At 61.3% G+C, this 57158-nt stretch carries 54 protein-coding genes (2 of these 54 cut by a window edge); 15 read left to right on the top strand and 39 right to left on the bottom strand.

Annotated elements, in window-relative coordinates; translation table 11 throughout:
• Both exbB and ASE60_RS32465 read right to left on the bottom strand, forming a co-directional pair.
• Positions 1–636 carry the 5' portion of a tonB-system energizer ExbB gene (gene exbB, locus ASE60_RS32470; RefSeq protein ID WP_057255781.1) on the bottom strand. Its footprint begins 438 nt before the window's first position, so 636 of the gene's 1074 nt are visible here — the first part of the coding sequence; it begins with the start codon at positions 634–636; the stop codon falls past the left edge of the window.
• Positions 637–821: 185 nt separating this feature from the next.
• Positions 822–3206, bottom strand: coding sequence for a ComEC/Rec2 family competence protein (locus ASE60_RS32465; protein WP_244495751.1), 2385 nt, complete (start codon positions 3204–3206; stop codon positions 822–824).
• 409 nt (positions 3207–3615) lie between these two features.
• Here ASE60_RS32465 and gltA point away from each other — a divergent pair, with 409 nt between their 5' ends.
• Positions 3616–4905 (top strand): citrate synthase, encoded by a 1290-nt coding sequence (gene gltA / locus ASE60_RS32460; protein WP_057255779.1) that lies wholly within the window; start codon positions 3616–3618, stop codon positions 4903–4905.
• Positions 4906–5119: 214 nt separating this feature from the next.
• On the opposite strand, the gene lpxB is transcribed toward gltA, so the two are convergent.
• The 14 genes from lpxB to ASE60_RS32390 form a co-directional block, all read right to left on the bottom strand.
• A complete protein-coding gene (gene lpxB, locus ASE60_RS32455) occupies positions 5120–6295 on the bottom strand; it encodes a lipid-A-disaccharide synthase (protein WP_057255777.1) in 1176 nt (391 codons plus the stop codon).
• On the bottom strand, positions 6292–7179 hold the full coding sequence (locus tag ASE60_RS32450) for an LpxI family protein (RefSeq protein ID WP_057255775.1): 888 nt from the start codon (positions 7177–7179) through the stop codon (positions 6292–6294). The genes lpxB and ASE60_RS32450 overlap by 4 nt, the downstream gene beginning before the upstream one ends.
• Positions 7180–7184: 5 nt before the next feature.
• On the bottom strand, positions 7185–8000 hold the full coding sequence (gene lpxA, locus ASE60_RS32445) for an acyl-ACP--UDP-N-acetylglucosamine O-acyltransferase (protein ID WP_057255773.1): 816 nt from the start codon (positions 7998–8000) through the stop codon (positions 7185–7187).
• The gene (fabZ, locus tag ASE60_RS32440; protein ID WP_057255771.1) at positions 7997–8461 is read right to left on the bottom strand and encodes a 3-hydroxyacyl-ACP dehydratase FabZ; all 465 of its coding nucleotides are present in this window, start codon (positions 8459–8461) and stop codon (positions 7997–7999) included. Before fabZ ends, lpxA begins: the two co-directional genes overlap by 4 nt.
• Positions 8454–9521, bottom strand: coding sequence for a UDP-3-O-(3-hydroxymyristoyl)glucosamine N-acyltransferase (gene lpxD, locus ASE60_RS32435; protein WP_057255769.1), 1068 nt, complete (start codon positions 9519–9521; stop codon positions 8454–8456). The genes fabZ and lpxD overlap by 8 nt, the downstream gene beginning before the upstream one ends.
• 47 nt (positions 9522–9568) lie before the next feature.
• Positions 9569–11902, bottom strand: a complete 2334-nt coding sequence (gene bamA / locus ASE60_RS32430; protein ID WP_057255767.1) for an outer membrane protein assembly factor BamA — start codon at positions 11900–11902, stop codon at positions 9569–9571.
• Between the two features lie 249 nt (positions 11903–12151).
• A complete protein-coding gene (rseP, locus tag ASE60_RS32425) occupies positions 12152–13285 on the bottom strand; it encodes an RIP metalloprotease RseP (RefSeq protein WP_057255765.1) in 1134 nt (377 codons plus the stop codon).
• 29 nt (positions 13286–13314) lie between these two features.
• Positions 13315–14148, bottom strand: a complete 834-nt coding sequence (locus ASE60_RS32420) for a phosphatidate cytidylyltransferase (RefSeq protein WP_057255763.1) — start codon at positions 14146–14148, stop codon at positions 13315–13317.
• Positions 14148–14891 (bottom strand): isoprenyl transferase, encoded by a 744-nt coding sequence (locus tag ASE60_RS32415; RefSeq protein ID WP_057255761.1) that lies wholly within the window; start codon positions 14889–14891, stop codon positions 14148–14150. The genes ASE60_RS32420 and ASE60_RS32415 overlap by 1 nt, the downstream gene beginning before the upstream one ends.
• 37 nt (positions 14892–14928) lie before the next feature.
• Positions 14929–15489, bottom strand: coding sequence for a ribosome recycling factor (gene frr, locus ASE60_RS32410; RefSeq protein ID WP_057255760.1), 561 nt, complete (start codon positions 15487–15489; stop codon positions 14929–14931).
• A gap of 55 nt (positions 15490–15544) precedes the next feature.
• The gene (gene pyrH, locus ASE60_RS32405; protein WP_057256069.1) at positions 15545–16267 is read right to left on the bottom strand and encodes a UMP kinase; all 723 of its coding nucleotides are present in this window, start codon (positions 16265–16267) and stop codon (positions 15545–15547) included.
• Positions 16268–16459: 192 nt separating this feature from the next.
• Positions 16460–17383, bottom strand: coding sequence for a translation elongation factor Ts (gene tsf / locus ASE60_RS32400; RefSeq protein ID WP_057255757.1), 924 nt, complete (start codon positions 17381–17383; stop codon positions 16460–16462).
• A gap of 252 nt (positions 17384–17635) precedes the next feature.
• On the bottom strand, positions 17636–18403 hold the full coding sequence (gene rpsB / locus ASE60_RS32395; protein WP_057255755.1) for a 30S ribosomal protein S2: 768 nt from the start codon (positions 18401–18403) through the stop codon (positions 17636–17638).
• 183 nt (positions 18404–18586) lie between these two features.
• Entirely contained in the window at positions 18587–19414 is an 828-nt protein-coding gene (locus ASE60_RS32390) for a cell envelope integrity EipB family protein (protein WP_057255753.1), read from the bottom strand.
• Positions 19415–19559: 145 nt separating this feature from the next.
• Here ASE60_RS32390 and ASE60_RS32385 point away from each other — a divergent pair, with 145 nt between their 5' ends.
• The 4 genes from ASE60_RS32385 to ASE60_RS32370 are packed head-to-tail and all read left to right on the top strand — an operon-like array spanning position 19560 to position 22423.
• Positions 19560–20027, top strand: coding sequence for a RidA family protein (locus tag ASE60_RS32385; protein ID WP_057256068.1), 468 nt, complete (start codon positions 19560–19562; stop codon positions 20025–20027).
• 14 nt (positions 20028–20041) lie between these two features.
• Complete coding sequence (locus ASE60_RS32380; RefSeq protein WP_057255752.1) at positions 20042–20767, top strand: glycerophosphodiester phosphodiesterase; 726 nt, start codon at positions 20042–20044, stop codon at positions 20765–20767.
• 4 nt (positions 20768–20771) lie between these two features.
• Positions 20772–21959 carry a GNAT family N-acetyltransferase gene (locus tag ASE60_RS32375; RefSeq protein ID WP_057255750.1) on the top strand — a complete coding sequence of 396 codons (1188 nt, stop codon included), beginning with the start codon at positions 20772–20774 and terminating at the stop codon, positions 21957–21959.
• Positions 21960–22006: 47 nt separating this feature from the next.
• The gene (locus ASE60_RS32370) at positions 22007–22423 is read left to right on the top strand and encodes an HIT family protein (protein WP_057255748.1); all 417 of its coding nucleotides are present in this window, start codon (positions 22007–22009) and stop codon (positions 22421–22423) included.
• A gap of 77 nt (positions 22424–22500) precedes the next feature.
• On the opposite strand, the gene ASE60_RS32365 is transcribed toward ASE60_RS32370, so the two are convergent.
• The 5 genes from ASE60_RS32365 to ASE60_RS32345 all read right to left on the bottom strand — a co-directional run bounded on the left by ASE60_RS32365 (position 22501) and on the right by ASE60_RS32345 (position 27225).
• Positions 22501–22845 (bottom strand): AzlD domain-containing protein, encoded by a 345-nt coding sequence (locus ASE60_RS32365; protein ID WP_057255746.1) that lies wholly within the window; start codon positions 22843–22845, stop codon positions 22501–22503.
• On the bottom strand, positions 22842–23579 hold the full coding sequence (locus ASE60_RS32360; RefSeq protein WP_057256066.1) for an AzlC family ABC transporter permease: 738 nt from the start codon (positions 23577–23579) through the stop codon (positions 22842–22844). Before ASE60_RS32360 ends, ASE60_RS32365 begins: the two co-directional genes overlap by 4 nt.
• Before the next feature lie 168 nt (positions 23580–23747).
• Positions 23748–26264 (bottom strand): ATP-dependent Clp protease ATP-binding subunit ClpA, encoded by a 2517-nt coding sequence (clpA, locus tag ASE60_RS32355; protein WP_057255744.1) that lies wholly within the window; start codon positions 26262–26264, stop codon positions 23748–23750.
• 9 nt (positions 26265–26273) lie between these two features.
• Positions 26274–26627 carry an ATP-dependent Clp protease adapter ClpS gene (clpS, locus tag ASE60_RS32350; protein ID WP_043622145.1) on the bottom strand — a complete coding sequence of 118 codons (354 nt, stop codon included), beginning with the start codon at positions 26625–26627 and terminating at the stop codon, positions 26274–26276.
• Positions 26628–26868: 241 nt separating this feature from the next.
• On the bottom strand, positions 26869–27225 hold the full coding sequence (locus ASE60_RS32345) for a phasin family protein (protein ID WP_057255742.1): 357 nt from the start codon (positions 27223–27225) through the stop codon (positions 26869–26871).
• Positions 27226–27268: 43 nt separating this feature from the next.
• Between ASE60_RS32345 and ASE60_RS34980 the strand changes: the two genes are divergently transcribed.
• A complete protein-coding gene (locus ASE60_RS34980) occupies positions 27269–27445 on the top strand; it encodes a hypothetical protein (RefSeq protein ID WP_156414766.1) in 177 nt (58 codons plus the stop codon).
• A gap of 58 nt (positions 27446–27503) precedes the next feature.
• Here the strand turns inward: ASE60_RS34980 and ASE60_RS32340 are convergent, their stop codons facing one another.
• From ASE60_RS32340 to ASE60_RS32330, 3 genes are all read right to left on the bottom strand, one after another.
• Positions 27504–27707: a DUF3126 family protein gene (locus ASE60_RS32340; RefSeq protein WP_034796738.1), complete on the bottom strand. Its 204-nt coding sequence runs from the start codon at positions 27705–27707 to the stop codon at positions 27504–27506.
• A 100-nt stretch (positions 27708–27807) separates the two neighbouring features.
• Positions 27808–28635, bottom strand: a complete 828-nt coding sequence (gene cysE, locus ASE60_RS32335) for a serine O-acetyltransferase (protein WP_057255740.1) — start codon at positions 28633–28635, stop codon at positions 27808–27810.
• A gap of 147 nt (positions 28636–28782) precedes the next feature.
• Complete coding sequence (locus tag ASE60_RS32330) at positions 28783–29568, bottom strand: alpha/beta hydrolase (RefSeq protein ID WP_057255738.1); 786 nt, start codon at positions 29566–29568, stop codon at positions 28783–28785.
• A 170-nt stretch (positions 29569–29738) separates the two neighbouring features.
• On the opposite strand from ASE60_RS32330, the gene ASE60_RS32325 reads away from it, so the two are divergent.
• Together ASE60_RS32325 and ASE60_RS32320 are read left to right on the top strand one after the other, a co-directional pair.
• Positions 29739–29984 carry a zinc-finger domain-containing protein gene (locus ASE60_RS32325; RefSeq protein ID WP_057255736.1) on the top strand — a complete coding sequence of 82 codons (246 nt, stop codon included), beginning with the start codon at positions 29739–29741 and terminating at the stop codon, positions 29982–29984.
• 9 nt (positions 29985–29993) lie between these two features.
• On the top strand, positions 29994–31157 hold the full coding sequence (locus tag ASE60_RS32320; RefSeq protein WP_057255728.1) for an FAD-dependent monooxygenase: 1164 nt from the start codon (positions 29994–29996) through the stop codon (positions 31155–31157).
• An 83-nt stretch (positions 31158–31240) separates the two neighbouring features.
• Here the strand turns inward: ASE60_RS32320 and ASE60_RS32315 are convergent, their stop codons facing one another.
• Positions 31241–32431, bottom strand: a complete 1191-nt coding sequence (locus tag ASE60_RS32315) for a cystathionine beta-lyase (RefSeq protein WP_057255726.1) — start codon at positions 32429–32431, stop codon at positions 31241–31243.
• A gap of 339 nt (positions 32432–32770) precedes the next feature.
• Here ASE60_RS32315 and ASE60_RS32310 point away from each other — a divergent pair, with 339 nt between their 5' ends.
• From ASE60_RS32310 to ASE60_RS32295, 4 genes are all read left to right on the top strand, one after another.
• Positions 32771–33796, top strand: a complete 1026-nt coding sequence (locus ASE60_RS32310) for an amino acid ABC transporter substrate-binding protein (protein WP_057255724.1) — start codon at positions 32771–32773, stop codon at positions 33794–33796.
• Between the two features lie 90 nt (positions 33797–33886).
• Complete coding sequence (locus ASE60_RS32305) at positions 33887–35080, top strand: amino acid ABC transporter permease (RefSeq protein WP_057255722.1); 1194 nt, start codon at positions 33887–33889, stop codon at positions 35078–35080.
• A gap of 4 nt (positions 35081–35084) precedes the next feature.
• Positions 35085–36242 carry an amino acid ABC transporter permease gene (locus ASE60_RS32300; protein WP_057255720.1) on the top strand — a complete coding sequence of 386 codons (1158 nt, stop codon included), beginning with the start codon at positions 35085–35087 and terminating at the stop codon, positions 36240–36242.
• Between the two features lie 17 nt (positions 36243–36259).
• Entirely contained in the window at positions 36260–37036 is a 777-nt protein-coding gene (locus tag ASE60_RS32295) for an amino acid ABC transporter ATP-binding protein (RefSeq protein WP_057255718.1), read from the top strand.
• Between the two features lie 75 nt (positions 37037–37111).
• Here the strand turns inward: ASE60_RS32295 and ASE60_RS32290 are convergent, their stop codons facing one another.
• Genes ASE60_RS32290 through ASE60_RS32270 form a run of 5 tightly spaced genes read right to left on the bottom strand, consistent with a single transcriptional unit; the run spans position 37112 to position 45637 of the window.
• A complete protein-coding gene (locus ASE60_RS32290; RefSeq protein WP_057255716.1) occupies positions 37112–38644 on the bottom strand; it encodes a caspase family protein in 1533 nt (510 codons plus the stop codon).
• Positions 38641–40185, bottom strand: a complete 1545-nt coding sequence (locus tag ASE60_RS32285; RefSeq protein ID WP_057255714.1) for a caspase family protein — start codon at positions 40183–40185, stop codon at positions 38641–38643. Before ASE60_RS32285 ends, ASE60_RS32290 begins: the two co-directional genes overlap by 4 nt.
• Before the next feature lie 2 nt (positions 40186–40187).
• Entirely contained in the window at positions 40188–41090 is a 903-nt protein-coding gene (locus ASE60_RS32280; RefSeq protein ID WP_082616294.1) for an OmpA family protein, read from the bottom strand.
• Between the two features lie 10 nt (positions 41091–41100).
• The gene (locus tag ASE60_RS32275) at positions 41101–44331 is read right to left on the bottom strand and encodes a c-type cytochrome (protein ID WP_057255710.1); all 3231 of its coding nucleotides are present in this window, start codon (positions 44329–44331) and stop codon (positions 41101–41103) included.
• A 46-nt stretch (positions 44332–44377) separates the two neighbouring features.
• Positions 44378–45637: a ferric reductase-like transmembrane domain-containing protein gene (locus ASE60_RS32270; RefSeq protein ID WP_057255708.1), complete on the bottom strand. Its 1260-nt coding sequence runs from the start codon at positions 45635–45637 to the stop codon at positions 44378–44380.
• Positions 45638–45909: 272 nt separating this feature from the next.
• Between ASE60_RS32270 and ASE60_RS32265 the strand changes: the two genes are divergently transcribed.
• Positions 45910–46527, top strand: coding sequence for a GntR family transcriptional regulator (locus ASE60_RS32265; protein WP_057255706.1), 618 nt, complete (start codon positions 45910–45912; stop codon positions 46525–46527).
• Between the two features lie 77 nt (positions 46528–46604).
• Here ASE60_RS32265 and ASE60_RS32260 read toward each other — a convergent pair whose 3' ends face one another.
• The 6 genes from ASE60_RS32260 to cysG all read right to left on the bottom strand — a co-directional run bounded on the left by ASE60_RS32260 (position 46605) and on the right by cysG (position 53326).
• Positions 46605–48125 carry an acetyl-CoA hydrolase/transferase family protein gene (locus tag ASE60_RS32260; RefSeq protein WP_057255704.1) on the bottom strand — a complete coding sequence of 507 codons (1521 nt, stop codon included), beginning with the start codon at positions 48123–48125 and terminating at the stop codon, positions 46605–46607.
• A 256-nt stretch (positions 48126–48381) separates the two neighbouring features.
• The gene (locus ASE60_RS32255) at positions 48382–49194 is read right to left on the bottom strand and encodes a ferredoxin--NADP reductase (protein ID WP_057255702.1); all 813 of its coding nucleotides are present in this window, start codon (positions 49192–49194) and stop codon (positions 48382–48384) included.
• 144 nt (positions 49195–49338) lie between these two features.
• Complete coding sequence (locus tag ASE60_RS32250) at positions 49339–49839, bottom strand: DUF934 domain-containing protein (RefSeq protein ID WP_057255700.1); 501 nt, start codon at positions 49837–49839, stop codon at positions 49339–49341.
• A gap of 16 nt (positions 49840–49855) precedes the next feature.
• On the bottom strand, positions 49856–51526 hold the full coding sequence (locus ASE60_RS32245) for a nitrite/sulfite reductase (protein WP_057255699.1): 1671 nt from the start codon (positions 51524–51526) through the stop codon (positions 49856–49858).
• Between the two features lie 14 nt (positions 51527–51540).
• Positions 51541–51855 (bottom strand): DUF2849 domain-containing protein, encoded by a 315-nt coding sequence (locus ASE60_RS32240; protein WP_057255696.1) that lies wholly within the window; start codon positions 51853–51855, stop codon positions 51541–51543.
• A gap of 10 nt (positions 51856–51865) precedes the next feature.
• Positions 51866–53326: a siroheme synthase CysG gene (gene cysG / locus ASE60_RS32235; RefSeq protein ID WP_057255694.1), complete on the bottom strand. Its 1461-nt coding sequence runs from the start codon at positions 53324–53326 to the stop codon at positions 51866–51868.
• Positions 53327–53557: 231 nt separating this feature from the next.
• On the opposite strand from cysG, the gene ASE60_RS32230 reads away from it, so the two are divergent.
• Together ASE60_RS32230 and mazG are read left to right on the top strand one after the other, a co-directional pair.
• Positions 53558–54145 carry a nucleoside deaminase gene (locus ASE60_RS32230; protein ID WP_057255692.1) on the top strand — a complete coding sequence of 196 codons (588 nt, stop codon included), beginning with the start codon at positions 53558–53560 and terminating at the stop codon, positions 54143–54145.
• Between the two features lie 5 nt (positions 54146–54150).
• Positions 54151–54984, top strand: a complete 834-nt coding sequence (gene mazG / locus ASE60_RS32225) for a nucleoside triphosphate pyrophosphohydrolase (RefSeq protein ID WP_057255690.1) — start codon at positions 54151–54153, stop codon at positions 54982–54984.
• Between the two features lie 80 nt (positions 54985–55064).
• Here the strand turns inward: mazG and hflX are convergent, their stop codons facing one another.
• From hflX to ASE60_RS32210, 3 genes are all read right to left on the bottom strand, one after another.
• Positions 55065–56390 (bottom strand): GTPase HflX, encoded by a 1326-nt coding sequence (hflX, locus tag ASE60_RS32220; protein WP_057255688.1) that lies wholly within the window; start codon positions 56388–56390, stop codon positions 55065–55067.
• 78 nt (positions 56391–56468) lie between these two features.
• Positions 56469–56711 (bottom strand): RNA chaperone Hfq, encoded by a 243-nt coding sequence (hfq, locus tag ASE60_RS32215; protein WP_003535434.1) that lies wholly within the window; start codon positions 56709–56711, stop codon positions 56469–56471.
• 109 nt (positions 56712–56820) lie between these two features.
• On the bottom strand, positions 56821–57158 hold the 3' end of the coding sequence (locus ASE60_RS32210) for a D-amino-acid transaminase (protein ID WP_057255686.1). The gene runs 526 nt beyond the window's last position; the window shows 338 of its 864 coding nt (coding positions 527–864); its start codon lies off the right edge, out of view; it ends in the stop codon at positions 56821–56823.

Raw genomic sequence — 57158 nt, 5'->3', positions numbered from 1 at the left:
ACCGCTCGCAGGCGCATGGTCGACAACCGCTTCCGAACGCACCATCTCGTCGATCGCCGCAGCCACCATCTCAGGTGCTGGGCCCGACTTCCCGTCGAATGCAGTATTGACATCAGCCAGACCGTTAGCGGCTGACAGGAGACGCACCGCCCGCTTGAGGCGCGCCTTGGCGCTGAAAAGCTCGAGTGCCTTGACCAGGAAGATCGCCCAGGTGGCAATGGACGCCACTGCCAGGCCGACCATAACGCTTTTGACGACAAGGTCCGCCGCCATGAACATACCGATCGGCGACAGATCGTGCGGCAGCACCGGGTTCGCCGCACCTTCGGTCGCAACGGCAGTGCCCTCGACAGCAAGGGGGGCAGTCTCCGGCGACGCGGCTTGTGGTGCGGGCTGCACCTGAGTGATCGGCGTCGCCTGGTTTACCGGTGCGCTGCCGGTTGCCGTCTGGCCCTCTACGACCGGCGTCGGCGTGGGAGATTGTGCGACAGTGCCCTGAGTGCCGTTCGTAGCCGGGGCTGACGATGCCCCTTCACTCGCTGACTGAGCGAACGCAACCACGGGCATAGCAGCCGATGACAGACCCAGCATTGCGGCTGCCAGCAGATTGATCGTCGATCGGGCTCGGTTCGGCATCTTGTTCCTCACGTACTGGTCCGTTTCGTCATTTCAGAGCGAAGGGATTGCCGCCACCCGTCACATCCCTTGCGTGCTTTCGGGCTCTTTACGCAAAGGGGAGCGGAATGACAAGGATTTGTGGAGTTTATTAATCAAGAATAATTTCGCAACCCGCCCGCTCAGGGCGCGACCGGTGACTGCGGTCAGAAATCTGGCGAAACGTCCATGAAAGAACCGGTCCGCCAGTCATACGCGCGGTGCCGTTCCCATGGGCGGGCAAGGGCCGTGAATGCCGTTCGAAACTGCATTGCGGGCGGCGCGTGCTCCGTATCCGACTGCGCTCGAATTTCGATTGCGCCCGTGCGACGCAGCGTCTGCGCATTCACAATACGGGCGCGGTTGGTCGGGCACGTCGCGCCATCGACCCGCGCCGCAGTCACCACAAGATCCGCCTGGTCGCACAAGGCCGGAAAGAGCCGCGGGTTCTCGATGGCAAGGATCGTCCAGCCGTAGCCGTTGCGCGCCGCACACCATTGCTTTTCCCGGCAGATGAAGACACCCGCAGCATTCGCCTCGATCGCCGACGACAGATCCGCGCGGATCGCGGCCTGTTTTTCCTGGTCGAGCGGCGGAGCGCCCTTCCCGGCCGGCTCCGTAGCCGGGTAAGGATCGGCAGCTGCCGGCGGCGGAAGCATCGCTGGCTTGAGGTGGTTTTCCACCGCGAGGGCCCGTTGCCATTGCGAAAACACGAAATCCGACGGGCGCATCCTGTTGGTTGCTATCGCGCCGTTCGCAACGAGGCCGACGAGGCGACCATCCTCGGCAATCACGACATCGGGCAGACGATCGTGCTCGACTGCGAGGCTGACGAGACCGACGCTGATCAATACCGCTCCCGACAGGGCCAGCCAGCTCCGCAACACACAGACGAGAACACCGCCTGCGGCAATCAGCGCAAAGCCGAAATGCCCGATGCGACCCGTGACGATCTCACCGTCGAGAGAGGTTACGAAGCGGGCGATGTCGAGCATCCGGTCGAGGCCCCATGCCATCGCCATCAATGGATAGTGTTCAAGTCCCAGTGGCATCAGAAGCATGGCGAACAGGCCGAACGGCATGATCACAATGCTGATCACCGGCATCGTGAGAACATTGGCAAGCAGGCCATAGGCCGGCAACCGGTGAAAATAGGCGATCGAATAGACCGATGTCGCCAAACCGCCGATGAGAGAGGTGATGACGACACCGGCGATCACGCTGGTGACCGGGCCCCTTCCCTTGCCCTGCCTCGCCGCCGTCGGTACCTCCGTCTCCCGTCGCTCGCGCCAGCGCGCATAGCCGGCAACGAGCGCAAGGGTCGCAGCGAACGACATCTGGAAACCCGGCCCAGCAACCGCAGACGGCGTTGTGGCGACGATGACGATCGCCGCGAGGGCAACGTTGCGCAGGCTGATCGACATACGATCGAAAAACACCGCCACGAGCATGATGGAAATCATGATCCAGGCGCGCAATGCCGACACCGCTCCCCCGGAGATGAGAATGTAGAGGCAAACCATCAGCAGTGCGCCGGTCGCCGCAACCTTCTTGATCGGCACACGATGCGCTAGGCCAGGGATCATGCTGAGAACGGTGCGGGCGCCAATCAGAAAGGTCCCGGCGGCAAGCGCCATGTTGAGGCCGGAGATCGCCAGCACATGCGCAAGCCCGGCTTGCCGCAACACCTCGACCGTCTCACGGCTGATTGCCCGCTCTTCCGCGGTCACCAGCGCTGCCGCAAGCGCTCCCGTGTCGCCGCCGATCGATGCACGGATGCGCTCTCCGACGGCCTCCCGCATCGCGGCGATGCTGGTCGCCAGGGATGAACCAAAGGAAGAGGCCGCTTCCGATTCTCCGGTCGCAGGCGCTTTTCCGCCCGTGGGCGAACCGTAGAAAAACCCGACTGCACCGATACCCCGGAAGTAGCTGTCAAACGCGAAGTCGTTCAAACCCCGCAATGCCGGACCGGAGGGCGGAGACAGCCGCGCCCTGCCCTCGATGGTCGCACCTATCGGCAGCGGATCTTCCCGGCCCCGCGCCACCAGCGTGACTTTCGTCGGTTGACGGCGCAGGCGCGGCCTGGTCGTCTCGTGGATCTCGACCCCGTAGCGCCACTGGCCCCGGTCGTCCTGCTCACGCGAAAACACCACACCCCGCACGTTCGTCGTCACCGGTGCGTCGAGGACGATCGTATCGATCCGCGCCGTCTCGGCCGCGACCAGCACCATTCCCGCCACAAACAGTGTCGCCCCAGTCAGCGGCACCCGCAGCCGTGCAAATTTTCCGACGCATGCCACCGCCGCCATGCCGAAACCGCAAAGCAGCAGTGCAAGTTTGACAATTCCGACGTCAAAAGGGAGCGACAGCCAGGTGAGGACGCCTGAGACCAGCAGCACCGGTATCAACACAAAACCGTGACCGAATGCGCGTTCTTCCTCGATTGCGGAGGCGACCGACGCCTTGACCGCGCGCGGCCGAGACGCGCCGAGAGCGTCGACATGCCGCGGCGCACCTGTGTCGAAAGCAAGCCGCGCGGCGATTGGGAGCAAAGACTGTAACGGCAGTGGCGGCATCGGAACCGGACAACATGAAGCTGCCGCGCTCAGCGTCCTGCGACGCCTGCCGCCTTTCAGTATCGCTCATTGCGCCAGCGCTCTTTCCCCGGAATACCCGGCCGATCATGCAACCAAAGGCACATAACCGCAACCGACGCGCTATCTGCTGAAAAAAGCGGCAAACCTATATAGAATGGTACCGCACCATCATCCGACGAGATTATTGATCTCCTTGGACTTATTGCCGTAACATGCCATTGTTGCGTCGCCATATGCACATTTTCGCATCGCACAATTTGCCTTTCGTACAGCTTGGCAGTCGAAAATAAATCATATAGCAAATTCGCAACGTTCATTGTCGTGGCATGTCTCTATGTCACGTTGCCATAAGACGGAGGGTCCGATGACTGAAAAAACCGCGGTTGTAACACTCGATGGAAAGTCTGCGGATCTTCCGGTGCGATCGGGGTCCATCGGCCCTGACGTCGTGGACATCGGCTCGCTCTACAAGCAGACGAAAATGTTCACATACGACCCGGGCTTCACGTCAACGGCGTCGTGCGAATCCAAGATCACCTATATCGACGGCGACGAAGGCGTGCTCCTGCACCGCGGCTACCCGATCGAGCAGCTTGCAGAACATGGCGACTTCCTCGAAGTCTGCTACCTGCTGCTCTACGGCGAACTGCCGACGAAGGCACAGAAGGCCGACTTCGATTATCGGGTCACGCACCACACCATGGTGCATGAGCAGATGTCGCGCTTCTTCACCGGCTTCCGCCGCGACGCGCATCCGATGGCCGTCATGTGCGGCTGCGTCGGCGCACTTTCGGCCTTCTACCACGACTCGACCGACATCACCGATCCGCATCAGCGCATGGTTGCCTCGCTGCGCATGATCGCCAAGATGCCGACGATCGCGGCAATGGCCTACAAGTACCACATCGGCCAGCCCTTCGTTTACCCGAAGAACGACCTGGACTACGCCTCGAACTTCCTGCGCATGTGCTTCGCCGTTCCGTGCGAGGAATATGTCGTCAACCCGGTTCTGTCGCGCGCCATGGACCGTATCTTCATCCTGCACGCCGACCACGAGCAGAACGCGTCGACCTCGACGGTCCGTCTGGCCGGTTCGTCGGGCGCTAACCCGTTCGCCTGCATTGCTGCCGGCATCGCCTGCCTCTGGGGCCCGGCTCACGGCGGCGCCAACGAAGCGGCGCTCAACATGCTGGCCGAAATCGGCACGGCCGACCGCATTCCAGAGTTCATTGCGCGCGCCAAGGACAAGAACGATCCGTTCCGCCTCATGGGCTTCGGCCACCGCGTCTACAAGAACTACGATCCGCGCGCCAAGATCATGCAGAAGACCACGCATGAAGTGCTGGCGGAACTCGGCCACAAGGACGATCCGCTGCTCGAAGTCGCGATGGAACTCGAGCGCATCGCGCTGACCGACGAGTACTTCATCGAGAAGAAGCTCTATCCGAACATCGACTTCTACTCCGGCATCACGCTGAAGGCGCTGGGCTTCCCCACCACCATGTTCACCGTGCTCTTCGCGCTCGCCCGCACCGTCGGCTGGATCGCGCAGTGGAACGAGATGATCGAAGATCCGGAACAGCGCATCGGTCGTCCGCGCCAGCTCTATGTCGGCGCCCCGCAGCGCGACTACGTGCCGGTCTCCAAGCGCTGATCGTTATCAGCCAAGAAAAACGAAGCCCGGTCAGCGATGACCGGGCTTTTATTTTGTCGGTCCGGGAACATCGGTTCGAACCCCGTCTTCCATCCAGCTGGCCGCAAAGCAATGCCGGCCGCAAACCTGCTCCCCCGGCGGGACCCTTGCGCACACTTACGACGACGTCGACGCATTGAGGGATGCATCGCGCTCGCTCAAGGAACTATGAAGCTTACCTGTTATTCTTCGTGAGATAGCCAAGAACAATCTCGGCTGCTTTCTCACCGGGCGGATGAATTGTCGCCATGCGCTGTTGCACCAGTGCATAGCCATCCAGCATCGAGGCGCGCTGCGCCGTTGCACCGGAAAGCCGCTCCATCCAACGCGTCAAGGCACCAGGGCGGATGGACTCGCCGAAGTATTCCGGCACGATGGGGAAGTCTGCGATCAAATTCGGCAGCGCGCCGCTCCAGATGCGGATGCGCTTGTGCAAGAGCTTCACCAGGAAATCGGGATCGTAGGTTGAAACGACGGGAACGCCGGCAAGCGCCAGTTCCAGAAGAACCGTTCCCGAGGCAGCGATCGCCGCATCGGCCCGATCGAAAGCGGCCCACTTTTCCGCCGCCCCTACGGTGATCTCCGGCTGGATGGGCCAGGATGCCGTGATTTCGCGCACCAGCTTTTCCTGCCGCGAAACGGTCGGCAACAGGAAGCGAATGCCGGGATGTCGGCCGGCAAGCTCCTCAACCACCCGGCCGAAGGTCGGCAACAGACGGCCGACCTCACTCGAACGGGAGCCCGGCAGAAGGAGGCACGTCGCGACCCGCCCATCGATGGCGCCGACAAGGCGCTGCTGGCGGTTTGCCCGAACCGCGAGCACATTCGCATCGCTTGCGAGGCGGTGGCCGACATAGGTCGTCGGCGGGCCCTGCAGCTTCTCCATCGCCTGCGGTTCGAACGGCAACACGGCCAAGACGTGATCAACATAGCCACGCATGCGCGGCGCGCGTTCCGGCTTCCAGGCCCAGACGCTCGGGCAGACATAGTTGATGACAGGCACATCCGGCAGCGCCGCTCGGACTTTCCGTGCCACGCGGTGGGTAAAGTCCGGGCTGTCGATGATCAGCAACGCGTCGGGACACGCGGCGATGATCGCCTTTGCCGTCTGGCGAATGCGCATAATGAGCTTCGGCAATCGTGCCAGGACCTGGGTGAAGCCCATGATCGATAGTTCGGAATAGTCGAAGAGCGATCGAAGGCCCTCCGCCTCCAGCGCCTCGCCGCCGACACCGACGAGCTCTATCGTGCTGCTGCTTTGCGTTCGAATCGCCCGGACGAGATCGGCGCCCAGGAGGTCGCCGGAAACCTCGCCTGCAATGACTGCAAGCTTGTAGCTGGATGCGCTCATCGCTCGGCTCCCTTGGCCGATCGTTCGACACCGGCGACAAACAGACCAGCGCGATTGGCGACATCAATCACGTTGCCGCGCTCCAGGACCAGAGCCCTGCCTGCTTCGACCGCAATGCCGGCGAGACCGGCCTTTTCTGCAAGTGCAACGGTCGACGGTCCGATCGACGGGAGGTCGGCGCGCAAATCTTGCCCGGGCTTGCAAAGCTTGACGAGGACCCCTCGCCGGCGCGAAGAGACACGGCCCTCGGCCTTCAAGGCGACGACACGCTCCAGCATAGAATCGGTACCCTCAGCGCCCTCCAGCGCCACGACGCGCCCACCGACGGCCACAGCACCCTGCCCCACATCGAGCGCGCCGAGCGCGTTGGCGGCAGCGATGCCCGCCTCGATGTCGCGGCGATCGTCGGCATCAGGTGTAACCGCCCCGATCGGCCCCGGTTCTGCCAGGAGATTGGGCACCACTTCATGAACGCCGATGACATGGGCGCCGCTTGCTTCGATCAGTGCCATCGCCATGCGCAGGACGGCGTCGTCTCCACCGGACACCAGCGTCTTCAAGACGGCCGGGATCTTTGCCAGCGTTCTCAGCGTCGGGCGAATGTCACGCCATTCCGGCCGGCGGCGAACCCAACCCGACAGGACGACCCGATCGATCCCCTCTTCCTTGAAGGTTCGGCTGATATTGGCGAAGTCGCCGATCCCCAGCACGGAATGATCGAAGCCGACCCAATCGGCTTCTTCCGCCTCTCGCGACAATGCGATGATGAATGGATCTTCGCCGCGCGCGCGCACAGCTTCGGCTACGTGGTGCGGTAGCGCGCCACCGCCGGCGATGATTGCGAGCCGACCGCCGGTCGCTGCGTGGCTCGCAGCAGCCGACATCACGCTCACGCCTTGCCGCGAGACGGCGACGATAGTGCCCGGTCGCTCTCGGCCGCGATGAAATCGAGGATTTCGACGACCGGTGCGCAGTCGGCATATTCTTCGCGAATGGCCGCAGCATTGGCGCGGATCGACTCCGGGCCTTCAAAGATCTGCTTGTAGGCGCGGCGAACGACGTGGATCGTCGCGCGGTCGATCCCGGCCCTCGTCATACCTACGACGTTCAGCCCGCTCAGTATGCCCGGATTGCCGTTGAGCATACCGTAGGGAATGACGTCGTAGCTGACGGCGGAGAGGCCCCCGACAAACGCCTGACGGCCGACACGGGTAAACTGATGCACGGCGCAGCCGCCGCCAAGAATGGCGCGGTCTTCGACCGTGACATGGCCCGCCAACATCACGTTGTTCGACAGGATGATATGGTTGCCGAGCCGGCAATCATGCGCCACGTGCGAATAGGCCAGGAAGAGATTGTTGTCGCCAATGACCGTCTGTCCGCCATGTTCGACGGTGCCCGTATTCATCGTCACGCCTTCGCGGATCGTGCAATTCGCACCGATCAACAGTTCCGTATCGACGGCGCTATGATGAACGCTCTGCGAATCGGCGCCGATCACCGCCTGCGGGAAAATTTTGGTTCCCGTGCCGATCGTCGTACGGCCGGTGACCACGACATGACTGTGAAGCTCGACATCGTCGCCAAGAACGACTTTCGGCCCCACGTGGCAAAAAGGGCCGATCTTGACGTTCTCGCCGATCGCAGCGCCGTCTTCGATAATCGAGGACGGGTGGATCTTCGCTGTTGCTGCAATCATGTTCAGGCGTCTTCCTTGCTGACGATCATCGCGCCGATATCAGCTTCTGCGACCAGTTGCCCGTCAACTTTTGCGTCACAGTGAAATTTCCAGATATTGCCGCGTTGCTTCTGCTTCACGACATGGAATTCGACGCGATCGCCGGGAACGACCGGCTTGCGGAAGCGCGCATTGTCGATGGTCATGAAATAGACGAGGTTCGTTCCGCTACCCACCTTGCGGGCACAGATCGCACCGGCCGTCTGGGCCATGCCCTCGACAAGCAAAACGCCAGGCATGATCGGCTGTTCGGGGAAGTGACCGGTGAAATGCGGTTCGTTCGCCGAGACGTTCTTGATGCCGATCGCCGAATTGTCGCCGTCGATCTCGATGATCCGATCGACGAGCAGAAATGGGTAGCGATGCGGGAGCAGTTTCAGAATTTCCTGAATGTCCGCCGTACCGAGAACCGTTGCTGCCTCACTCATTCGCGCCGCCCTTCTTCTTTTTCTGTCTGTCGCTTGCCCGCATCGCCATCTCCGCGACATCGCGCAGGAAATCGCGCATCGGGCGCGCCGGAATACCGCCATAACGTTCGCCGGCGGGAACATCGCTCGCCACGCCGCTCATCGCGGCGATCTGTACGCCATCACCGACCGTGATGTGGCCGTTGACGCCACTGCCACCGCCGATCATCACGCCGTCGCCGATCTTTGTGCTGCCTGCAATGCCCACTTGGGCGACGATGCCACAATAACGGCCAATGCGCACGTTGTGGCCGACCTGGACGAGATTGTCGATCTTCGTCCCCTCGCCGATCACCGTGTCATCCATCGTGCCGCGGTCGATCGTCGTGTTGGCGCCGATCTCGACATGATCCTGAATGATCACGCGCCCGACCTGAACGATCTTGATCATTCCGCCTTTCGGCCCGGGCGCATAACCAAAACCATCCTGCCCGATACGGGCGCCGGGATGGATGATCACGCTGTTGCCGACGAGAGCACAGAGCACGCTTGCGCCAGAGGCAATCGTACAGTCACGGCCGATGCGCACGCCCGGCCCGATGACGGCGCCGGCAGCGATGCGGGTGCCGCGGCCGATTTCGGCGCCAGCCCCGACGACCGCCGTCGGCTCGACCTCGACATCGTCTTCCAGACGCGCGGTCGGATCCACGAAAGCACCCGGTGCCACGCCCTTGAGGCTGGTGTTGCGCGCAGGACGCATCGCCGCCTCGTGCAGCAAGGTGCCGGCAAGGGCGAAGGCCGTATGCGGGCGAGCCGCCAGCAGGACTGGGATATGGGCAGGCACAAGGCTGAAGATCGTCTTGTCGCAGATGATCGCGGATGCCTGACAGGTATCAAGCTCGGCTCGGCTCTTGCGAGACAACATGTAGCAGACGTCGCCGGGCTTGGCCCGATAGACTGGCGCTACAGAATGAATGGTGCAGTCGGCGACCGCACCATTGCTCAACTCCGCCCCAATTTGATTCGCCAGGTCACCCAGACGAATCCCTTTATGGGGCGGAAAAAACCAGTTCTGTTCCATGGACACTCCAGAACGATCTTTTTCCGGCAGTTCTGGACTGCTTTTTATCAGAACGACGAGGAAATACCGAACTTCAGGTTCTGTACCCGGTCGAAGTCTTCCTTGGCAACCGGCCAAGCATAGTCAACACGCAGCGGACCGAACGGCGAAGCCCAGATCAGGCCGATACCGACCGATGCACGCAGCGACGCGTCGTTGCCCTGCACCGTTTCAGAGGGAAGGGTCGCGACCTTGTTGCTGTAGAGCGTACCGGCATCGGCGAAGACCGCACCGCGGAAGCCGCTGTCACGCGGGATGCCCGGAAGCGGGAACGACGCTTCGGCCGAAGCCGTAAAGTAGGTCGTGCCGCCGAGCGCATCGCCCGTCGCCTGATCGCGCGGACCGATACCGTTGCGCTCGAAGCCACGAATATCGTTGGAGCCGAGCTGGAATTGGTCGAAGACCTGCAGATCGCTGCCGGTTTCGAAGACATGACCGGCGCTACCAGCAAGCGACGCGATGATATCCGCCTCGTCGTTGACCGTGTAGTACCACTTGGCCTTACCAGTCATCTTGTAGAAGTCGGAGTCGCCACCAAGACCTGCAAACTCGTGCGTGAAGGTCGCCAGGATGCCGTCATGCGGCAGCTGGGGATCGTCGAGCGTGTTGTAGGTGATCGACTGCGATACCGACGAACGGACCCAGTTTCCACCCTCAACTGCACGAACGTAGGGCGACGACAGCTTCGCGACGTTACCGCTATAGTCGAACTGCGTGAAGTTGTAGCGCAGCGTGGTCGACAGATTTTCGGTGATCGGCGCCGTTACGCGCAGGCTGAAGCCCTGATCTTCGTAGCTGTAGTCCTCGTCGTCGAAGTCGTTCTCGTTCTTGAAGACGTCAAAGCCGGCAGCCAGACGATAGCCAAGGAAGTACGGCTCGGTGAACGAAACGTTGTAAGTCCGGCTCTCGTCACCGCGACCGGCGGCGACGCGGATGTACTGACCACGACCCAGGAAGTTCTTTTCTTCGATCGAAGCTTCGACGAGGAAGCCGCCGCCGCTACCCGCAGAGTAACCAGCACCGATACCGAACGAACCGGTCGACTGATCCTGCACGTCGACGATCACGACGACGCGGTCGGCAGCGCTGCCCGGCGCGGTCGAGATGTTGACGGTCGAGAAGTAGCCGAGTGCCTCCAGGCGACGCTTGGCGCGGGCAACCATTTCCTGGTTGAAGGCGTCGCCTTCACCCATGTCGAATTCGCGACGGATGACGTAGTCACGCGTACGGGTGTTGCCGCGGATCTCGATGCGCTCGACGTAAGCACGCTCGCCCTGGTCGACGAGGTAGTCGACGGCGATCGTGTGATTGGCGAGGTCGCGGTTGCCGCGCGGCGTGACGCGCGCAAAAGGATATCCGGCCGAAGCGACACGCTGCGAAATCTCGCTCATCGTCGCCTGAACGTCCTTGGCCTTGTAGACCGAGCCCTCGCGGCTGAGGATAAGCCCCTTCAGCTCTTCGGCATTGACGCCCTCGACGGTCGATTCGACATTGACGGCGCCGAAGTCATAACGCGGACCTTCTTCGACGGTGATCGTCACCGTGTACTCGTTCGTCGCTTCATTGAGCGCCGCGTCCGAGGAAACGACCTGGAAGTCCGCGTAGCCGCGGTTGAAATAAAACTGGCGCAGCAGCTCTTCGTCGGCGCGAAGCTTGTCCGGATTGTAGACATCCTTGCGTGTGATGAACGAGAAGATGCCCGATTCCTTCGTCGCGATGATCGATTGAAGACGACCGTCGCTATAGGCTTCGTTGCCGACGAAATTGATCTGGGAGATCTTGGTGCGCTCACCTTCATTGATCACGAAGGCAAGGTTGACGCGCCCTTCGGCAACCGGAACAACCTGCGTCGTCACCGTGATGTCGCTGCGACCGATGGCAGCGTAGGCGTCCTTGATGGACTGGATATCCGTTTCGACCGTCGCTTCGCTGTACGGGCCGAGCGGCTGCGTGCGCACGACGCCCTGCAGCTTGTCGTCCTTGATCTTGCGGTTGCCGTTGAAGACGACCTGATTGACCAGCTGATTCTCGTTCACGCTGACGACCAGCGTACCGCCGGCGACATTGATGCTGACGTCGGAGAAGTAGCCCGTGGAGTACAGGCGCTTCACGGAAGCGTCGATATCCGCGTTGCTGAAGGCCTTGCCGGGAACGATCGTGATGTTCGCACGGACCGTCTCAGCGCTGACGCGCGTTGCCCCGCGTACTTCGACACGATTGATGACCGCAGCTTCTGCGACGGACGTGCCTGCGAGCAACCCAACACCAGCGCCAGAAACAACAATGCTTGTTGACAGCGCAGCCGCCGACACCGCGTTCAAAAACCTTGAACCAGCTTTCATGTTCAAATCTTACCTTTTCCAAACGTCGCGCGGCAGTTTCGTGCCGACTCCGGTCACGGTTGCCGTTTTAACCGCTTTTCCCATACAAGCAAGCCAGCTCGTTAATTTCTGTTTACTTCAATTCGAACCGTGGCTTAACGGCCACTACAGCCTCGAGTTATCGTAAACAAAACCTTTCTTCGCAAGCCGTTGAAAACCAATCGTTCACAGTATCCGCCGAATTCCCCTCGCCGTTTCCCCGACCGAACGCTAGCCGAAGAACATCGATATGTCGTTCCAGGTGGCAAAGACCATGAGCATCAGCACCATGGCAAAGCCGATCCGATAGGCGACATCCTGCGCGGCGGGACCGACAGGCTTCCCGCGCAACGCCTCAACCGCATAGAACATCAGATGGCCGCCATCAAGCACCGGTACGGGCATGAGGTTAAGCAATCCTATGGAAACTGACAGGATCGCGGCGATATTCAGCAAGAATGGAATGCCGAGCGTCGCCATCTGCCCGGAAACCTTGGCGACGCGGATCGGGCCACCGATCTGGTCCGCCTTCATCCGCCCGGTCAGCACATTGCCGAGGTAGTCGAAGGTGCCCGTAATGACGTGCCAGCTTTGCAGGACGCCCTGCCCTACGGCCTCGATCGGGCCATAGGTGACGGTGCGGAAGTTGCCGGCTTCCTGATCGGTCAGGATACCGATGACGCCGATCTCCATCTTGTTGCCGAACTGGTCGGTGAGCTCCGTCCGCTGGGGCACCATCGGCAAATCGAGTGTCGCGCCGTTGCGTTCGATTCGGATGGTGATCTTCAGCTCGGGGCGCACGCTGACGTAGCGACGAACGTCGTCGAAGGTCGTCACCGGCGAGCCGTCGATCGAGATCAGGCGGTCGCCCGGAACAACGCCTGCCTGTGCGGCTGCGCTATTTTCATTCACACGCGCAACCACGGGATCTGCGACCTGGCGTCCGTAGACGGAGAACAGAACGGCGAAGATGGCAATCGCGAGGATGAAGTTGGCGATCGGCCCTGCGGCAACCGTCGCTGCCCGCTTCCAGAGCCTGGCGCCGAGGAAGGTCTTGCCGCGCTCTTCCGGCGCGATTGCCTCCAGACGCTTGTAGTCCGGCACGCTCGCCGCGTCCTCGTCACCGTAGAACTTGACGTAGCCACCAAGCGGGATCGCCGACAGTTTCCAACGTGTTCCGTGCCGATCGGTCCAACCGAAAAGTTCGGGACCGAAACCGATCGAGAAGGCGAGGATACGGATTCCCGACCAGCGGCCTACGAGATAGTGCCCCATCTCGTGCACGAAGACCAAAAGGGTCAGCACGAGGAGGAAGGGAATGATGTAGCCGGTCAGAAGCTGAAAGGCATCAAGCAGATATGTCATGAACGTTCCTCAAGTCCCTGCGGTCGGCATCAAGGGCCAAGCAGGACCGAACCGAAGGCGATCTGGCGCCCATCGCTGACGAAATACTGAACCATGACCAGAATCAACGCCGCCACGCAGGCGAATATCAAACCGTCGACCCGATCCATGACTCCGCCGTGCCCTGGAATGAGACGGCTCGAATCCTTCACGCCAAAGCGCCGCTTGATGAAGGACTCGAACAAGTCCCCAACCTGGCTGGCAACCGAGAGCACCAGGGCGATGATCGGGATCCGAAGATCTTGCAGCGAAAAATAAGCCATAAAGACGGCGACGCCAGCAAGAATGCCACAAATCGTGCCACCGATGGCGCCGGACCAGGTCTTGCCGGGCGATATGCGCGGCGCAAGCTTGGGCCCCCCGATCGCACGGCCGGTGAAATAGGCGAAAATGTCGGTTGCCCAGACCACCGCGAAGACGAACAGCGTTGCGATCAGGCCGAGATCGTCGGCGCCACGAAGTGCTGCGAGCGATATGCCGGTGAGGCCCGCATAGGCGATGCCGCCCGGCAGCCACCAGCTTGTCTTTTGAGTAAGGACCCAAAGCAATGCCGCTCCGAGGCCGAACGCCAGGAAAGGAAGGCTGTAGCCAATGTAACCGGTGACAACGAGGCCTGCGATCACAACTATGGAGAGCCAACCGAAGGCGTTGCCCTGGAAATCGCGCTCGACAAGGCCGGTGATCGTCGACCATTCGTAGTAGACGAGAAGCGCGATCAGGACCGAAAGTAGCTGGAAAGCGAAACCGCCAAACCAGGTCGCAGCGAGAGCGACCGCCGCGAGCACCACTCCCGAAGCGATGCGAAGCTTGAGTTCAGTTTGCATCAGGAACCAACCGCCCGCGTCGGCTCGACCAGTCCGCCGAAACGGCGCTCCCGGCATGCATACTTCTCCAGCGCCGACAGGAAAATCTCACGCGTGAAATCCGGCCACAGTTCGGGAACGAAGATCAGTTCGGAATAGGCGCCCTGCCAGAGCAGGAAATTCGACAGTCGCTCTTCACCGCTCGTGCGGATGATCAGGTCCGGATCGGGTATGTCGGCGGTGTCCAGCGAGGCTGCAATGCGTTCCTGATTGATGTCCTCAGGGCGCAAACGCCCTTCGGCGACGTCCACCGCGAGGCGACGCATCGCCCGGGTCAACTCGTCACGCGCGCCGTAGTTGAAGGCGATCACCAGGGTAACTCCCGTGTTCGCCCGCGTCGTTTCCTCGGCCTCTATCAATAGCGGCAGGATGTCGCCACGCAGGTTCGAGCGGTCGCCAATGACACGGATGCGGACATTCTCGCGGTGCAGATCGGCGAGATCCCGGCGGATGAAGGTCTTGAGCAACCCCATGAGGTCGCTCACCTCCGACTCCGGCCGGCTCCAATTTTCCGAAGAAAATGCAAAAAGCGTGAGATAGCGGATACCCACCTGGGCCGCCGTCTTGACGGCATCGCGAACGGTCTCGACGCCTTTGCGATGCCCCATGGTACGCGGTAGCCCACGTGCATTCGCCCAACGCCCGTTGCCATCCATGATGATGGCAACATGTTCCGGAACGGTCGTGGAGATGAGGTTTTGCATAAGGCGTCCGCGAAAGGAGACTCAGATCACGAGCAGATCAGACCTGCATGATTTCCTTTTCCTTCTCGGCGAGCAAGCGGTCGATCTCGGAAATCGTTTCATCGGTCATCTTTTGCACGCGCTCGGACTGAGAACGGCTGATATCCTGACCGATGTCGCCATCCTTTTCGGCTTTTTTCAGGTCATCCATGCCGTCGCGGCGCACGTGGCGCACGGCAACCTTGGCTTTTTCCGCGTAATCGTGTGCCACCTTGACCAACGACTTGCGGCGCTCTTCGTTGAGCTCGGGCAGCGGAATGCGCAGGTTCTGGCCGTCGATGATCGGGTTGAGGCCGAGGTTCGATTCGCGAATGCCACGGTCGACGGCGCCAACCATCTGCTTGTCCCAGACCGAAACGGACAGCATGCGCGGCTCCGGAACGGTGATGTTGGCGACCTGGTTGAGGGGCACGCGCGAGCCGTAGGCTTCAACGGTCACCGGATCGAGAACGTTCGCCGACGCCCGGCCGGTACGAAGCGATGCGATATCGCTCTTGAATGCGGAAATGGCGCCATCCATGCGACGCTTCAGTTCCTTCAGTTCAACACCTTCACTCATGGTCAAAACTCCCGTTCTAACATTCGCCGGCCGCAGGGGGCCGCTTTGCAGCTCTTTAGTTGTCTGTGACGATGGTCGCGCGACCGCCGCCGGTCAAGATTTCCGCGAAGCCACCCTTTTCGTGGATCGAGAAGACGACGATCGGAATGGTATTTTCGCGTGCAAGCGCAACGGCGGCAACATCCATGACGGCCAGGCCTCTTTCGAGCACCTCGCTGTGGGTCAGGCGGTCGAAGCGGGTCGCGGTCGGATCCTTCTTCGGATCGGCAGAATAGATACCATCGACCTGCGTGCCCTTGAAAATGGCCTGCGCACCCATTTCCGCCGCGCGGAGCGCTGCGGCCGAGTCCGTCGTAAAGAAGGGGTTGCCGGTGCCACCGGCGAAGATCACGACGCGGCCAAGCGAGAGATGATGAAGCGTTGCGCGCTGCGAGAAGCTTTCGCAGATTTCCGGCATCGCGATTGCCGAAAGCACGACCGTGTCGATGTCGAGCTTGCGCAGCGAGGTTGCGAGCGCCAGCGCGTTGATGACCGTTGCCAGCATGCCCATGTGGTCGCCGGTCACCCGGTCTCCGCCCTTGGAGGCCACCGCGACGCCGCGGAAGATGTTGCCGCCGCCGACGACGACACCGACTTCGACGCCCATCGCGCGTGCTTCGGCGATGTCGGCGGCAATGCGGTCGGCGACCGCCACGTCGATACCGAAGCCCTGGCTACCCATCAGGGCTTCACCGGAGGCTTTAAGGAGAACACGCTTGTAGATTGGTTCGGCGGGCATCATCGCTCCTGATCAGATCGGTGCGCGTGCGCACGACGACGGCGCACAGCGCATAAGGACATATTGCGCTACCCGGTTTCAACCGCTGCGGAGTGATTTCCGGCGGGTCCGGCGCATTGACGAAGCCCGATACACGAAGGGCACCGCGTTGTCACGCGATGCCCCGAGGTTTTCCCAATATGGGTGAAGAAATCAGCCCTTGGCGACGGCTGCAACTTCTGCGGCGAAGTCGGACTCTTCCTTCTCGACGCCTTCGCCGAGCAGCAGGCGAGCCATCCCGGTGACTTCGATCGGTGCGCCAGCGAGCTTTTCAGCGTCCTTGACGGCCTGGCCGACGGTGATTTCCGGGTTCATGACGAAGGCCTGCGACAGCAGTGCGACTTCTTCGAAGAACTTGCGCATACGGCCTTCAACCATCTTCTCGATGATGTTGTCCGGCTTGCCCGAAGCGCGCGACTGTTCGATGAAGACGTTGCGTTCGCGCTCAGCAACAGCGGCGTCGACTTCTTCAGCGCGGATCGCCAGCGGGTTGGTCGCAGCGATGTGCATGGCAACCTGACGGCCGACCGAGAACAGCACTTCCTTGTCGCCGATCGACTTCAGCGCGACGAGAACGCCGAGCTTGCCGATGCCGTCGCCAGCAGCGTTGTGGATGTAGGTGGCGACAACGCCATCTTCGACCTGCAGCAGAGCTGCGCGACGCAGCGTCATGTTTTCGCCGATCGTGGCAATCGCGTCCTTGATCGTCTCGTCGACCGACTTGCCGGTCGCCGGGTAGGTTGCAGCCGCGATCGCATCGACGGAGCCGTCGGTGGTGAGCGCTACGTTGGCAACGCCGCGGACGAGTTCCTGGAAGGCTTCGTTGCGGGCAACGAAGTCGGTTTCGGAGTTGATTTCGACGACGACGGCCTTGACGCCGCCGCTGACGATGCCGACGAGGCCTTCAGCAGCCGTACGACCCGACTTCTTGTCGGCCTTCGCGATACCCTTGGCGCGCAGCCAGTCGATCGCTGCTTCCATGTCGCCGTTGGTTTCAGCAAGTGCCTTCTTGCAATCCATCATGCCTGCGCCGCTCTTTTCGCGCAGTTCCTTCACCATTGCTGCAGTCACAGTCATCTTTTTTGCCTCTTTGTCTGTTTGGCGGGGGTTGCCCGCGCGTGGCGCGATGCCAGGAGGTTTGGCAGGGAATGGCTTTTCAATGTGACACCATGATGAACGCGTCATCGTGGCCGCTGCCCGGATCCAACGACCCGAACGGATCGCGCCATCCCCGGCTGAAAAGAACAAGGCCGTTCAGACTTTCATCACAAACGGCCTTGTCCCGACATTTCATTGGGGGCGGCAGGGTTGGCTGCCGCCTGGGGCCGATCAGGCGTCGGAGGCCTCGTCGAGCGCCGGCTCGACCGGAACTTCGGCAGAGGCGCCGAGGTCACGGCCAGATGCGCCCTGCTGGCGCGCAATGCCGTCGATGGCTGCGCGGGCGATCAGGTCGCAGTAGAGAGCGATGGCGCGCGAAGCGTCGTCGTTGCCCGGGATCGGATAGTCGATCTGGTCCGGATCGCAGTTCGAGTCGATCACGGCAACAACCGGGATGCCGAGGCGCTTGGCTTCGTCGATCGCGATCGATTCCTTGTTGGTGTCGATGATGAACATCAGGTCCGGGGTGCCGCCCATATCGCGGATACCGCCGAGTGCACGGTTCAGCTTTTCGCGTTCGCGCTCGAGGTTCAGGCGTTCCTTCTTGGTGAAGCCAGAAGCTTCCGAAGAAAGGATTTCGTCGAGCTTGCGCAGGCGCTGGATGGAGTTCGAAATCGTCTTCCAGTTCGTCATCATGCCGCCGAGCCAGCGAGCGTTGACGTAGTACTGGGCCGAACGCTTGGCTGCGTCAGCGATGATTTCCGAAGCCTGGCGCTTGGTGCCGACGAACAGAACGCGGCCGCCGTTGGCAACGGTGTCGCTGACGATCTGCAGGGCGCGCGACAGCATCGGTACGGTCTGAGCGAGGTCGATGATGTGGACGTTGTTACGATCGCCGAAAATGTACGGCTTCATCTTCGGGTTCCAGCGGTGCGTCTGGTGACCGAAGTGAACGCCAGCTTCCAGAAGCTGACGCATGCTAAAATCAGGCAATGCCATGCCTTTTTCTCCTTTTCCGGTTGAACCTCCGCGAAGCGTCGAGCATGGTCTTTCGAACAGCCCACCGGCGGAACGATCCGGATTTCTCCCGGAACATCCCTTGCTTCACGTGTGGAATGGCAGCCCCTTAACCGCAACTGCCCGAGAAATCAAGACGCGAGTGCCGATTTTCGTCGCGATCGGCTATTTGCAGTCCTCGGATTTGAAGACTTCGAGATCGGCAAGCTTACCGCTGAGGACAAAATCGCCGTAGTCCATCGTCAGGTCCCGGGTGATTCCGTTTTCGTAGAGCTTGAACGACATGCGGTAGATTGGCAGCGCATCGCCGCTCTTGTCGTCGTTGAAATAGGAGATCGTCACCGGCCAATAGGCTTCGCTGCCGAACTTGCCAGCCTTGCCGGCATCCGGCTCATCAGCGGTGGGCTTGCGCGATTTACCGACAAAGGTCGAGGTGATCAGCGTCTTGTCGCCCGAATCGGAGCCGTCGAAGATGCGCGCCTCGAACAAGCCTTCCCCCTTCTTCGCCCGCGAGATCACTTCCATCATATGGGCGGTCGGGAAACGGCTGGCCGCAAGTTCCACTTCGCGCTTGTCGGGCGCGGTCAGCTCCACCTTGACACCGCTCTTTTCCTCATGCGCCGTTCCGCGCACTTCCTTGTCCAGCTTCTCGTCGGTGAAAGAGCGCGTCAAGAAGCGGAAATTACCCGTCTTCAGATCCTCATAGGTGGTCGTCTGCTGATCCGTGAGGCGAACTTCCTCGCCGGTGTCGACCTGGGTGACGAAGCGGAAGCTGACCGTATAGCCCTCGCAGGACGAACCATTGAATTCATAGACCATGCGACCATACATTCCGGCAATGCCCGAACGATCCGACGCATCCTTGAGCTCAAGATCATAGACGGCGCGATGCGGCACGAGGACATTCGCACTCGCCGCCGTAGCACCTGACGCCGTCACGACGGCGAAACAAACGCTGCCCAGAGTGACGAGACCGAAGCCTTTATGAAACATCCGTTTCCTCCTATTGGACTCGCCGGCAATGCTATAAACAAGCGTTCGGCAGAAGCGAGGCGGTGTTTGCAGGAAAATGCCGGCGCCCGCCGCGATCCGGCCTGAATGCAGGATTTTAACACAAAAGACAACAATGGAGCTTTCCATGTCCGCAGAGATCGAAACGCGCCTCAAGGACCTCGGCGTCACCCTTCCCCAGGCTGCGACCCCGGTCGCGAACTATGTGCCGTACGTGATCAGCGGCTCGATGCTCTACATCTCCGGACAGCTTCCGATGGAAGACGGCAAGGTCGCCGTGACAGGCATTGTCGGCAAGGATGTCGACGTCGCCCGCGCGCAACGCGCCGCCGAACTCTGCTCGATCAACATCCTCGCACAGGCAAAATCCGCGCTCGGCGGCGACCTCGGACGCATCCGTCGTCTGGTGAAGATCAACGGCTTCGTCGCCTCGACGCCGGAATTTGTCGAGCAGCACCTCGTCATCAACGGCGCCTCCAATCTGCTCGCCACCGTGCTCGGTGAAGCGGGCAAACACGCCCGCGCCGCCGTCGGCATGGCTTCCCTGCCCTTCAATGCCGCCGTCGAGATCGACGCCGTCATCGAGATCGCCTGATTAGGGTGCCCACCATGGCTGATATTTCCTGGCTGAAGGCTCAACCGATCGCCCATCGCGGCTATCACGACATGAACAGAGACGTGTGGGAGAACACGCTCTCGGCTTTCTCCCGTGCCGTCGATGCCGGTTTCGCCATCGAGTGCGACCTGCAATACACCGCCGACAGCATCCCGGTCGTCTTCCATGATGACGACACCCAGCGTCTCTGCGGCATCAAGGGCGACGTGCGCGCGCGAACCGCCGGCGAGCTCGGCCTGATGGCGATCGGCGGAACGAAGGACAAGGTGCCGACGCTGACGCAGATGCTGCGCCTGGTCGCAGGCAAAGTACCGCTGGTCATCGAACTCAAGGGCCGCAAGGGCGACGACGAGGGCTTTGCCGCCGCTGTGCTGGAGACGCTCGAAGGCTACAAGGGACACGTCGCCTTGATGAGCTTCGATCACTGGCTGCTCAAGGACCTGAAGGCGCTCGATGCGCCCTACCCGCTCGGCCTCACTGCGGAAGGCGCCAATCCCGAGACGTTCTTCGTGCACGAGGAAGCCATGCAGCTCGGCCTCGACTTCATCTCCTACCATTACGGCCACCTGCCGAACTCGTTCATCACCAAGGAGCGGACGCTCGGCAAGACGATCATCACCTGGACCGTGCGCGACCGCCAGGCAGAGACCTACACCTTCGCTCACGCGGATCAGATGACCTTCGAGGGCTTCGACCCGCGGGAGGCCCTGGTTTCCTGATCTGATGTCAGACGCCGTCACCATCCGCATAGCCCAATCCTTCGCCGATGTGCCGGCAGCACGCTGGAATGTGCTTTCCGGTGCATCGAAGGTGCATCCCGGCGGCGTCTACAATCCCTTCCTCTCGCATGCCTATCTTTCGGCTCTTGAGGAATCCGGATCCGCAACTGCGAAAACAGGCTGGCTCGGCCAACACCTGCTTCTCGAAGGATCGGACGGCCATCTGCGCGGCGGTCTAGTCTGCTACTTGAAGAACCACAGCCAGGGCGAATATGTCTTCGACCATGGCTGGGCCGACGCTTTCGAGCGGGCCGGCGGGCGCTATTATCCTAAACTGCAAAGCTCCATTCCCTTCACGCCGGCCACCGGACCGAGACTGCTTACGGCGCCGGGTGAAAACCAGGGCGCAGTTCAGGATGCGCTTGCCGCAGGCATGAAGGAGCTCGCACGCAGACACGATGTCTCGTCGGCGCATGTCACCTTCGTGCCGGAAGCCGAGATGCCTGCCCTAGAGCGCGCCGGGTTCCTGCACCGCACCGACCAGCAGTTCCATTTCACCAACGAAGGCTACGGATCGCACGCCGATTTCCTGGAGACCTTGGCCTCGCGCAAGCGCAAGGCACTCAAGAAGGAACGCAGGGCCGCGGTCGAAAACGGCATCTCGATCGACTGGCTGACCGGCAGCGATCTGACGGAAGCGATCTGGGACCAGTTCTTTGCCTTCTACATGGACACCGGCGGTCGCAAGTGGGGTCGTCCCTATCTGACGCGCGCCTTCTATTCGCTGATCGGCGAGCGCATGGCCGACGATATCCTGCTGGTGATGGCGCGCCGCAACGGCCGCTACATCGCCGGCGCGATCAACTTCATCGGCGGCGACGCGCTCTACGGCCGTCACTGGGGCTGCATCGAGGACCATCCGTTCCTGCATTTCGAGGTCTGCTATCACCAGGCGATCGATTTCGCGATCGCCAAGGGACTGAAGAGGGTCGAGGCCGGTGCCCAGGGTGAACACAAGCTCGCGCGCGGCTACATGCCCGTCACCACCCACTCCGCGCATTTCTTCATGCATTCAGGGCTCGCCCGCGCTGTCGCTGATTATCTCCAGCGCGAGCGTAGAGACGTGGAGGAAACGGGCGAGATTCTTGCAGAACACGGGCCTTTCCGCAAAGGTGAGCGGCAAGACGACTGAACGGCTTTCGGCCAAGGTCGGCCCGCGACAATTCACGAGGAAGAACAATGAGCTACGACGACAACAACATCTTCGCCAAGATCCTGCGCGGCGAAATTCCCTCGCACCGCGTCTACGAGGATGACGCGACGATCGCGTTCATGGATGTGATGCCGCAGGCCGAAGGCCACTTGCTCGTCGTACCGAAGGCACCCTCGCGCAACTTGCTCGATGCCGATGCAGCGACGCTGCCGGCGCTCATCGCTACCGTGCAGAAACTGGCGGTCGCGGCGAAAGAGGCCTTCGAGGCCGATGGCGTGACGGTCATGCAGTTCAACGAGACACCGGCCGGCCAATCGGTCTTCCACCTGCACTTCCATGTCATTCCGCGACGGGCCGGCGTGCCGCTGAAGCCGCATTCCGGTACGATCGAAGACGGCGCCGTGCTCGCGGCCAATGCCGAAAAGGTTCGGCAAGCGCTGTAGTCTCGCCTGCACTCGATAACCGACACTCCATGAACGGATTGAGCCGGCGCCCCGTCGGCTCTCGGCTCAGGCTTCGCCTAAAAACCCAGCCACCAGAGCCCCAATGCGAGCGCCGCGATGGCTGTCGCTATTCCGATCGCCGGCTTTCGTCCGAACAGAAAGAAAGCGACCGCCCCAAGTCCGACGGCCCCCACGCGCAGCCAGAGCGGGGATTGTTCGAGCACGCCTGTCGGATAAAGGATGAGCTTCGCGATGACCGCCGCGACCAGAGCGGTCGCGACCGCCCTCACCCAGTTCAGCGCCTCGGAATCGTCCCGCAACTTGTTGCCGGCAACGACGCCGAGCCAGCGCCAGATGTCGGTCGCGAGCCAGCCGGCGATCGCGATGAAGGCATAGGCCCACCAACCATCCTGCCACGTCATACGCCCACCTCCTTGCGTTGGCGCCAGAGGCGCTCGACCAGCCAGGCGAGCGTGCCGCCGACTAGACCGGCGAGCAGGATGTCGAATTCCGGAAACAGCCAATAGAACAGCGGCCCGCCGACAAGGCCGAAGAGCAGCGCCACGTAGACGACGGGGTGGCGTGCCGAATGCCAGATCGACGCGAGGAAATAGACAGGCGTCAGAAAGAACAGGCAACCGGCAATGATCGGCGGGAAGTCCGCGACGAAATGATAGACGACGGCAACCAGCAGCATGTTCGCCGCAACGAGCGTGATGCCGAAGCCGGCAAAGAAGGCGACGCGCCGTTCACGCGGCACCTGCGGCACCTTCTCCATTGCGAAAACCCAGGCGGTGATCGCGACGAAGTGCGAAAGGAAGAGCAGCAGCCAGGTCGGCGTTCGCGATGCGCGCAGTTCCGGGACGAGCGCCGCAACCATCGGCATCAGCCGGACGGAAGACAGCGAAACCGCGAGGAAAGCCGCCGCCAAATTCGCGCCGCTCATCATCGAACTGACAAGAATGACCTTGGCCGGAAGTGCCCAGACCATGCCGACCATGAAGACGACCTGCTGCACTGGGATCCCAGCTTGCGCTGTCAGCGAACAGAAGCCGACGAAGGACAGCATCAGGATGAAGGCCGGCAGGCTGAAGATGCCGCGCATACCCCTTCCGAACCAGGCGAGCGATGATTGCTCGTCTTCTTCCCTATCCATTGGCAATTCCGGATTGTCTTTGATTTCGATCACGATGGTCTCGGGTCGAATATAAGTTATTGGAGCGGGATGCGGGCGAAAAGCCGCGCACACTTTTCCTCATCCCGCTCTCAAGAAAACGGTGCCGGATGGCTTGCATCCGGCACCGTCGAACATCTCTTGCGAGGTCTATTTCTTGCGCGGCACCTTCGGCACCGTGCGGCCCTTTCTCGGAGCCGCGTCGCCGGCCCCGGCTTCGCCATCGGTCGATGCCTTGGCGGCCGCCTTCTTCGGCTTGGACTTCGGCGCGGGCTCGGCGCCCACTTCTTCCTTGTCGTCGGCCTTCTTCGGCTTTGTCGCCTTCATCGCCGGGCGGGAAACCTCCGCCTTCGGCTTGATCGGCGTCGTTTCCGGAACCGCATCGAGCAGCAAGCCCTTGGTGCCATCGGCCTTGGTACCGATCGTCACCTTGACGACGCCGCCCTTCTTCAGCTTGCCGAAGAGGATCTCATCGGCGAGCGGTTTCTTGATGTTTTCCTGGATGACGCGGGCCAGCGGCCGGGCACCCATCTTCTCGTCGTAGCCCTTCTCGGCGAGCCAGGCGATTGCCTCCGGCGCGAGGTCGAAGGTGACGTTGCGCTCGGCGAGCTGGGTCTCCAGCTGCATGACGAACTTCTGCACGACTTGGTGGATGACCGGGGTCGGCAGCGAGGCGAAGGGAATGACCGCATCCAGACGGTTGCGGAATTCCGGCGTGAACAGACGGTTCAGCGCCTCTTCGTCTTCACCGGTACGCTTGGAAGAACCGAAGCCGATGGCGGCCCGGGCCATTTCCGATGCGCCGGCATTGGTGGTCATGATCAGGATGACGTTGCGGAAGTCGATCTTCTTGCCGTTGTGATCGGTCAGCGAGCCGTGGTCCATGACCTGCAACAGGATGTTGAACAGGTCCGGATGCGCCTTCTCGATCTCGTCGAGCAGCAGCACGCAATGCGGATGCTGGTCCACGCCATCGGTCAACAGGCCGCCCTGGTCGAAGCCGACATAGCCGGGAGGTGCACCGAGCAGACGCGAAACCGTGTGCCGCTCCATGTATTCCGACATGTCGAAGCGCAGAAGTTCGACGCCGAGCGACGTCGCAAGCTGCTTGGCGACTTCCGTCTTGCCGACGCCGGTCGGGCCGGAGAAGACATAGCAGCCGATCGGCTTGTTCGGTTCCCGCAGGCCGGCACGCGCCAGCTTGATCGAAGACGCGAGCGCTTCGATCGCCAGGTCCTGGCCATAGACGACCGAGCGCAGTTCCTTCTCGAGGTTGGCGAGAACGGCCTCGTCGTCCTTCGAAACGGTCTTGGGCGGGATGCGCGCCATCGTCGCAATCGTCGCCTCGATCTCCTTCTCGGTGATCAGCTTGCGGCGCTTGCTCGCGGGCAACAGCATCTGTGCCGCGCCGGATTCGTCGATCACGTCGATCGCCTTGTCAGGCAGCTTGCGGTCGTTGATGTAACGGGCGGAAAGTTCAACCGCGGCCTTAATCGCCTCGTTCGAGTATTTCAGGTGGTGATATTCCTCAAAGTAAGGCTTCAGACCCTTCATGATCTCGATCGCGTCGGCAATCGTCGGCTCGTTCACGTCGATCTTCTGGAAGCGGCGAACCAGCGCCCGGTCCTTTTCGAAGAACTGGCGGTATTCCTTGTAGGTGGTCGAACCGATGCAGCGGATCGCGCCGGAGGAGAGTGCCGGCTTCAGGAGATTGGACGCATCCATGGCACCACCGGAGGTGGCTCCAGCGCCGATGACGGTGTGGATCTCGTCAATGAAAAGCACGGCACCCGGATAGTCCTCAAGCTCCTTGACGACCTGCTTCAGGCGCTCTTCGAAATCGCCGCGATAGCGCGTGCCGGCGAGCAAGGTGCCCATATCCAGCGAGAAGATCGTCGCATCCTGTAGCGCTTCCGGTACCTTCTTTTCAATGATCCGCTTGGCAAGGCCTTCGGCGATCGCCGTCTTGCCGACGCCGGGGTCGCCGACATAGAGCGGATTGTTCTTCGAGCGGCGGCACAGCACCTGGATGGTGCGGTTCACCTCGGCGTGACGCCCGATCAACGGGTCGATCTTGCCGGACTTCGCCTTTTCATTGAGGTTGACGCAATAGGCCGTAAGCGCGTCCTGCTGCTTCTTGGCGCCAGTTTCCTCGGTGTCGCGCGAAGGCTTCTGCTCGGATTCGTGATCGTCGGCGCCGCGCACCGGCCGGGATTCGGAGGTGCCGGGCCGCTTGCCGATGCCGTGTGAAATGAAATTGACGGCGTCGTAACGCGTCATCTCCTGCTCCTGCAGGAAATAGGCGGCATGGCTTTCGCGCTCGGCGAAGATGGCAACCAGCACGTTGGCACCGGTGACTTCTTCACGGCCGGACGATTGGACATGGATGACCGCGCGCTGGATGACACGCTGGAAACCCGCCGTCGGCTTGGAATCTTCGTCATAGCCGGTCACGAGATTGGAAAGCTCGTTGTCGACATAATCCGTCACGGTCTTGCGCAGCGTCTCGAGATTGACGTTGCAGGCGCCCATCACGGCCGCCGCGTCGGCATCATCGATCAATGCCAGAAGCAGATGCTCGAGCGTGGCGTATTCATGGTGGCGCTCGTTGGCAAAAGTCAGTGCCTGGTGTAGCGCCTTTTCGAGACTGGGCGAAAATGTTGGCACGTTAGTTCCTCATTTCTTTTCCATGACGCATTGCAACGGATGCTGATGCTGCCGGGCAAAATCCATCACCTGCGTCACCTTGGTTTCGGCGACCTCATAGGTGAAGACGCCGCACTCTCCCACGCCATGATTGTGGACATGAAGCATGATGCGGGTCGCCTCTTCCGGGTTCTTCTGAAAGAAGCGCTCCAGGATATGGATGACAAATTCCATCGGCGTGTAATCGTCATTCAAAAGCAGAACACGATACAAACTCGGCTTTTTGGTCTTCGGCTTGGTACGCGTGATGACGGACGTGCTGCGGTTGTTGCCGTTTCCCTCGTCATCGCTACCTTGCTGCATCCGGACCGGCATGGCGATCATTCTTGTCAGTTCCTTGTACAGCAGCGACCCCACTGAACTTGGCCGCAGCGTGCTTGCCCTTTATCTAATGGTTCGTTTTCAGATTTTAAGACCGAACCAACGCACTGCAATCATAATCGCACGACCGCGCGTAAGATTGATCAACTTTCTTCGGGCTGCGCACAGCTAATGCGAGAAACAAAAAGGCCGGTCGCAAGCGCTGCGACCGGCCTTTTTTGGAAAGTGGTTCTTTGCCTGACGATCAGGCGGCGGCAGCGGCGGCCTTGACTGCTGCCGTTGCCTTGGCAACCGGCGCTTCGTAGGGCTTGTAAGCGTCCTTGGCGAGATCAGCGTACATTTCGCCGATCTTCGTTGCCTCGGCGACGAAGCCTTCGTAGCTCGCCTTGATGAAATTGGTCTGCAGTTCGAAAACAGCTTCCACACTCTTGGTGCTCGACAGCTTCTCGACGTGCGCAACGCCATCTTCAAAGGACTTCTTGGAGTAGTCCGCAGCTTCAGTCGCGATAGCCTGGAGACCCTTGGTCCAAGCGGAATAGCTCTTTACAGCCACGTCAATGGCTTCTTTGCTCTTCTTGTTTGCATCGTCGAAGTTGAACATCGGGTGTCTCCTTAGTGACGGCCTGATCTGGAGGCTTCAGTTTATGTGCACTGCACAAAAAGTCAAGACGAGTGTGCGACGCAATAAAATACAACGGATGCAACAACTTGATGAAGAAATGCGCTCCCGCGAAAAAAATTCTTACGGCGCGATGAAGAACCAAGATGAGCGACGCGAGCAATTGCTCAGCGCGATGCATAAATCCCCATTAAAACAATAAACCCCGAAAATCTCAGGGGATTTTCGGGGTTTATTGTTTTCGGACGTCCTCGTCAGACTTAGAGGTCGATGTCGAGGATTGCCATGGAGAAATTGTAGGAAAGCTCGCCATCTTCCTCATCGCGGAAAACGACACCGAGGAACTCGTCACCGAGATAGACTTCAGCGGACTCGTCCTTCTTCGGGCGCGCCTTGACGACCATCTGCTGATTGAAGGTGCGCTTGAAATAGGCTTCAAGCTTGCGGATTTCTTCGGGCTTCAAAACACGTCTCCGTAGCCGTTTATCTGTGCGGCGCTTCTCGCACGCTGCATCGCCGGGTGTAAACCCCTCGAAAGAGGCTTACGCACCGGTTCCCGTATGTTCAGATATCGAAGCTGCTCAGGATCTGGTCCATCTGACGTGATGGCTCGGAGCAACCGGCCTCGCCCACCACCTTCGCCGGCACGCCTGCGACCGTCGTTTTCGGCGGCACCGGCTTCAACACGACCGAGCCGGCGGCGATGCGCGAGCAATGGCCGATATGGATATTGCCAAGGATCTTGGCGCCGGCGCCGATCAGGACGCCATCGGCGATCTTCGGATGGCGATCGCTGCCCTCCTTGCCCGTGCCACCGAGCGTCACGCCGTGCAGGATAGAGACGTTGTCTCCGATCACCGCCGTCTCGCCGACGACAAGGCCGGTGGCGTGATCAAGGAAGATGCCGCGCCCGATGCGGGCGGCCGGATTGATGTCCGTCTGGAAGACGCTCGACGCTCGGCTCTGCAGATAGAACGCGAAATCCTTGCGGCCGCGCTTCAGCAGCCAATGGGCCAGGCGGTGCGTCTGGATGGCATGGAAGCCCTTGAAGTAGAGTACCGGCTCGATGAAACGGGTGCAGGCGGGATCGCGGTCATAAACGGCCTGGATGTCGACACGCAGAATGGTGCCCCATTCCGGCCAATCCTCCAGCATCTCCGAGAAGGTCTGTCGCAAGAGGTTTGCCTGAAGATCGGGATGATCGAGCCTTTCGCAGATGCGATAGATCACGCTTTCTTCGAGCGAGTGCTGATTGACCACCGTCGAATAGAGGAAGGCCGCAAGCATCGGGTCCTGCTCGGCTGCCACGCGGGCTTCCTCACGCAGGCTGTTCCAGATCGGGTCCATCACCTTCAAAGCTTCCGTCTGGCGAAGTTCGGTCTTGGCGACCATCGTCGCTCTCCTTCCTGTCCGTCCTACAGTCACTATAGGGGAAATCCGGTATGACTTAAATGGCTCGGCCTCAGTTCCACCCTCGGTCGAGCAGCTCAGAAGCGGGCAAGCTTGCGGTGCTTCCCGCGTTCCGTCTTGTTCGGCAGTCTAGGCGCGCGCCACTTCCTCGAGGAATTCGAGCACGGCCTTCTTGAAAACCCGGTCACCCACGGCGAGCATATGATCCCTGCCCGGAATATCAAGCGCACGCGCGTTGGGCATCAACTCCGCCAGCTCCTGCGGTGAGCCGGCAATGTCGTCCTTGGTCCCGACACCGATCAGGGTCGGCACGTCGATGCGCCCCATGTCCTCAGCCGTCAGCAGATCGCGAGACGTCGAGATGCAGGCCGCAAGCGCCTGCCTGTCGCTTTTGGTCTGGTCGGCAAAGGCGCGGAACATGCGGCCGCGTGCATGGGTCACGACATCCAGAGACGGCGCCGACAAGGCATCGGCAATCGGGTCCCAATCCCCTACCCCCGTCACCATGCCGATGCCGAGCCCGCCAAAGACCAGCGAACGGACGCGGTGGGGATGGGCGAGTGCCATGAAGGCCGAGATGCGTGCGCCCATCGAGTAGCCCATCACATGTGCTTCGGCGATGCCGAGATGACCCAAAAGCGCTACGGCGTCGCCCGCCATCTGCTGCGGATGATAAAGCGCTGGATCGTAGGGTTTACTGCTCTTGCCATGCCCGCGGTTGTCGAGCGCGATCACACGGTAGCCGGCATCGCCCAGCGTCTTCAGCCACCCCGGGAAAACCCAGTTGACGTTGGCGCTCGAGGCAAACCCATGAATGAGGAGAATGGGCGCGCCGGCTGGATCACCTTCGTCAAAGAAGGCGATCTCCAGGCCTTCATGGGTAAAGCGGGAAAACGGCGGCGGATTGAGATCCATCTTTATCATCCTGGGAGGTATCGATCCGGCGCAACCTAGTTCGTCGCTCTGGCGAGTGAAACCCCGCCCCGGCAAAAACCACAGCTGCGGCGTGTTTGCCGCTACACTTTTGCAGCAAAGCTCACTATGGTGCCGCCAACTTTAGAGACTTGCATTCATCGGAGCATGACATGGCCGGCCACAGCATCCCGCACTTCCAGAACGACGGCGGACATCAGGCAATCGAAATCGGCGTCAAGGAATTCATGTGCACCGGCGCGTCCATTCCGTACGATCACCCGCACATCTTCATCGATATGGGCGACGACAACGAGAAGGTCTGCTCCTACTGCTCCACACTCTATCGCTACAATCCGAAGCTGAAGGCGACGGAAACCAACCCGCCCGGCTGCCTCTTCGCCCACAAAGCCGCCTGATAGGCCACGATGTCGCGCCCTGTCGCGATCATCGGCGCCGGTATCGGCGGGCTTACGGCCGCCTTGTGCCTCGCCCGCCGAGGCTTCGAAGTCGACATCATCGAACGGGCAACGGCGCTGACCGAGGTCGGCGCCGGCCTGCAATTGTCGCCGAACGCCTCACGCATCCTCATAGAACTCGGCCTGCTTGCGGAACTCGAAGCCTACTGGAGCGAGCCCGAGCGCATCGGCCTGGTTGACGGCGTATCCTTGAGCCCTCTTGCCAGCGTATCGGCCGGCGCTTTCGCGCGTCGCCGCTGGCACGCGCCGTATGCCGTCATGCACCGCGCGAGCCTGCAGAAAGTCCTGCTTGCCGCCGTGGAGGCAGAACCGCGCTGCCGCCTGCAACTCGGCTGCCATATCGACAACCCTGATGAGCAGACCATCATAACACTGACGGGGCGCCGCCCGGACATCATCGTCGGCGCCGACGGCATCTGGTCGCGGTTGCGCAACGGCGTCCCCGGGGCCGGTCGTGTACGGTTTTCAGGCAACGTCGCCTGGCGCATGACGCTTGCGCGCGACACGGCCGCCGGCCTTCTCAAGCCGAACCAGGTCACGGCGTTCCTCGGCCCTCGCGCCCATCTCGTCGCCTACCCGTTGCGGGAAGTTGACGGTTTCAATCTTGTCGCGATCATCGAGGGCAAGGAGACCGACGCCGTCTGGGTCGGCAAGGATTCGGATAAGCGCCGCCAGGACTGCCTGAATGCTTTCTCCGGCTGGAACGCGGGCATCCGCTCGCTGCTCGAAAAGGCTGCCGCCCCCACCTACTGGCCATTGTGCACAGTCGACGACGGGGCCTGGCAAGACGGGCGAAAGACCGTGCTGATCGGCGACGCGGCCCATGCCATGACGCCCTTTGCGGCGCAGGGCGCGGCCATGGCGATTGAGGACGCCTTCGAGCTTTCCGACTGCCTGGCCACCGGCATCGATATCCCGAAGGCGCTGGCTGCATTCGAAGCGAGGCGTCGACCGCGCATCTCCCGGGTCCGCCGCCGCGCGGCGTTCAATCATTTTGCCTACCACGCCCGTGGGCCGCTGCGCCTCGGCCGCGACATCGTCCTGAAACTCAAGGGACCGGATGCGCTCGCTGCCGACCTTGATTGGCTCTACGGCTACGGCGCCCAGCGCTGACTGCGGACAGGCGAGTGGGCAACACGCAGATTCCATAGTCGGTGGTGACGAGGCGCCGCGAATGAATGCGGCGCCTCAAGCCGTCAAACGGCGTTGGCCGCGGCCAATCCCGCTTCGATGTCGCGGCGGATATCCGGCACATCCTCAAGCCCGATCTGCAGGCGGATGACCGGACCTTCTGTCGGCGCCAGCGCCACCTTGCGGTCCGACAGGCTGACATGGAGTGCCAAGCTCTCGAAGCCGCCCCAGGAATAGCCGAGCCCGAACAGTTTCAGCGCGTCGAGGAAGGCGTGCGCCTTGGCCTTGAACCGATCGGCGCTTTCCGCTTTTAGGACGAAGGAGAAGATGCCGCTTGCGCCGGCGAAATCGCGTTTCCAGAGTTCGTGTCCCGGGAAGCTCGGCAGTGCCGGATGCAGGACACGGGCGACCTCATCCCGCCCTTCCAGCCACTGGGCCAGGGCAAGTGCGCTCTCCTGGTGCCGCTCGAGGCGAATGCCCATCGTCCTCAGGCCACGCAGGATCTGGTAGCTGTCGTCGGGCGAAACGCAGACACCGAGGGTCACCATCGCCTCGGTCAAGGCCGGCCAGTGGGCGGCGTTCGCCGACACCGTACCCAGGAGAACATCCGAATGACCGGACGGATACTTGGTGGACGCATGGATCGACACATCGACGCCGTGATCGAGCGGCCTGAAGTAAACCGGCGTCGCCCAGGTGTTGTCCATGGTGACGACGCAGCCGTGGCGATGGGCAACGTCGGCGATGGCGCGAATGTCCTGCATTTCGAACGTATTCGAACCCGGCGCTTCGGTATGCACCAGGCGCGTGTTCGGTCGGATCAGGTTTTCGATTCCGGCACCGATCATCGGATCGTAGTATTCGACGGTGACGCCAAGACGCTTCAGCATGGTGTCGCAGAAGTGGCGCGTCGGGAAATAAACCGAATCGACGATCAGCGCGTGATCGCCCGCCGAGAGATAGGTAAGGAACGGCACCGTTACGGCAGCCAGGCCCGAGGGTACAAGAATCGTCCCGGCGGAACCTTCAAGTTCGTTGATCGCGTCGCAAAGCGCATCCGTGGTCGGCGTTCCGCGCGTTCCATAGGTGTACTTCTGCGCGCGCGTTTCCATCGCCTTCGCATTCGGAAACAACACGGTGGACGCATGTACCACGGGCGGGTTGACGAAGCCGAAATAGTCGGAGGGATTGTTGCCGCTATGAGCGAGACGGGTGTTGATGCCCGCCTTGCCATTCACATTGCCGCTGTCTGCCATTGCATGTTCCGCTTCTGATTTCGAAAGAGAAACTCTTCGAATGAGCCACAACCGCGGTCAAGTGGCAAAAATCATGGAGCGTCGTTTTGGCCGTCATCGGCCGGCATTTGGCGATTTTTCGCCCAGGGCCCGCCCATTGCCCCCAAAAACTGCCTAACTTTCTGGCTTGTTTCGGGTTTTTCACATGCAAAACCAGAAAATCGGCGGCCTCTCTTGACCCTCATGGAATTTGAGCATGAGATAGCCTGTACTCGCGCCAGGAGGGTGGCGGAGGCTGCACGCGCCAGGAGACGCGCTGGTGCAGACGGGAACTAACGACAACAGAAAAAGGTTCTAAAAATGGCAAAAAGAATTCTGACAGCTCTCGTTGGCGCCGCTGTCATGGGGATTGGCACACAGGCGGCTTCGGGCGCTACCCTTGATGACGTGAAGGCCAAGGGCTTTGTCCAGTGCGGCGTGAACACCGGTCTCGCCGGCTTCGCGGCACCGGATGCCTCGGGCAACTGGAGCGGTTTCGACGTCGACTACTGCAAGGCAATCGCCGCCGCGATCTTCGCGGATGCCAGCAAGGTGAAGTTCACGCCCACTTCGGCCAAGGAACGCTTCCCGGCGCTGCAGTCCGGCGAGGTCGATGTCCTCGCGCGTAACACCACCTGGACGATCAACCGCGACACCGCGCTCGGCTTCAACTTCCGCCCGGTCAACTACTATGACGGCCAGGGCTTCATGGTTCGCAAGAGCCTGAACGTCAAGTCGGCTCTCGAGCTTTCGGGCGCAGCCGTCTGCGTGCAGACCGGTACCACCACCGAACTCAACCTTGCCGACTACTTCAAGTCCAACAACCTGCAGTACAATCCGGTCGTCTTCGAAAAGCTCGAAGAAGTGAACGCCGCCTATGACGCCGGTCGTTGCGACGTCTACACCACCGACCAGTCGGGCCTCTATTCGCTGCGTCTGACGCTGTCGAAGCCCGACGACCACATGATCCTGCCGGAAATCATCTCGAAGGAACCCCTCGGCCCGGCCGTGCGCCAGGGTGACGACCAGTGGTTCGATATCGTCAGCTGGGTTCATTATGCGCTGATCCAGGCCGAAGATTTCGGCATCACCCAGGCCAACGTCGAAGAAATGAAGAAGTCCGCCAACCCGGACGTTCAGCGCTTCCTCGGCGTCGAAGCTGACAGCAAGATCGGCACCGACCTTGGCCTGACCAACGAATGGGCCGTGAACATCATCAAGGCCGTCGGCAACTACGGCGAAGTCTTTGACCGTAACATCGGCGCTGGCAGCCCGCTCAAGATCGAGCGCGGCCTCAACGCCCTGTGGAACAAGGGCGGCATCCAGTACGCCCCGCCGGTCCGCTAAGCGATTATCCAAGACTGGGGAAGCGGGTCACCGCTTCCCCATCCAACGATAAAAACACCCAAAGGGTGACAAAGGGGAAAGAGGCATTGCATGGCGATTGGCGTCACAACTACGCCTGAAAAAAGCAAACCGTCGGGGTCGATCATCTACGACCCGCAAGTGCGCGGGATCTTCTATCAGGTACTCACCCTCGTCGTTCTCGCGGCCTTCGTCTATTGGATCGCCGACAATACGATCGAGAACCTCAAACGAGCGAATATTGCTTCCGGTTACGGCTTCCTGAATGGGCGCGCCGGTTTCGACGTTGGACAGTCGCTGATCGCCTTTACCAGCGATTCGACCTATCAGCGCGCGCTTGTCGTTGGTCTGCTCAACACGCTGCTGGTCGCTGTCTGCGGTATTTTCACCGCCACCATCATCGGCTTTGCGGTCGGCATCGGACGGCTGTCGCACAACTGGCTAATTGCCAAGCTGTCGCTCGCCTATGTCGAGATCTTCCGCAACATCCCGCCGCTGCTCGTCATCTTCTTCTGGTACAGCGGCGTTCTGGCGATCCTGCCGCAGCCACGTGAATCTGCGGCACTGCCGCTCAACATGTTCCTCAACAACCGCGGTCTCGCCTTTCCCAAACCGATCTTTGAAGACGGCTCGATGTACACGGTTCTTGCCTTCTTCATCGCGATCGTCGCCAGCTTCTTCGTGGCGCGGTATGCGCGCAAGAAGCAGGAAGCCACCGGACAGCGCTTCCCGGTTCTTTGGACGGCTCTCGGCCTGATCATCGGCTTACCACTCTTGACGTTCCTCGCCACGGGATCGCCGATCACCTTCGACGTTCCCGTTGCCGGCAAGTTCAACCTCACCGGCGGCTCGGTCATCGGGCCGGAATTCTTGTCGCTGTTCCTGGCGCTCTCGTTCTATACCGCGGCCTTCATCGCCGAGATCGTGCGCGCCGGTATTCGCGGTGTTTCCAAGGGGCAGACGGAGGCCGCGCACGCGCTCGGCATTCGCCCGGGTCTGACGACGCGCCTCGTGGTTGTTCCCCAGGCGCTGAGGATCATCATTCCGCCGCTCACCAGCCAGTATCTGAACCTGACCAAGAACTCCTCGCTCGCCGTCGCCATCGGCTACGCCGATCTCGTGGCCGTCGGCGGCACGATCCTCAACCAGACGGGGCAGTCGATCGAGATCGTTACGATCTGGATCGTCGTCTACCTGTCGCTGAGCCTCGCGACGTCGCTATTCATGAACTGGTTCAATGCCCGAATGGCCCTGGTGGAGAGATAAGACCATGACCACACCCCAGGCAAATTTCGTCCGCGCCTCGATGATCGAGGCTTCCGCACCGCCGATCGCAGAAGGCGGCGTCGTCCACTGGCTGCGCGAGAACCTTTTCGCCACGCCGAAGGATACGGTGCTTACCATCATCGGCGCACTTGCGCTCGCGTGGTTCCTGCCGCCGGCAATCCAATGGCTGTTCCTTGACGCCGCCTGGACCGGTGGAGGCCGTGGCGTCTGCGCCACGGTTGCACAGGGCGGTAGCCAGCCGGAAGGCTGGAGCGGCGCGTGCTGGGCCTTCGTCAACGCGAAGCTCGACCAGTTCGTCTACGGCCGCTATCCGCTCGATGAACGCTGGAGACCGACGCTGGTCGGCATCCTCTTCATTCTTTTCCTCGTGCCGATGGCAATACCGAAGGTCCCTTACAAGGGCATCAACGCCATCCTGCTTTTCGCCGTTCTGCCGCTCATCTCCTTGATCCTGCTTCCGGGCGGCTGGTTTGGGCTGACATTCGTCGAGACGCCGCTCTGGGGCGGCCTGATGGTGACGCTCATTCTCTCTTTCGTCGGCATCGCCGTGTCATTGCCGCTCGGCATCCTGCTAGCACTTGGCCGGCGATCACACATGCCCGTGATCAAGATGCTCTGCACCGCTTTCATCGAGCTGGTGCGCGGCATTCCGCTGATCACCGTGCTGTTCATGGCGAGCGTCATGCTGCCCCTGTTCCTGCCGCAGGGCGTCACCTTCGACAAATTCCTGCGCGCACTGATCGGCGTGTCGTTCTTTGCCTCGGCCTACATGGCCGAAGTGGTGCGCGGCGGTCTGCAGGCCATTCCGAAGGGGCAGTATGAAGGCGCAGATTCGCTCGGCCTCAGCTTCTGGCAGAAGATGAACCTCATCGTGCTGCCGCAGGCGCTGAAGCTTGTGATTCCCGGCATCGTCAACACCTTCATCGGTCTCTTCAAGGATACGTCGCTGGTGTCGATTATCGGCATGTTCGACCTGCTCGGCATCGTTCGCTTCAACTTCACCGACGCCAACTGGGCCTCTTCGGTCACGCCGATCTCGGGCCTTATTTTCGCTGGCTTCATATTCTGGCTTTTCTGCTTCAGTATGTCGCGCTATTCAGGCTTCATGGAACGCGTTCTCGACACGGCCCATAAACGATAAAATGAGGGGAGGATCGCATGGCAAACGCAGCCACTGCTTCCAAAATGACTGTTTCCGCAACGGATGTCGCAGTCGAAATCACTGGAATGAACAAGTGGTACGGGGACTTCCACGTCCTTCGTGACATCAACCTGAAGGTTATGAAAGGCGAGCGCATCGTCATTGCCGGCCCGTCGGGCTCCGGCAAGTCGACGATGATCCGCTGCATCAATCGCCTCGAAGAGCACCAGAAGGGCAAGATCGTCGTTGACGGCATCGAGCTGACCAACGACCTCAAGAAGATCGACGAAGTGCGCCGCGAAGTCGGCATGGTGTTCCAGCACTTCAACCTCTTCCCGCACCTGACGATCCTCGAAAACTGCACGCTTGCGCCGATCTGGGTGCGCAAGATGCCGAAGAAGCAGGCGGAAGAAATCGCGATGCACTTCCTGAAGCGCGTCAAGATTCCCGAACAGGCGAACAAATATCCGGGCCAGCTCTCCGGCGGTCAGCAGCAGCGCGTGGCGATCGCCCGCTCGCTGTGCATGAATCCGAAGATAATGCTGTTCGACGAGCCGACTTCGGCGCTCGACCCGGAAATGATCAAGGAAGTGCTCGACACGATGGTCGGCCTCGCCGAGGAAGGCATGACCATGCTCTGCGTGACCCACGAAATGGGCTTTGCCCGCCAGGTCGCCAACCGCGTGATTTTCATGGACCAGGGCCAGATCGTCGAGCAGAACTCGCCGGCCGAGTTCTTCGACAATCCGCAGCACGAGCGCACCAAGCTCTTCCTCAGCCAGATCCTGCACTAGGATCGGCAGACACCTTCACAAGGAAGCCCGTCTCATCGAGGCGGGCTTTTTCTATTCGGATTGCTTGGCTCGGTCCTATTCAACGCGATAGCGCAAAGTGCCGACGGACCAGCGGATACTACGCCTGTCAAGATCATCGGCCCAGGTCTTCTGTAGCCGCGCGACGATGTCGCTCAAGGTCTCCCGGGTATTCAGCTCAACCTTCAGACCACGGGATTTCGGCGCGACGTCGCTCAGATCGACGGCATCGCTGACCACGAGTGCAACGAAGGCACTCTCGCCCTCACCCGACGCTTCGAAATCGAAGCCATAATAGTCGTCCGGTAATGTCAGCGGTACGTCCGGCGCAAGCGGCGTGATCTTCTGCGCGAACTCGTTCGGGAAGACCTGCGTGGCCTTGCCCTGGCTGTTCACGTCGAAGAGCAGCAGGTCGCCGCCGGTCCGGCTGGTGACTGTCAGCTTGAAAACGTCGCCGGCCTTCATGGTCGTGGGTCGGTCTATGACGAGTTTCACTTCGCCGGTCTCGGTCTTGCCGATGATGTCACCGATCGCGTTGACCGCATCGGAGTCCTGATAGGTCGTCGGCGTCCCACTTGGAGCGCTGGATTGCTGGTAAGTCCCCTGCCCGTTGCCACCCGCACCGAGCTTTTCGGGTGCGATTGCACTCTCGCCAAGCGTCTGCGCCTTGCTTTCCAATTGCGGGTCGAGATTGCCGCATTTTTCCTGCGAGGAGCAGTAAGCGGTCGACTGCACCTTTACGAATTCGAGCAGTTCGGCATTGCTCGTCAAACCGTTGCCGTTGGCGTCCGCCGCATTGCCGGTCTGGCCAGCGACGAAAGCCGCGGTGAACACGCCGTGCCGATCTTCGACGGGAAGCCGCACATCGTCCCAGGCCACCTGGTATGGAGCGGCCGCGCTCCAGGCGGTCACGCCCGATTCCACCAGCTTCGGCTTATCGACGACGGCAAGATCGATCCTGAGGCCGCGGGTCAATGCCTGCTCAACCGGCTTGGCATGCGGGCGGGGCAGGAAACGAGCGCCCTCGATGCCCGACGAGACGTCGTCGGAAAGCGAACGAGAGATCGTGCCTGAATGGCAGGCATCAATCACCATCGTCACCGCCCGCCCCTGCAGCCGTTCCAGGATCCGGTCGATCTCATCGTCGAGGATCGCGCCTTGCCAGTCCGTTTCACCGGAGACGATATCGACGGGCGCCAGCGCCTCGTCCAGTCCATCCTGCTCGTCGCCATCTGCATCCGTCACCTGAAGGCCGTGACCGGAAAAGTAGATGTAGACGCGATCGCCGGGTCCGGTTGCTTCGACCAGCCACGTGTTCATGGCCGAGAGTATCCCTGATCGCGTCGCCTGCTCCTCCTTCAAAATGCGGATCGAGGACGGGTCGAAACCAAGTTTTCCCGTCAGCAGGCCCTGCATTGCCACGAGATCGTTCTTCGGACCTTTGAGTGCGAATTTTGGCGACAGGCTCGGGTAGCTGCCGACACCGATGAGCAAGGCCCGGTCGCCGGCCACGGCCGGAGCCGCAAGCAAGGCGAGCCATGCCACCACAGAAAGCGCCGCGGTACACCACGACTTGCCACGCGCGCTCATTGGCCCCGGTCCCTCGTGTAAAGCGGTTGGATGGCGATGGTGCTTTCGCTGCCTTCCAACCGTGTTTCAAGGAGGCGCAGAAGCGCTGCGGCATCGAGCTTCGAGTTGGAGAAGGCCGCCGCAATGGCGTCGATCGGCGCATTCGTCGAGATGGCGACCAGGTGATCGGCGCCGAAGGGTTTCACCACCTCCAGGCCCTGAAGCTGAAACGCGTGGCTGCCGGTACCGGCAATCTGCGCATCGAGAAGCTGTGCTTCGCCGGTATTCGCCAGATTGAAAACCAGCATGTTGGCGTAGTCGCCCTGCGCCGCCTTGAAATTCAGCCTGTCGCCTGCCGCGTAGATGTCCTTCAACGGCGTGAGCGAAACGCTGCCGGGGCTCTGCGTCGCCAGGACCTTCAGGAAATCGACCAGGATAAACTTGTCGACGGCGCCCTGGAGCATGTCCGGCGCGATGTGTTCGCCGGCGACATCGCCGTTCGGCGTGTAGAACACCCCGGTGGCAGCATCCCAGCGATAGGGCACACCATTGTCGCCGAGATTGTTGAGCGGCGGCGCCGTACCGGTCACGCTGAGTGCCAGTTTCCCCGTCCAGCCCATTTCACGCGGCGACTTCAATTTCGCTCCGGCGTCGCCTGTCGCGCCCGCGCCGATGGTCGCGCTTCGCGGCAGGGACAGGACAATCTCCTTGTCGGAGCGCGGCACTTGCGGCGTGAAGTTCGGCACCTGCAGCGCTTCCGACTGAAGCTTGACGTTGGAGAAGACATAGTCCTCGAGCTCGATGCGCGAGATCCGGCCATCGCTGTCGCGATCCGCAGCCCCCTCTATGGCGCGGGCAAAGCTCCAGCTCAGGGCCCCGCGCGGCTCGCCGCCGATCACCACTTCCGGCGTCGGCTGGCTTTCGAGCGACGCGGCCAGGATCGTCACGCGAGACAGATCCGCTTCCTTCACCTTCGCGCCCCTGAGCGCCTCTTCGGACGGCGGCGGCACCTTCGCACGCACGATCGGTGCAAGCCGCGTTTTACCGGAAATGGAACGGTTCATGCCGCCGGAAAAGCAACTGTCGGAAAGGAACAGAACCTGAATACCTTTGGCCTCCGCTTCCGCGAACCAGGCGTTCAGCTCGTTGTCGACAATGATCTCCTTGCTGGTTTCTTCCGCGCGGCTCCTGTCGAAGCCGGGTAGTTCCAGGAACTCGTCCAGACCGTCTTCTTCGCTGCCCGCAATCAGTTCCGGCATCTGCGCGCCGTGCCCGGCATAGGTGAAGACGATCGTATCGCCGCGGGCTGCGCCGGCGACCAGTTCGGTCCAGGCGGAGCGGATGGCGTCCTTCGTCGCCTGCTCATTGATGAACTGCCGTATCGTGTCGACATTGGCCGCCTTTAGCGCCTGCGTGACATCGCGTGCGTCCTTCACTGCGCCGTCGAGGCTCACTTCATGCGGATAGGCATCCACCCCGACGACCAGCGCCGACGTGGCCGCGAGGACGGGGGGCACGGGCAGGACGAACAGGACCGTCGAAAGCAGGATTCTGTGCAACACAACTAGTTCCCCACGTCCACTTCCACCCGCCGGTCGAGTTGGTGCAGCATCGCCTCGTCGTAGGCGCTCGGGTCATCCGGCTTGAACGGCTCTTCCTCGCCCTTGCCGACGGCTATCCAGGTACCCGGATATCCGGCATCCACAAGGTAATGCGCCAAGGCCTCGGCGCGGGCGATCGACAATGCCTTGTTCGCCTCGGTCGTGCCAACCGGATCGGTATGACCAATCAGCGTGATTGCCGGCGGTTTCGCCGACTTCAGGCATTCGAAAAGATCCTTTGCCGACTGCAGCCCCTCCGGCGTGAACTCGGCGGTGCCGAAGACGTAGCGCACCGGGGTGGCCTTCTTCTTGATCGAGACGCCGCGATAGGAGAACTTGCAGGCGCCGCGCGCGGCGAGCTTGACGGGCTTGGTTGCCGCAAGCCGCATTTCCGAGCCCAACCTGTCCAGCCGCAGGATGTAGTCCTTGTCCGGCGCCATCCAATCGGGCGTCAGTTCCTCGTTCGCCGAATCTTCCAGCGCCTGCTGATAATAGGTCGCCGCCGCCTCATAGTCGCGGTGCTCCCGGCTAATGTCGCCGAGCGCATCAAGGATCTGCCACGGGCCGCCGGCGTCTCTGCTCGCTGTCGTCAGGTCGCCTTCGAAGCTTTCGAGCTTGGCGCCCTGCCCCACAGCAGCCGCGACACGGTTGAAGGTCACCAGCGCCACGACGCGACGCGTCAGCGCGATCTCCGTTGACGAACATCCCGCCACACTCTCCGGAGCAGCGGCAGCACGCGCGGCCGCCTCGTCGCCGCGGTTCAGCGCTTCGGACGCCTGGCGAAGACCATCGCAGGCCATCGCGGGCAAGGCGACTGGCAGCACCATTGCCGACGCGAGAATAAGAGACCGGATCACCTTTGCCATTGTTCGCTCGTCAGTTCTTGATCTCGAAGGTCACCATCTGAACGCTGCTGGCCCCAGCATCGCCCTGGGCCTGTTTGGCCAGGTTGATTGCCAGCCCCCTTGTCGGTGGCAACCTCGACTTCGCCACGTAGTCGCGCGCCTTCTCCACGGTGAGCCTCTGATCGCCAAGTCCGCCGACACGGCAGAAAGCCAACATCGACTCGGATGGTGCTGGCGTATCGAAGGTCAGCGTGCCCGTCCCCGGCTGCGGGATAAGGCGCCGTTCGCCCGGCTGCAGCGTGATGTTGCCGATCATCACATCCGGGATGACCTCGACATTGCCATTCTCCTCGACATAGAGGATCTGCAACTCGCAGGCGTGGTTGGCGCTAAGCTCGAAAGAAAGCTGATCGCCAACTTTCGCCGTCGTCGACTTCACGTTGAGCGCGAGCTCGAGCTTGTTGCCAGCCGCCGCATCCTCCTTGCGATACTCGGGCACGGCAGCCACGATCGATTGCGGCTTGGCGCCCACCGGGTGCTCGGAACCGGCAACGACGATCACTGCGGTATCCAGCGGACGACGCTGCAGCAACGGCTCCAGCAGCAAGGCATATTGCTGTTCGACCTCATTGCGCGGGATCGTTCCGCCGGCTTCAAGCGTCGTCACCCAATCGAGCCCCAGGCGCAAAACATCCGTATTCGTCACGCGCTTGATCGCATCGGAGAATTGCTTCGGCGTCATGTCGAACTCGGCCGCCAAACCGTCAAAGTCGAGCTCGTCTTCGTATTTGTCCGCGAAGTAGGTGATGATCTCTGCATCGCCCGGAGCGTGCTTGCTCTGGAGACCGCCATCCGGCGTCGGCTCGGTGACACCCAGCGCCTTCAGCGCATTGACGAAACGCTCGCGGTCGTTCCGATAGGCCTCGTCCAATTCCTCCTGCTTCACATACATGGCGAGCAGAACGTCCTGTTGATCCTTGCTGAAGAGCGTCGATGTCTCGATATGTTCACGCAATTGATCGCGCTTCGATAGAATGCCGTCGGCGTGGCAATCGACGCAGGACCGTGCATTGATGATCTCGACGCCCTTGCCGATCGGCCGCTTGCGGAACGATACGATCGTCGTCGGTCCGACATCGAGTTGCTTGCCCGCCGAGGTGGAGAGGTAATAGCCCTGCAATCCGTTCGGGAGCGAGAAGATCATCTCGCCGCCATCATGCTCGAAGGGCACAAGGCCCGCGTCGAGCGGAGCGAGTTCCTTCGGCCCGTGTGGGAAACGCTTCAATACCTGCTTGCCCAGCTCGCCGCCGAAGTCATAGGACTTCCAGTAGTAACCACCAAAGGGCATGTCATGCCGTTCCAGCATGCGGTTGTGGTCGGACACTCCGGATGAGCCGTCGGCGAAACCGGCGCGCAGGACGTTGCGCCGGCGAATGTTGTCGGCCACGTCGATCTTGAAGCGCTTTTCGAGTTCGCTGATCTCAGTCGGCAGCCGCATCAGCCGGTTGTAGATCTCGGGCCGTGCGCCATTGCTCATGAACCAGTCGATCCGCATGATCGGCAGTGACGTGGCAGTCTCCTTAGAAAGCGCCGCCAGCGACGCGTCGCTCTCCGGGGCGATGCCATAGAAGTAACGTTTGGCGAGGAAGTCGTAATCCGCGGTCTCCCATTGCAGCTCGCGCAGATCGACCCGCACGAGCAGCCCTTTGGTGCCATCGACTTCGGCTGGCAGAACCAGTTTCGGCCCATAGGAGAGCGAATTCAGCAGCTTCTTGAAGCCGCCGGCGAGCACATCCATGCGCTTCATGAAGGTTTGGTCGTCCTCGCAGCCCATCATGCCGTTATATTGGTCGCGGTAGGAGAAATAGCGCATGAACGGACGGTCGAGTTCGTTGACCTTATCGATGTCCTTCAGCGCCGCCTCGACGAACTGGCCATAGCTCTGCATCGGGCGGGAACGGTCGGGCTTGGCCGCCGCCGTTTGCGGCAGACTCTTCTCGCTGAGGGAATTGATCCAGTCCTCCAGCACCTTGATCTCTTCGGCCGAGGGCCGCTTGCCGAGCGGCATGCGGCCGCTAACGACGGTCGTATAGAGGCGTGACTTCGATGCGTCGCCCGGCGCCACGAAATTGGCATCCGCGCCGATCGAAGCGAGGTCGCCGGCGGGGTAGCTCCCCTGCGAGCTTTCGCCCGGTCCGTGGCAGTTGCGGCAGTATTTGCCGATGAAGGCGTCCGCCTGCTGTGCCAGTGCCGCATTGTCGCCACCGAGCGCTTCCGCTGCCGTGTTTTCCTTGCAGACGGCGGTCACAGATTGCGCCACCGGCGCCGGCGCCTTCACCTCGCGGTCGGAGAGGAAGGCGTAGATCGCCCTGCGGTCTTCCTCCGTCAGAACGCTCAGGCCCTTGGCGATGCGCCGCATCACGGGATCGCTGACCGGGGCGCCCGAGAGTTTCTTGCCTTCGTCAATTAGCCCCTTGGTGAAGACTTCCGGCGAGGCAAGCCCCGCCATCTTCGCTTTGCTGATGTCCGGGGCGACCGCACCCGTCAGATCCTTTTCGCCCTGGTAAGCGCGCTCCAGATCGAGCCCGTAGGTGGTGGTGCGCGGGGTATGACAATCACCGCAGCCGCCGACGTTCTCGACAAGGTAGCGGCCGCGCTCGGCTTGCGTCTCCTCCCGCGGCTGATAGCCCGGCACCGTAAAGTGACTGCGCTTCCACAGCGTGATCGTCGTCTGACGACTGAAGGGGAAGGCGATCTCGTGTTCCTTCGAGGCGGCGTCAGACTGCGGCAGTGTCTCGATATAGGCCTTGATATCGAGCGCATCCTCCGGCTTCATCCCGCCATAGGATGTATAGGGCATGACCGGATAGAGATTGTTGCCCTCCCGGTCGAGACCGACCAGCACAGCGTTCAAGAACTGGGCGTTGGTCCAGCCGCCGATGCCGTTGGCGTGGGGCGAAATGTTCGGCGCGTAGAATGTGCCGATCGCCGTGTTCATCTCCATGCCGCCGGAAAGCAATTCGGTATTGTCGCCGGATCCGTGGCAGGCGCCGCATCCCGCGGCATTGAACACGTATTTGCCATTGTCGACATTGGCCTTGTAGGTCGAAAACGCGTCGTCGGCGAAGGCGTCGCGCGCTTCGGCAAGGGCGGGACAGAGCAAGAGGGCGGCGGCCAACGCCGCCAACGAGAATGCCAGTGGTCCCCGGCCGCGGCCGGCTCTTGGCGAAGCACTCTCTCCTTTTGCCTGCAGACCGCGCATGAAAACCTCTCCCTAAAACAATAGAATCGCTACTGAAATCTGCTGTCTATCGAAACTGAAATTGCTCGAATTCGACCCGTCGCGGCCTCTTGCCAAGATCTTTCAAGCCTTTGACGATTGCCTCCCTCAGCGGCGCCGGGCCGCAGAACCAGAGATCGGCCTCCGCCGGATCGATCGCGCTTCCGGTCGCCAGCTTGGCAGCGTCCAAGCGCCCGTTCACGGAAGAATCGTGCAGGACAAAACTGAAGTTTCCGAGCTTCTGCGCCTGCCCCTCGAAGGTCTCCAGGCCAATCGCTTCGCGCCTGTCGCGCACGCAGTAGACCATGTGAATCTCCTGGCCTTCATCGCCCTTCAAGTGCCGGGCCATTGCCAGAAACGGCGTGACGCCGATGCCGCCGGCGAGCCAGATCTGCTTCTTGCCGCCGCGGCGATGGTTGAAGCGACCATAGCCGCCTTCGAGCTTCAGCCGATCACCGACCGCGACACCATCGCGCAGCGCCTGCGTGTAGTCGCCGAGCGGCTTGATCGCGAAGCGGACGATACCGTCAGCCTCGATGCCCGCGATCGTAAACGGATGCGGCTCGCGCAGGCCCGGCTTCATGACACGCAGGAATCCGAACTGGCCCGGCTTCGCTCGCATGGGCCGTCCGACCGGTCGCGCCGTGATCATCGTCGCTCCGTCATGCTTCGCCACCTCGAAAACTTCGTAGCCGCGGGTTCTGAGCCACGGCAGAAGCTGGGTGTAGGCATAGCTCAGGATGCCGAGCGCGGCGAAGGCATTGAGATAAACCGCCAGAAGTGCCGTGCCGTCATAGGGACGTTTGATGAACATCTGATGGAAGGCGACGAGAACGAAGAGCAGGCCGATCAGACGGTGCGTGTAGCGCCAGAGATGGTAGGGAATCTCGATCTTCGTCCTCGGGATGATTTTGACAATGCTAAGAACAAGTAGGATGACGAAACCATAGAACGCGTATTTTCCGGCAGAAGCAGCCAGCTGGTTCAAACCGCTCGTCAGTGCCAGGCCCTTGAAGTCCGGTTTCAGGAAATAATGGATGAGGATAAGGCACAGCACCGAGATGCCGATCCTCCGGTGGAAGTGGTAGACGCGATCGAGCCCACCGAACAAGGCTTCGACGAAAGGCGGGCGGGTCGCCATGAACTGGGCGATCGCCATGCCGACGAAGGCAGCGGACGACGCCATCAGCGAGAATGTCGTCAATGCATTGGTGTGGCTGACCGCCGGTACGGCCAGCAGCCCTGCGAGCACCATCAGCGACCAGACCAGAAACGCGCCCACTTGCATCTTGCGCCCCTCAACGCCGACGTCAGACGGTTGTTGCCAAGGGGAAGACTGACAAGCCCCTTACCATTCGTCAACATCAATCCCCTTGGAAACGGCCTATGAGCTTCCTTTATTCATGCCTTTGAAATTTGTGATATTTGAGCGCTCGCTTAATTATATTTCTCAAGGCTCGCATCAGCTTGAGAGGCGATACAGAGATGCGACGATCGCCTTGCTTGCCTCCTTCTCAAAAATTGTGCAAGCTCCTGATATATCAGAAGCAAAGGAACGGCATGTCACTGCAATCCCATGCTCACCTCGCCTACCTCGCGCTCGAACGCCTCATCGTTACACTGAAGCTCGAGCCCGGCGCGCTGGTCACCGAGAGGCAATTGATCGAACTGGCGGGACTTGGCCGGACGCCGGTTCGCGAGGCGATCCAGAAGCTTGCCTGGCAGGGCCTGATGGATGTGCGACCACGCGTCGGCCTGCAGATCACCACGATCCGCCCCGACGATCAGGTCCATGTCATGCAGGCCCGGCAGAAGCTGGAGCCGCTTGCGGCCGCTCTGGTAGCGACACACGCGAGCGCCGATGACAGAAGTGCGATGAAAGCCTGCGGCGCGGAAATGGCCGCCCGCCTCGACGCAGGCGACATGGAGGGGTTCCTCGTGGCCGACAAGGTCTTTGACGAACTGATGGAGGAGGCCTGTCCCAACCGCTTCCTGACTGCGGCGCTGGCGCCTTTGCAGACGCATGCGCGCCGGATCTGGTTTGCGTCATCCTCTACCGAGAAGATGGTGGGATCCGTCCGCCGCCATCTCACCGTGATCGATGCGGTCGAGAGGGCTGACGCTCCAGGTGCGTCTGCAGCCATGACGGAGTTGATGAACTATCTCTCAGACGCCTGAAGATGCTGGAATGAACTCGAAGAAATCATCGCAAACACTTGCTTTCACAATGATTTCTTCGCATCAAATCCGTCAAATCACGCAGTTGGCATCATGCTTCCGGTCTTCAGGCGTCGTACATGCCAATCGAATGCCTCTTCAAGGATATGAGGCGTCTGGCCACCCCTGGTCGCGCCCGCACGTTCGAAGTAGTCGGAGAGCAATTCGCGGTAGGCCGGGTGGCAACAGTTGCTGATGACCGCGGGCGCACGCTCCCGTGGCGCCAGCCCGCGCAGATCGGCAAGTCCATGCTCGGTCACAAGAATATCGACGTCGTGCTCCGTGTGGTCGACATGGGACACCATCGGCACGACGGACGAGATGGCGCCGCCCTTCGCAACCGACTTGGCGACGAAGATGGACAAGAAGGCGTTGCGGGCGAAATCGCCAGAGCCGCCAATGCCGTTCATCATGTCGGTGCCGCCGACATGGGTCGAATTGACGTTGCCATAGATATCGAATTCGAGCGCCGTGTTGATGCCGATAACACCCAGGCGGCGAATGATCTCCGGATGGTTGCTCACCTCCTGCGGCCTGAGGACCAGTTTGTCCTTGTAGGCGCCGATGTTGCGGAACACCCGATCGGCCCAGGCGCTGCTAAGCGTCATCGACGATGCCGAGGCGAAACTCAGCTTACCTGCCTCGAAGAGCTCGAACGTGCTGTCCTGAAGCACCTCGCTGTACATGCGCAGATCATGGAACGGACTGTCGACGAGACCGCTCAGCACTGAATTGGCAATGACGCCGATGCCGGCCTGCAGCGGATTGAGCGTCATGTCGAGGCGGCCTTTGCGCACCTCTTCCTGCAGGAAGCCGATCAGGTGGCCGGCAATCGCCATGGTCTCGGCATCCGGCGGCGATATGCGCGCAGCGCTGTCCTCTTTCTCGGTGATAACGATGGCGACGATCTTTTCGGGATCGACCGGGATATAGCGCGAACCTGCGCGGCTGTCGCAAGCAACGACCGGGATCGGCGTGCGGCTCGGGCGCTTCGCTGGAATGTAGATGTCGTGCAGGCCTTCGAGCTCGGGGCTATGGCTGAGATTGAGCTCGACGATCACCTTCTTCGCCAGGATCGCGAAGCTTGCGGAGTTGCCGACCGATGTCGACGGCACGATGCCGCCATCCTCGGTAATCGCCACCGCCTCGACCACCGCATAGTCGATCGGGCTGATCTGTCCGGAGCGCAACTGCTCGACGGTTTCCGAGAGATGCTGGTCGATGAACATCACCTCGCCACGGTTGATCGCGGCCCTCAAAACGGGATCGGACTGAAACGGCAGGCGCCGGGCAAGGACACCGGCTTCCGTCAGCGTCCTGTCGATGTCGTGACCGAGCGAAGCGCCGGTCAGCAGCGTGATGCGAAACTTCTCGCGCGCCGCACGTTCGGCCATCGCGAGCGGAACCGCCTTGGCATCGCCCGCCTTGGTGAAGCCGCTCATGCCGATCGTCATGCCATCTTTGATGAGCGCGGCCGCCTCTTCCGCCGTGGCGATGCGATCACGCAGTGGCCTGCAGCGAATCCTGGTCTCAAGGCTTGTTCGAATATCGCCGCTCATCGGGCACTCCCTGCAGAGCCCGCGGGGCTCACATCAGGACGGCGCGGGCTTGGTTCTGGTGCGCTAAATCTGCATGGCTGCACGCACACGTTATGAAGTATTACGGAGGCACGATAGCCCTTGGCGAAGCTGCGCGATACGCAGAATGGACAGGGCCGAGCTACCGCAAATGCATAGCTCCACCACGCATCGCCACAATCGACGAAGGGCGCACCCAAGGCGCGCCCTTCAAACGATAAGACTGCACAAAAAAGGATCAGCCGACGAAGGCCCGCTCGATCACGAATTCGGCCGGCTTGTTGTTGGCGCCTTCGGTCAAGCCCGCAGCTTCGAGGATTTCCTTGGTGTCCTTCAGCATCGCCGTCGAGCCGCAAATCATGCCGCGATCGATCGCCGGATCAAGCGGCGGCAGGCCGAGATCGGAGAAGAACTTGCCGTTGACCATCAGGTCAGTGACGCGGCCCTTGAACGGATAGTCCTCGCGCGTGACTGTCGCATAGTGGCGCAGCTTGTCGCCGACGATCTCGTTCAGGAACTCGTGGTTGCGGATCTCCTCGACGAGGTCGAAGCCGTATTTCAGCTCGGCTACGTCGCGGCAGGTATGGGTGAGGATCACTTCCTCGAATTTCTCATAGGTTTCCGGATCACGGATCAGGCTTGCGAAAGGCGCAATGCCGGTGCCGGTCGAGAACATGTAGAGCCTTCGGCCGGGAACCAGCGCATCGAGCACCAGCGTGCCGGTCGGCTTCTTGCGCATCAGCACCTTATCGCCGGGCTTGATCCCCTGCAGATGCGAGGTCAGCGGGCCATCCGGCACCTTGATCGAGAAGAACTCCAGCTCTTCGTCCCAGGCAGGGCTGGCGATCGAATAGGCGCGATAGACCGGCTTGTCGCCGACCATCAGGCCGATCATCGCGAATTCGCCCGAGCGGAAGCGGAATTCGGCAGGGCGGGTCATGCGGAAGCGGAAGAGCCGATCCGTATAGTGCTCAACGCTCGTCACCGTCTCGACGTAAACGCCTGCCGGTGCCTGGATCGCGAAATCTTCCGTTTTTGCCGGAGCATTCATCTGGCTAAAGTCCTGTAATGATGACCCTGTTTATCAACAATGATCGGATATTCCAAGCCACGCGCAATGGGAAGGAAATCCCTTCCAAATATAGTCGCTTTCGGGGATTTCCGCGTGCTTCACACTGTCGCGGCTGATCGAGACTTAAGAAACCCGCCGCCAGCTATAGGATTTCGCGTCGGCGGAAGGCTTTGCCGTCGGCTGGTAGTGCACGGCGATGCCCGGCAGGCGTCCCTCTGCTAGGCGCTTAAGAGCCGTCGCATTGCTGACCGCAAAGCTGTCGACACCACAGCGCAGCATCAGCGGAATCTGGTCGATCAACACGTCGCCAACCGCTCTCACCTCACCGCCGAAGCCGAGCCGCGAACGCAGCAGCGACGCATGGCTGAAGGCGCGGCCGTCGTTGAAGGCCGGGAACGCCACCGCCACCAGGGCGATGCGATCGAGATGCGGCGCGAGCTTCGTCACGTCGTCCGCCGGTGCTATCACCACGCCGAGGCCGGTTTCGTCGCTCGTCTCCACCTTGGCGAGGAATGCGTCGAGGCCGACGATCGCCTTCTCGTTCGAGCCTGCCTTTGTTTCCTCGGTCTCGATGATCCAGGGATCATCGCCCACGAAGCCGGTTTCCTTCCAGATTTTCGTCATGTTCGTTCCTTGCGCCTCAGGCAGCTTCCTGCGCACTGCCGTAGAGCGCGTCCTTGAAGGGTTGCGGGCCGACGCGGCGATAGGCTTCGAGGAAGGTCTCTTGCCTGTCGCGGCGCAGTCCCAGATAGGTGTCGACGATCGTCTCCACCGCGTCGGTCACCTTCTCCGGCTCAAAGCCGCGGCCGATGATCTCGCCGATGGACGTGTTCTCGTCGCCGGAGCCGCCGAGCGTGATCTGATAAAGTTCCGCACCCTTTTTCTCGACGCCGAGCAGGCCGATATGGCCGACATGGTGATGACCGCAGGCGTTGATGCAGCCGGAGATCTTGATCTTCAGCTCGCCGATCTCGGCCTGGCGCTCGGGCGAACCGAAGCGGGTCGAAATCTCCTGGGCCACCGGAATGGAGCGCGCATTGGCGAGCGCGCAATAGTCCAGCCCGGGACAGGCGATGATGTCCGTGATCAGGCCGGCATTGGCGGTGGCGAGACCGGCGGCAACGAGCGCACGGTAGACCGGTTCAAGATCGGCCAGTGCCACATGCGGCAGGATGAGGTTCTGCTCATGGCTGACGCGGATTTCGTCGAAGGCATATTCCTCGGCGATATCGGCAACGGCATCCATCTGCGCGTCGCTGGCGTCACCCGGAATGCCGCCGATCGGCTTCAGCGAGATCGTCACCATGCCGTAGTCCGGGTGCTTGTGCGGCTGCACGTTCTGCTGCACCCAGCGGGCAAAGTCCGTATCGGTTTTCTTCCAGCGTGCAAGGCTTTCCCAGCCCTCGGCGCGGTTTTCGAGGGCGGGCGGCGCGAAGTAGGTGGAGATTGCCTGAATGTCGGTTTCCGGCAGCTTGAGCTCGGTGTCCTTCAACGCCGCGAACTCGACTTCGACCTGACGCGACAGCTCCTCGGCACCGGTTTCGTGCACGAGGATCTTGATGCGCGCCTTGTACTTGTTATCGCGACGGCCATGCAGGTTGTACACGCGCATGATCGCCGTCGTATAGGACAGCAGGTCCTCTTCCGGCAGGAAGTCGCGGATCTTCTTGGCGATCATCGGCGTGCGGCCCTGGCCACCGCCGACATAGACGGCAAAGCCGATGCGGCCGTTCTCGTCCTTCTTCAGGTGGAGGCCGATATCGTGGACCTGGATCGCGGCGCGGTCGCGCTCGGCACCGGTCACGGCAATCTTGAACTTGCGCGGCAGGAACGAAAACTCCGGATGCACGCTCGACCATTGTCTGAGGATCTCGGCGTAAGGCCTTGGATCGGCAACTTCATCGGCAGCCGCACCCGCGAAGTGATCGGCGGTAACATTGCGGATGCAATTGCCGGAGGTCTGAAGCGCGTGCATCTCGACGCTTGCCAGTTCCTGCAGGATATCCGGCGTGTCCGACAGGCGCGGCCAGTTGTACTGGATGTTCTGGCGCGTGGTGAAGTGGCCGTAGCCGCGGTCATACTTGCGCGCGATATGGGCAAGCATGCGCATCTGGCGGCTCGACAGCGTGCCATAGGGAATGGCGACGCGCAGCATATAGGCATGAAGCTGCAGGTAGACACCGTTCATCAGGCGCAACGGCTTGAAGGCATCTTCGGCGAGCTCGCCGCTCAAGCGGCGCTCAACCTGGTCGCGAAACTGCTCGACGCGGGAGGAAACGAAGGAATGATCGAATTCATCGTAACGGTACATCGGTTATCGGTTCCTCAGGCAGCGTGTTTCGGGCCGGCCAGGCCGTTGTAGCCGGCAGCATAGGGGATCGACGGGCCTTCGGCACGAATGCGCTCGCGCATGCGCAGCGGGCGAAGCGTGCCGTTGACCTCTTCGACGTCGACCACATTGGCATCGACGACTTTGTTGTCGTCGAAAGCCTGTTTGCCGGTGGCTTCGAGCGCCGTCACGGCCTCAGCATGGCGGGCGATGAAGGCATCCTGAAGCGATTCGACCCAGTTGCCCGCAGCATCCAGCCAGACGGAAATGCCGTCCGAAAGCCTGTTTGCCGTCAAAACCTTGCTCACCATGACCTCTTCCTCAGTTCAAAATCTGTTCGTTACGCCCCAGGGCGACTTCAACGATTCTCTTGGCATCGCGTGCCTTGCCGACGACCAGCGGCTCGGACCGCTCGAAGTTGGCGCCTGCGACGGCGTCGCCGATGATGACCATGACGGGACCCGAAAGCTCAGTCCGGTTTTCCAGGTCCGGAAGGTCCTTGAGCGTGCCATGCAGCAGGCGACGATCCGCGCGGCTGGCATTCTCGATCACCGCGACCGTGGTTTCCGCAGGCAGACCCGCCTGCATCAGACGCTCGGCGACGGAGGCCGCGACCGTGCGACCCATATAGACAGCGATCGTCGCGCCAGAAACGGCAAGCCGCGCCCAATCGGGTAGGACCTCGCCAGTCAGATCGTGACCTGTCGTGAAGACCAGCGACGATGCGACACCCCGAAGCGTCAGCGGCAGTTCGAAATCAGCGGCAGCGGCGAAGGCGGAGGTGATGCCCGGGACGATCTCGTAGCTGATACCGGCTTCGCGGAGGGCAGCCATTTCCTCACCAGCGCGGCCATAGACCAGGGGATCCCCGGATTTCAGCCGAACCACGCGCTTGCCTTCGGCCGCGAGCGTCACGAGCAACTGGTTGATCTCACCTTGAGACTTAGTGTGGCAGCCCTTGCGCTTGCCAACAGAGAGACGCTCGGCGTCACGGCGGCCCATATCGACGATCGCCTGCGGTACCAGCGCGTCATAGACGATCGCATCGGCTTCCATCAACACGCGCTGGGCGCGCAGGGTCAACAGGTCTTCGGCACCCGGACCGGCGCCAACGAGCCACACGTGGCCCGGCGCCTTCTCGGGCGCATCGAGCAGACGTGAAACCTCACGGCGGGCAGCGGCCAGATCACCGCCGGCGACCTTATCGGCAACCGGCCCCTGGAAGAACCGGCGCCAGAAGAGCCGACGCGCCACGCCACGCGGCACCAGGCGATCAACCGCCTCGCGGTAGCTTGCCGCGAGCGAGGCGACGACTCCGAGCGACGGCGAAAGAAGCTGATCGATCTGGGCGCGGATCATCTGCGCGAGCACCGGGCCCGCACCTTCCGTACCGATGGCAACGGCGACCGGCGCGCGGTTGACGAGCGCGGGGGTGAAGAAATCGCAATAGTCGGGCTGGTCGACGGCGTTGGCCGGGATCTTGCGATCGCGCGCGGCAGTGACAATACGGCGATCCTCCGCGGCGTCGCCGGTTGCAGCGAAGACGAGGATGGCGCCGTCAAGCTGCTCGGCTGCGAAGGCAGCCCGAACATGTTCAACGCCGCGGTCGCGCAGATACTGTGCAAAATCCGCTTCAGGCTCGTCGGCAAAGACGACGAGAGACGCTTCGGTATTCAACAGCAGCCGCACCTTCGCAAAGGCCTCGTCGCCATTGCCGAACACCGCCACGCGCTTCTGCGCAACGCGAAAGAATGCTGGGAAAACGGCGAGCTGCTGCGTCATGGTCTGGCAAACGGTTCCTTCTACAGGCTGCGCCGAATATCCCGCATGGGGCACGACATTTGAAGGAACAGAAATTTCATTGCCTTTCCGGGCACGTATTGTTTTGCTCGGCGGTGCATCATTTTGAGCAAATATCTCCGAGGTCACCAAAACGCCTGCCCTTCCGCAGCCATTGCGCGGCGGGGGCAACCTCCGTTAAATGCGGTCACTGACCCGCCGGAGATGCAAGACATGACCCAATCGGACCTCGCCGAACGGCTTTTGACCGTAATCGAGCAGGATATCCTGCCGCTCACCGAAAAGGGTGTCGCTGCCGGAAACAAGGTGTTCGGCGCCGCGATTCTGCGCAAATCCGATCTGTCGTTGGTGCTGGCCGAAACCAACAATGAGACGGAAAATCCGCTCTGGCATGGCGAGGTCCACATGCTCAAGCGTTTCTACGAGATGGCGGAAAAGCCCGATACCCGCGACCTCATCTTTCTGTCGACGCACGAGCCCTGCTCCATGTGTCTTTCGGCCATCACCTGGGCCGGGTTCGACAATTTCTATTACTTTTTCAGCCATGAGGATTCCCGCGACAGCTTCGCGATCCCGCATGATCTCAAGATCCTGAAGGAAGTCTTCCGGCTGGAGCCGGGTGGCTATGCACAGGACAACGCCTTCTGGCATTCGGCCTCGATCGCCGCGCTCGTCAGGGATGCCGACCCCGTGACCAAGGCGCGGCTCGCCGAACAAGATTCGCGCATTCGCGCCCGCTACCAGAGCCTTTCCGACAACTACCAGTCGGGCAAGGATCACAACGCCATTCCGCTGAACTGAGATCCATGGAACCTTCACGCGATATAAAACGCCTGCTCGATATCATGGCCGCGCTCCGGCAGCCGGAAACCGGTTGCCCCTGGGACATCGTCCAGACCTTCGAGACGATCAAACCCTACACGATCGAGGAAGCCTATGAGGTTGCCGATGCCATCGAGCGCGGCGACATGCACGACCTCTGCGACGAACTCGGCGATCTGCTGCTGCAGGTGGTGTTCCATGCCCGGATGGCGGAGGAAGCCGGCGACTTTGCCTTTGGCGACGTCGTCGAAGCGGTGACGCGCAAGATGATCCGCCGCCATCCGCATGTCTTTGCCCGCTCCGAGGCCGATACGCCTGAAGCGGTCAAGTTGCAGTGGGACGAGATCAAGCAGGCCGAAAAGGCTGAGCGGCAGGAAAAGCGCGCTAAGCGCGGCCTTCTTCCGGACTCCGCCGCAAGCCATCTCGGCTCGGTCCAGCGCTCGTTTCCGGCACTGGTCGAGGCCCTAAAGCTGCAGGAACGGGCTGCCAAGGTCGGTTTCGATTGGTCGGAGCCCGAGCCTATTCTCGATAAGATCGAGGAAGAGATCGGCGAATTGCGCCAGGCGCTGCGCGAAAAGGACCGCGCCAAGGTCAGCGATGAACTGGGCGACCTGATTTTTGCGGTGGTTAATATCGGCCGTCATGTCGGGACCGATCCGGAAATGGCCCTTCGCGGAACCAACACCAAGTTCCGCCGCCGCTTCGCCCATATCGAGCGCGAACTCGGCGACGCCGGCGAGACGCTGGATGGCGCGACGCTCGAGCGGATGGAAGAGCTTTGGCAGGCGGCGAAGGCGATCGAGCGGCAACTCGGCTAAGGCAATCGGGAACGCATATATCCTATGCGTTCCCTCGCGCGAAAGCTGAGGTCAACAGTGAGCGAATCGGAAGCGCAGGCTTACCAGTCTTCCTCAACCGGCTTTGGCCCGTTTCCGAGACGGCGTTCCAGATCGGCGGCCTCGTTTTCGGTCAGCCTGAGTTCAAGGCTCACACGCCCGTCCTCCAGGTCCTCACGGCCATCGACGATGGCGTGCTGATAGACCCAGGGCAGAAGCTGCAGCTGATCGATGCCGAGCACGACGGTGCATTCGGTCAGCACGCCTGACAGGCGGCGACCAATTTCGCCTAGCAGCTCATCGACGCCCTCACCGGTGATGGCGGAAACGGCGACCGTATTGCCCGAGGTTGCCGCCTTGCTCTGCAGCGCCTCACGCGATTCGGTATCGAGCCGGTCGATCTTGTTCCAGACCTCGATGAGCCGTTCGGAGGCTTCCTTCTCGTCGATGCCGAGATCGGCGAGAATGCGAAGTACATCACTTGCCTGCGCCTGGTTGTCCGGGTCGGAGAGATCGCGCACATGCAGGATCAGGTCCGCTTCCAGCACCTCTTCAAGCGTCGCACGGAAGGCGGCGACCAAGTGCGTCGGCAGATCGGAAATGAACCCGACCGTGTCGGAGAGGATGACCATGCGGCCATGCGGCAGCTTCAAGCGCCGAAGTGTCGGATCGAGCGTCGCAAACAGCATGTCCTCGGCCAGAACGCCCGCCCCGGTCATGCGATTGAAAAGCGTGGACTTGCCGGCGTTGGTATAGCCGACGAGAGCGACGATCGGATGCGGCACCTTCTTGCGCTTGGAACGGTGCAACTGCCGGGTGCGGCGGACCTGCTCCAGCTCGCGCTCGAGCTTGACGATGCGGTCCTGCAGCAAGCGCCGGTCCGCCTCGATCTGGGTTTCACCCGGACCGCCCATGAAGCCGCCACCACCGCGCTGACGCTCAAGGTGGGTCCAGCTTCGAACCAGGCGCCCTTTCTGGTAATTGAGATGGGCGAGATCGACCTGCAGCGTGCCTTCCTTGGTGGAGGCGCGGCGACCGAAAATCTCCAGAATGAGGCCGGTCCGGTCGATGACCTTGGCGTTCCATTCCTTTTCGAGGTTGCGTTGCTGCACCGGCGTCAAGGGATGGTCGACGATCACCAGGCCAGCATCGAGCTCGACGAGGATGTGACCGATTTCCTCGATCTTGCCGCTGCCGAGCAGCGTGCCTGGCTTGGGCTGCGACACCGGAACGATGGCGCCATGCACGACTTCCAGATCGATCGCCATCGCCAGACCGGTCGCCTCTTCAAGGCGACTTTCGTCGGTACGCGTCGTTGTAGTCGAGAGGATGTCTGCGGACTGCCTTCCGGTCTTCTTCAAGACCGGAACGATGACAACCGCGCGCATGTCGTCGCGGAGCTTCTCGAGCTCCGGAATGATCGACGACGACTTTGAATCCCGCTTGGTAATGTGCCTAACGTCCCGTCAGGATGCAGCTTCTTCGTTCTCGAACATCTGCAGCGGCTGGCCGGGCATGATGGTCGAGATTGCGTGCTTGTAGACCAGTTGCGAGTGGCCATCGCGACGCAACAGGACGCAGAAATTATCAAAAGACGTCACGACGCCGGTGAGCTTGACACCGTTGATAAGAAAAATTGTCAATGAAATCTTTTGCTTGCGGACCGTGTTGAGAAAGAGATCCTGCAAGTTTTGAGAACGTTCCGCCATCGCGCCGCTTCTTTCTTATTTGCCGGCGTTTCGCGCCGGTGCATTTTTGTCGATATCTGCAATCAGAGGCGCCACAAGTACCTTCCCCGACACCTCTTTAAGTTTGGTATCAAATCAATGTCTTTTCCGCAACGCCGAAAAAGGCTTCACGAATATTCTGTGCTATGCTTCCCGGATGCCCATTGCCGATCGGCCTGCCGTCCACCGAAATCACCGGAAAGCAGATGCTGGTGGCAGCGGTAATGAAGACCTCGCGCGCCGCGAGCATTTCCTCGACCGAGAACGCTCTCTCCTCGACCTTGAGCCCAAGTGGCCCCGCCACATCCATCAGGGTGGTGCGGGTGATACCCTTCAGGATTCCGTGCTCGGCCGGACGCGTGCGCAGGGTTCCGTCGCCATCGACGATCCAGACATTGGTCGCGGCGCCCTCCTTCACCGTGCCATCGG

This window comes from Ensifer sp. Root278 (genome assembly GCF_001429285.1).
Lineage (GTDB): Bacteria > Pseudomonadota > Alphaproteobacteria > Rhizobiales > Rhizobiaceae > Ensifer.
This window is presented reverse-complemented; position numbering and strand designations above follow the sequence as displayed.

Bases quoted from the DNA above. Each gene is read 5' to 3' on its own strand.
- gltA (WP_057255779.1), top strand. From the start codon at position 3,616: ATGACTGAAAAAACCGCGGTTGTAACACTCGATGGAAAGTCTGCGGAT.
- lpxB (WP_057255777.1), bottom strand. From the start codon at position 6,295: ATGAGCGCATCCAGCTACAAGCTTGCAGTCATTGCAGGCGAGGTTTCC.
- ASE60_RS32450 (WP_057255775.1), bottom strand. From the start codon at position 7,179: ATGTCGGCTGCTGCGAGCCACGCAGCGACCGGCGGTCGGCTCGCAATC.
- fabZ (WP_057255771.1), bottom strand. From the start codon at position 8,461: ATGAGTGAGGCAGCAACGGTTCTCGGTACGGCGGACATTCAGGAAATT.
- lpxD (WP_057255769.1), bottom strand. From the start codon at position 9,521: ATGGAACAGAACTGGTTTTTTCCGCCCCATAAAGGGATTCGTCTGGGT.
- bamA (WP_057255767.1), bottom strand. From the start codon at position 11,902: ATGAAAGCTGGTTCAAGGTTTTTGAACGCGGTGTCGGCGGCTGCGCTG.
- rseP (WP_057255765.1), bottom strand. From the start codon at position 13,285: ATGACATATCTGCTTGATGCCTTTCAGCTTCTGACCGGCTACATCATT.
- ASE60_RS32420 (WP_057255763.1), bottom strand. From the start codon at position 14,148: ATGCAAACTGAACTCAAGCTTCGCATCGCTTCGGGAGTGGTGCTCGCG.
- ASE60_RS32415 (WP_057255761.1), bottom strand. From the start codon at position 14,891: ATGCAAAACCTCATCTCCACGACCGTTCCGGAACATGTTGCCATCATC.
- frr (WP_057255760.1), bottom strand. From the start codon at position 15,489: ATGAGTGAAGGTGTTGAACTGAAGGAACTGAAGCGTCGCATGGATGGC.
- pyrH (WP_057256069.1), bottom strand. From the start codon at position 16,267: ATGCCCGCCGAACCAATCTACAAGCGTGTTCTCCTTAAAGCCTCCGGT.
- tsf (WP_057255757.1), bottom strand. From the start codon at position 17,383: ATGACTGTGACTGCAGCAATGGTGAAGGAACTGCGCGAAAAGAGCGGC.
- rpsB (WP_057255755.1), bottom strand. From the start codon at position 18,403: ATGGCATTGCCTGATTTTAGCATGCGTCAGCTTCTGGAAGCTGGCGTT.
- ASE60_RS32390 (WP_057255753.1), bottom strand. From the start codon at position 19,414: ATGTTTCATAAAGGCTTCGGTCTCGTCACTCTGGGCAGCGTTTGTTTC.
- ASE60_RS32385 (WP_057256068.1), top strand. From the start codon at position 19,560: ATGTCCGCAGAGATCGAAACGCGCCTCAAGGACCTCGGCGTCACCCTT.
- ASE60_RS32380 (WP_057255752.1), top strand. From the start codon at position 20,042: ATGGCTGATATTTCCTGGCTGAAGGCTCAACCGATCGCCCATCGCGGC.
- ASE60_RS32375 (WP_057255750.1), top strand. From the start codon at position 20,772: ATGTCAGACGCCGTCACCATCCGCATAGCCCAATCCTTCGCCGATGTG.
- ASE60_RS32370 (WP_057255748.1), top strand. From the start codon at position 22,007: ATGAGCTACGACGACAACAACATCTTCGCCAAGATCCTGCGCGGCGAA.
- ASE60_RS32365 (WP_057255746.1), bottom strand. From the start codon at position 22,845: ATGACGTGGCAGGATGGTTGGTGGGCCTATGCCTTCATCGCGATCGCC.
- ASE60_RS32360 (WP_057256066.1), bottom strand. From the start codon at position 23,579: ATGGATAGGGAAGAAGACGAGCAATCATCGCTCGCCTGGTTCGGAAGG.
- clpS (WP_043622145.1), bottom strand. From the start codon at position 26,627: ATGATCGCCATGCCGGTCCGGATGCAGCAAGGTAGCGATGACGAGGGA.
- ASE60_RS32345 (WP_057255742.1), bottom strand. From the start codon at position 27,225: ATGTTCAACTTCGACGATGCAAACAAGAAGAGCAAAGAAGCCATTGAC.
- ASE60_RS34980 (WP_156414766.1), top strand. From the start codon at position 27,269: ATGTGCACTGCACAAAAAGTCAAGACGAGTGTGCGACGCAATAAAATA.
- cysE (WP_057255740.1), bottom strand. From the start codon at position 28,635: ATGGTCGCCAAGACCGAACTTCGCCAGACGGAAGCTTTGAAGGTGATG.
- ASE60_RS32330 (WP_057255738.1), bottom strand. From the start codon at position 29,568: ATGGATCTCAATCCGCCGCCGTTTTCCCGCTTTACCCATGAAGGCCTG.
- ASE60_RS32325 (WP_057255736.1), top strand. From the start codon at position 29,739: ATGGCCGGCCACAGCATCCCGCACTTCCAGAACGACGGCGGACATCAG.
- ASE60_RS32320 (WP_057255728.1), top strand. From the start codon at position 29,994: ATGTCGCGCCCTGTCGCGATCATCGGCGCCGGTATCGGCGGGCTTACG.
- ASE60_RS32315 (WP_057255726.1), bottom strand. From the start codon at position 32,431: ATGGCAGACAGCGGCAATGTGAATGGCAAGGCGGGCATCAACACCCGT.
- ASE60_RS32310 (WP_057255724.1), top strand. From the start codon at position 32,771: ATGGCAAAAAGAATTCTGACAGCTCTCGTTGGCGCCGCTGTCATGGGG.
- ASE60_RS32305 (WP_057255722.1), top strand. From the start codon at position 33,887: ATGGCGATTGGCGTCACAACTACGCCTGAAAAAAGCAAACCGTCGGGG.
- ASE60_RS32300 (WP_057255720.1), top strand. From the start codon at position 35,085: ATGACCACACCCCAGGCAAATTTCGTCCGCGCCTCGATGATCGAGGCT.
- ASE60_RS32295 (WP_057255718.1), top strand. From the start codon at position 36,260: ATGGCAAACGCAGCCACTGCTTCCAAAATGACTGTTTCCGCAACGGAT.
- ASE60_RS32290 (WP_057255716.1), bottom strand. From the start codon at position 38,644: ATGAGCGCGCGTGGCAAGTCGTGGTGTACCGCGGCGCTTTCTGTGGTG.
- ASE60_RS32280 (WP_082616294.1), bottom strand. From the start codon at position 41,090: ATGGCAAAGGTGATCCGGTCTCTTATTCTCGCGTCGGCAATGGTGCTG.
- ASE60_RS32275 (WP_057255710.1), bottom strand. From the start codon at position 44,331: ATGCGCGGTCTGCAGGCAAAAGGAGAGAGTGCTTCGCCAAGAGCCGGC.
- ASE60_RS32270 (WP_057255708.1), bottom strand. From the start codon at position 45,637: ATGCAAGTGGGCGCGTTTCTGGTCTGGTCGCTGATGGTGCTCGCAGGG.
- ASE60_RS32265 (WP_057255706.1), top strand. From the start codon at position 45,910: ATGTCACTGCAATCCCATGCTCACCTCGCCTACCTCGCGCTCGAACGC.
- ASE60_RS32260 (WP_057255704.1), bottom strand. From the start codon at position 48,125: ATGAGCGGCGATATTCGAACAAGCCTTGAGACCAGGATTCGCTGCAGG.
- ASE60_RS32255 (WP_057255702.1), bottom strand. From the start codon at position 49,194: ATGAATGCTCCGGCAAAAACGGAAGATTTCGCGATCCAGGCACCGGCA.
- ASE60_RS32250 (WP_057255700.1), bottom strand. From the start codon at position 49,839: ATGACGAAAATCTGGAAGGAAACCGGCTTCGTGGGCGATGATCCCTGG.
- ASE60_RS32245 (WP_057255699.1), bottom strand. From the start codon at position 51,526: ATGTACCGTTACGATGAATTCGATCATTCCTTCGTTTCCTCCCGCGTC.
- ASE60_RS32240 (WP_057255696.1), bottom strand. From the start codon at position 51,855: ATGGTGAGCAAGGTTTTGACGGCAAACAGGCTTTCGGACGGCATTTCC.
- cysG (WP_057255694.1), bottom strand. From the start codon at position 53,326: ATGACGCAGCAGCTCGCCGTTTTCCCAGCATTCTTTCGCGTTGCGCAG.
- ASE60_RS32230 (WP_057255692.1), top strand. From the start codon at position 53,558: ATGACCCAATCGGACCTCGCCGAACGGCTTTTGACCGTAATCGAGCAG.
- mazG (WP_057255690.1), top strand. From the start codon at position 54,151: ATGGAACCTTCACGCGATATAAAACGCCTGCTCGATATCATGGCCGCG.
- hflX (WP_057255688.1), bottom strand. From the start codon at position 56,390: ATGCGCGCGGTTGTCATCGTTCCGGTCTTGAAGAAGACCGGAAGGCAG.
- hfq (WP_003535434.1), bottom strand. From the start codon at position 56,711: ATGGCGGAACGTTCTCAAAACTTGCAGGATCTCTTTCTCAACACGGTC.